Raw genomic sequence first — 57671 nt, 5'->3', positions numbered from 1 at the left:
ATTAAATTACAACCAAGATGAACTGAAATTAATTGCCGAAACAATTTATGAATACGATTTTGGTTCGGCCCCAAAAATGAAAATGGCCATGATGGACGACCTACAGCTAAACGATGGAAACCCATGGACACTAAAACCAGAAACCATTGAAAAAGCAGACAGCATTTTAAATTCATTGTACGGTTTTAAATCGGACAACATCAAGGATTACAACCAATTGGGAAAGGATTTATTTGAACAAGCCAAATTTATCATGCTCGACAAATCCTATACGGGAGCAAAATTTGATCAAATTCACAATTTTTTCAGTGGTGTTGAAGGCGACATGCATGCATTGATTGAAGAAAAATCGATTGAAAATGCTAAAAACACTGTTGATGATTTAAAACTAAAATTCAATAACTTTTATAATTTCTTTACTGCGGAATAAGCTATTTGAAATCCGTTTCCAGTCGCCGTTTTCAATTAAAACAAAAGCACCAACTCAATTGAGAGCTGCTATAAATTGCTTTTCTGTTAAAGGGATCAACTTCCCTTGTTCGTTAATGGCGGCAAAGGTAAATACGGCATCAACAGCCATCAGTCTATCGTAACCATGCATGCTTTCAACCCAAATCTCTACTTGAATATCCAGTTTAAAATTGCCAATGTTTACCACTTTACCAATAATTTCGGCAATGGTTCCGGGTTTTATGGCATGTTTAAACTTTATTTTGTCGGTCGATATCGTTACCATTTTCAACCTTGCAAAACGCGTGGCGGTTATGTAGGCTACTTCGTCCATCCATTTCATGGCAGTTCCACCAAACAAGGTTTCGTGGTCGTTTAATGTATTGGGAAACACCATTTTAAACTGTCTTGTTTCCGATTTTTCGATTCGTGCTGCTAATTCCATCCGAGGCTACTTTTATTGTTTTTATTGAAATACTTGACTTTTATAATGAACTTGTGTTCATAAATAGTTTTACAAATATATAGTAAATGATGTTATTTATGAACCTACGTTCATTATATTTGTAAAAAGAATTAATTGTTTCCTTATAAATATTACCCATGCCGCGTCCGCAAAAATTCCGAAACGTTTGTATCCCTCCCAAAATGAAAGGTTTTAAGCCTTTTGGAATGGCCCGATGCGCCACCCAACCTATTGTGCTTCAATATGATGAATACGAATCCATTAAATTGGTGAATTACGAAAGCCTTTCGCAAGATGAGGCCGCAGAACGCATGCATGTATCACGACCCACCCTTACACGCATCTACAACAGTGCGCTATTTAAAATTTCAAAAGCATTTGTTGAAGGGAAATCGATTGTCATCGATGGAGGCACCATAAAATTTGATGCGGATTGGTACAAATGCAAAAAATGCTTCAAAGTGGTAAAAGATAGCGATAAAACCATTCAATGTACGGGCTGCCACCATTTCGACACCGTTGAACCCTTGGAAATTTTGAAATAACCATCAATAAAATGAAAGTGACCACGCTTTTAGAAAATTCCAGCCTTAACGAACACTTCGTTTCGGAACACGGTTTGTCGCTTTACATTAAAACCGAAGCCAATACCATTCTTTTCGATACGGGAAAAACCGATGCTTTCCTTAAAAATGCCGAAAAATTAAACCTCAATTTAAAGGAAGTTGATACCGTTATAATTTCGCATGGGCATTACGACCATATTGGTGGTTTAATCCATTTTTTGAACATGAACCAAAAAGCGACCGTCTATTTAAAACGAGCTGTTTTCGATTTTCAATACGTTTCCATACGCACTAACGAAAAAAAGAACATTGGCTATCCCACTGAGTTGCTGAAATACAAAAACAGATGCATCTTACTTGAAAACACCACAATTAGTTTTGATAATTTGCACATCATCCCAACAATCCATAAAATTTATACGCTTCCTAAAGGCAATAATTTGCTTTATAAACAAAACGGCAAAACCTTAATTAAGGACGATTTTGAACACGAATTGGTTTTCGCCATCAATACCACCAAAGGCATCCATCTGTTTAGTGGCTGTGCGCACAACGGCATTTTAAATATGGTTTCGGCAGTAAAATCCGCTTTACCAAACAGTACCATTAAAACGATTATGGGCGGTTTTCATCTCGTTGATACCACGCCTTCTATGGAAACCGAAACAGACCTAGAACTAACAGCCATTGCTCGTGAACTAAAACGATTGGCAAACGGGGCAACCTATTATACAGGGCATTGCACAGGACATAACGCTTCAAAAAAACTAGCAGCTATTTTTAAAAACCACTTGCAAAAACTTGCAACAGGCAAAGAAATTATAATATGAGCCATTACAAATTCCACATCGAAACTTAAAAAACAAAACCTCAAAATAATATTCAGGTACGATAATAACTTAAAAAAAACAACATGATGAAAATTGCAGTTCCAGTTACAGAAAACAACGAAATAGACGACCATTTTGGACATTGTGCCTTTTACGCTATTTACAGCATTACAGAAACCAACACCATTTTAAACATTGAAACCTTGGAAGCCGAACAAGGTTGCGGATGTAAATCAAATATTGCCAATACTTTAGCTGAACATGGCGTTAAAACAATGCTCGCCGGTGGTATTGGAAATGGCGCCATAAACGTGCTTAACAACGCGGGGATTGATGTGGTTCGGGGTTGCTCGGGAAACCCAACGGACATTGTAGCATTATTTCTTCAAGGTTTACTGGTTGATAGCGGTTTAAGTTGCGCCGAACACGACCATCACCACGAGCATGGGCACCAATGCAACCATTAAACAAAGCAGCCATTAAATAGGATTGCCTATTTTTAGTTTTAATTGGCAGTTGGTTTTTAAATTGAACTACAAACCTAAAAAAATTACGACATGATACTATTTGAATTCAACAAGAACAGCGACATGAGCCATTGGAACAGCGTTGACGATGTGGTAATGGGTGGAAAATCTAACGGTACCATTAGTTTAAATGAAGCTGGTTTAGGGGTTTTTAGCGGAAAGGTATCCTTGGAAAATAACGGTGGGTTTTCGATGGTGAAATACCATTTTGATACCAAACAGGTTTCAGGCTTTACAGCAATTTGTTTAAAATTAAAGGGCGATGGCAAAACCTACCAATTTAGGGTAAAAACAAGTGTTTGCGACATCCATTCGTATGTTGCTGCCTTTAAAACCACAACAAACTGGAATACTATTGAAATCCCTTTCAACTCCATGTATCCCAGTTTTAGGGGCAAACCCTTAAAGATGCCTAATTACCCGGGCGAAAAGATGGCGCAAATTGCCTTTTTAATAGGTAATAACACAGAGGAAACTTTTAAGCTGGTAATTGATAGTATTTACTTAAAATAATAATGATAAACGTTCATTGCGTGAGGGATAGCAGTGAAAAGCCCACAGCTGCCCCGTTTTTTCGGGGCAGCGAGGACTTGTAACGGATAGCCCGACCCGGTTCCTGAACTTGTTTCAGGATAGGGGCACGCCCAAAAAAAATTATTCAAACCGAATGGCTTTTACAGGCGATATTTTGGTAATGATGTACGACGGCACCAAAAGCATGAGCAAACACAATACCAGCGTGCCCACATTTAAAGCTAAAACATAACCAAAACTAATGTAAACGGGGGCTTCGGTAACGTAATAAACACTGGGGTCCAACGGGAATAACTTGAAATATTTCTGTGCCAACAGCAAGCCTAAACCTATAAGATTTCCCCAAAAAAGGCCCAGTACAATAAGGTAGCCAGCGTTATACAAAAATAATTTTCGGATGCTCCAATTATTGCTGCCCAGGGCTTTTAAAATCCCAATCATTTGGGTGCGCTCCAATATTAACACCAACAGGGCGGTAATCATGTTTATGCCCGCTACCAATATCATAATGCCTATAATGCCGTAAATATTTTTGTCGAATATATGAATCCACTCAAACACCGAAGCATATTTTTCGGTAATGGTTTGGGTATTAAAGGTTGATGGGGTGTTTTGGTAAATTTCGATACCCTTTTGTGGCAGTTCATCATAATTGTCAATAAACACTTCAAAATTGCCAATTTGGTCGTCGTTCCATTTGTTGATACGCTGAATGTGACGTATATCGCCAATTACATATTGGGCATCCAAATCTTGAAAACCAGAATTATAGATACCAACAATATGATAAGTGATGATGTTTGGTAATTTTTCGGTATCGTCTTTTGGAAATACCATTTGAAAGGTTTTACCTATCTTAAACCCTAGCCTATTGGCCAGATATTGAGATATTAAAACGTCCTCGCTCCTGGTTTTTGTATAATCGGGAAGCTTACCTGCAACCAAAAACTCTTTAAAGTACGTCCAATCGTAATCGGCCCCAACGCCTTTAAGGTATGCGCCTTCAAAATCGGTTTCCGTTCGGATAACCCCAAATTTAGCGGCAACTGCCTGTACGTGCTTTACACCATTTACGGCCTTAAACTCAGGATAAAATGCTTGTTTTTTTGAAATGGGCGCCACACTTTCCTGCGATGCATTGCTATCAAAATTTGAAATGGTTACATGGCCGTTAAACGCCACTACCTTATCGCGTATTTTTTGTTGTAGGCCAATGCCCGTTGCTATGGCAACCATCATCACCACAATACCAATGGCAATGGCTGCGATGCCAATTTTTATTATTGGTGCCGATACACTACTTTTATACGCTTTGCTACCAATAATGCGTTTAGCTAAAAAAAACTCGTAATTCAAAATACACTATGCAGTTTAAGGTTTTCAAAAATACAGTTTTATTATTTGTTTTGGTATTAATTTCTTGTGGAAACTTTTCAGGGAAACAGCAACCTGAAAACGGCGGACAGAGGCAGGAAGGCAAAATACCAAACACAGGTGGCGGAAAACTGGACATAGAAAAAACACAACCACCAACAATTATGGTGGGCGCCAACCAAACAGAGGCATATTTACCCCTACTAAAAGGAAAACGCGTGGGGGTTGTGGCGAACCAAACTTCGGTGATTTTTAAGAATACCCAAAACCAATCACCCAAAACCCAAAACCCAAATTACACCCATCTCGTAGATTCGTTATTAGCGTTGAAAATTGCCATAAAAACCGTATTTGCTCCCGAGCATGGTTTTAGAGGAACTGCCGATGCAGGCGAACACATCAAGGATGGTATCGACACCAAAACGGGCATACCCATTATATCGCTTTACGGCGACAACAAAAAACCCAAACCCGAACAACTTAAAAATTTAGAGCTGGTTATTTTTGATATTCAAGATGTTGGCGCACGTTTTTACACCTACATTTCCTCGTTGCACTATGTTATGGAAGCCTGTGCCGAGGCCCACATTCCGGTATTGATTTTGGATAGGCCCAACCCCAACGGACACTATATAGATGGCCCCCTGCTGGAAAAAGAACACCGCAGTTTTGTGGGCATGCACCCCATACCGGTAGTTCATGGCATGACCATTGCCGAATATGCCCGTATGATTAACGGGGAAAAATGGTTAAAAAATAACGTTCAATGCGATTTGAAAGTGATTCCCGTTAAAAACTACACGCACCAAATGGCGTATAGCTTGCCCATAAAACCGAGTCCGAATTTACCAAATGATAAAGCCATCAATTTATACCCAAGCCTGTGTTTTTTTGAAGGCACCAACGTAAGCGTAGGTCGTGGCACCCATACCCAATTTCAGGTTTTTGGCAGCCCCTATTTAAACAAAAACAGCTTTACATACAGCTTTACACCAAAACCTAATGAAGGCGCCAAACAACCGCCCTATCAAGACACCATGTGTTTTGGCATGAACCTAACCAATGAAAATACCTTAAATCGCTTACGGTTGGATTGGCTAATTTCGGCTTATAAAAACACTAAAAATAAATCCGATTTCTTTACGGCCTTTTTTACTAAATTAGCGGGCACAAAAAAACTGCAACAACAAATTGAAGCTGGTTTATCTGAAGAAACCATATGGGCATCATGGCAACAAGGTTTAGATACCTTCAAAAAAACCAGAAACAACTATGTGATTTATAATTAAGATATTGTAATGAAAAGAATTATTGCCGCAATCATGCTTTTATTAAGCGCCATAGGATTTACCCAAACCGTTGAAAACCCCAGTCAAGTTAAAATTCGTGCAGCACAAAAATTGGCCAAAAAATTTTTAAGAAAACATGGCATTATGGGCATGTCCATTTCGGTAGCCCAACACGGCGAGCTTATTTGGTCCAAAGGCTTTGGTTTTTCCAATAAAAAACCCAGTATTCGTGTAAAACCAGACAGTACCATTTTTAGAATTGCCAGTATCTCAAAATCCATAACGGCGGTTGCTTTGGCCAAATTGATAGACGACAAAAAAATAAATTTAGATGCGAGCATCTACGATTACATACCCGAATACCCAAAACAAACCTACGATATTACCATAAGGCAATTGGGGGCAAATTTATCTGGAATTAGGCATTACAAAGACAATAACGAATATGCCCTGAACAAAAAAATGAGCATCACAGAAGGTTTGGACCTGTTTAAAAACGACCCGCTATTATTCGAACCGGGCACCCAATTTAATTACAGCTCATTTGGGTACGTTCTTTTAAGCGAAGTCATACAAAAAGCCACCAAAATGCCTTTTGATGTTTTTATAAACGATTCCATTTTCAAACCCTTGCAGATGACACATTCCATGATGGATGTATCGGATATGATTGTGCCCAACCGTACCCAATTTTACAAAAAATCGGCTGTTTTAAAGAAACCGGTCGTGGCATCTCCGGTGTGCAACGAATTTAAGGTTGCTGGCGGCGGATTTTTATCAACCTCTGAAGATATCGTTAAATTTGGCAACGAAATCATCTTTCCAAAAACCGTTTCAAAAGAAGCCCTTACAGAAATCGTTACTTCACAACATTTAAAAAATGGAGAAAAAACAGGCTACGGACTTGGTTTTTCAGTTGAAACCTCAAAAAAGGGCACCCCAAAATACTACCATACAGGTGGCGGTGTAGGCGCTTCAACCATATTGGTAGTTTATCCAAAGGAAGAACTGGTAATGACCGTTTTAACCAATTTAACGGGCGTTTCCATGCAAGAGTTTGGCAACGAACTGGAACAGGTTTTTATTAACTAACCAACAGATTAAAACACCTGTACAACCTGTTTTGCACCCAAAAAACTTTCGTTATAAAATTGTGAATAAAAATACACCACAAACCCGCCCAAAACAACAAACTTTATTAACTTGTACGGTTAAACAAAAGAAATGATTAAGGAAAGAATTGACATATAAACCGCAGCGAAATGGCAAAGAATAATTGGACAAGAGAAGAAACCATCGTTGCATTTAACGTTTATTGCAAAATTCCTTTTAAAAATAGTAGCAAAACAAACGCAACAGTCATAAAATATGCCCGTATAATTGGCAGGTCTCCTTCTGCCCTAAACATGAAAATTGGAAACTTTGGCAGACTTGACCCTGAATTAAAAAAACAAGGCATTACAGGTTTAGTGAATGGAAGCAAACTTGAAGAAGCTATTTGGGATGAATTTAATGGAAATTGGGAAAAACTAGCTTTTGAAAGTGAAGAATTAATTGCAAAATTTCAAAATAAAAAAATTGAAGAAATTGACGATTTTAATATTTATGATTTTCCACATGGAAAAGATAGAGAAACTACTGTAAAAGCCCGTGTTAATCAAAATTTCTTCAGAAGCACGATTTTATCTTCTTATAATTTAAAATGCTGTATCACTGGACTTTCAATACCTGATTTTTTAGTTGCAAGCCATATAAAACCTTGGTCGAAAGATGTAGAAAACAGAACGAATCCTCATAATGGTTTGTGCCTAAATTCAATTCATGATAAGGCTTTTGATGGAGGTTTCATTACGGTAACACCAGACTTTAAAGTTAAAGTTTCAAATTTTTTTAATGATTTCTCAAAAGACAAATCGGTTAATGATTTCTTTATTAAATTTAATAATCAAAATATTATAAAGCCAGAAAGGTTCTTACCAAAAAAAGAATTTTTAGATTATCACTTTCAAAATATTTTCATCAAATGACACCAAGTGTTTATTCATATAAAACATTGGGAAAACAATAATTTCAAATTGGAATAAACAAATTCATATTTCCAACGATATTTTTTTTAAGAACACAACAAATTTAGGCTTCAGCATCAAATCACAACTTGGAAGCCCTTCTACGCTATTAAACGCAGGGAAAACAACTAATTTTATTTACAAAATAAATGGCTCCCTACTTCCGCAGGAAATTAGCAGAATAAATTCCTTAATGGTAAAGAGAGGCAAAAAAGAATCGGCCGATTTAAAAGGACGTATAAAAGCCATTTTGCAGAACAATTGCACTTTAAATTTTCACAAGGCCCAAAAGTCAATATTCTCAAACAACCTGGTTTTAATTGACAGTTTGCTGCCCGAAATTCTTTCGCAAATTGTTCTCGATTTTTATTCAACCGATTGTTCGCACCTAACCGATTTGGTAACCAAAACGGCCATAAAAAACCCATTGAACTTTAACATTGAAAATGGGCATACCTTTTACGAATACAAGATAAAACGCTTTTTAACAGACGTAGCCCTAGGAATGATGCCATCGCAAGTTTGGACAGGTAAATACGATGCTACTGGCGGCTATTTAATTGTAAAAGAAAATGGAGACGTTTTGTGCTACCATATTTACAACAAAAACGAATTTGAAGATTATTTACTGAATAATACAAAGCTTGATACCGCAAGTTCTTCGCGGCACCAATTTGGTGAAATATATGAGGAACATGGAGCTCTCTATGTAAATCTGAATTTGCAGATTAGGTTTATAAAATAGTCTACGCCAAGGTACTTGAAAACAAAAAAAGCGTGCCTACAAAAAAATAAAAGCCATTTAAACAGTAGGTTTTTTATACTTTTGAAACGGTTGCTTCAACAAACTCTTAATCTGGCCGTTTTCTTTTTCATCTGGAAATACATCCACGCCATACATTAGGTGTTCCCTATCCAGTTCCATATACGTTCCCAAAAGGCGGTCCCACACCGAAAAAATGTTTCCGTAATTGGAATCGGTATAAGGCAGTTTGTAGTGATGGTGCACTTTATGCATATCGGGCGACACCAGAACATAACTTAAAAAAGCATCAACCTTTTTGGGCAGTTTAATATTGGCATGCGTAAATTGTGTGGCCACCACCGAAAGCGATTGGTACAACAGCACTATACCCATGGGCGCACCAATAACAACAACGCCCAAAAGCGTAAACACAAAACGGATAACGCTTTCAAGCGGATGGTGTCGGTTTGCCGTAGTGGTATCCACATGGTGGTCGGAATGGTGTACCAAATGCACCATCCAAAGCGGCTTTACCTTATGCTCGACAAAATGGGGCAAATAGGCCCCAAAAAAGTCCATTAAAAAAATACCAAAAAGTACATACAACCAAAGTGGCAGTTGGGGCAACCAGTTTAAGATACCAAATTGGGTTGCCATAACCCAATCGGCCGATTGTAGCAACAAAAAAGCCAATGCAAAGTTGATGATAATGGTGGTTATGGTAAAAAAAATATTGGGAATGGCATGTTGCCATTTTTTATAATTGAATTTAAACAAGGGCACAGCGCCCTCTAAAACCCAAAAAAAGGTTAAGCCACCCACCAAAATCAAGCTTCGATGGGATGATGGGATGGTTTCAAAGTAATTGAGGAAAGTTTCCAAGTTTCAACTTTTTGTATAAATATAGTGAAAATATTGTTCGCTGAGATACGCGGAAGTTTAGGAGGATTTTTATTTTATTGAAAACTGCGAATGTGATTGAAAACTAAACCTTAATCCGCTTCTTCATCGCTTCAACAATATGAAACGCAGCAGGACAGATAGCCACATTTTTCAAGGTTAAATTTGAAATTTGCTGAAACTTTTTTCTATCGGTATGTGGAAATTCGCGACAGGCTTTTGGGCGTACCTCGTAAATGGCGCAATAATTATCGGCACCCAAAAACGCGCATGGTACGCTTTGTAGCACGTAATCATTATCTTCATCAATCTGCAAATACTGGTTTATAAATTGCTGCGTTTTCATTTTAAAATGCTTCGAAATACGCTCAATATCCTTATCTGTAAACAGTGGCCCCGTGGTTTTACAGCAATTGGCACATTGCAAACAATCGGTTTTTTCAAACTCGGCATCATGTAAATCCTGCATCACATAATCTAAATTTTTTGGTGGTTTACTTTTTAGCTTCGCGAAGAATTTTTTGTTCTCGTTATGCTTATCTTTGGCGAGCTTTGGAAGGTTTTTAATCAGGTCATGCATGGTGTAAAAATAATACTTTTCGTTATTTCTAATGAAAAATGACCGAAGTAATCTTTAAAAAAAAATTGAAACTAAAATTAATAAATTGCACGACTTTTAAAGTCTCTCTAAGACGGAACATATTATGAAGGACCTTTTCGGAAAAGCATTATTAGATTACCAAAACGGAAATTATACTGAAGATATTATTACTTCAACCAGTATTTCAGATGAAGACGATTTACCGCTCCCTTACCTGTTCCGCAGTTTTAAAGAAATGCCCAAATTGGAACAAAAGGCATTAAAATTGGCAAAAGGCCGTGTTTTGGATGTGGGCTGTGGCGCTGGAAGCCATTCACTTTATTTACAAGAAAAAGGGTTTCGAGTGAAAGCGATTGATATTTCAAAAAAGGCAATTGAAGTCGCTAAATTACGCGGTGTTTTACATGCTGAAGTAAAACCCATTTTAGATGAAACGGAAACTTTTGACACCATTTTACTATTAATGAACGGCACCGGCATTTTTCAGGAATTAGCACAGGTTTCAAGGTATTTATCGCATTTAAAAAGTTTATTGATTGGTAACGGGCAAATCCTGATTGACTCGTCGGATATTAAATATATGTATGAAGATGATGATGGTGGTTTTTGGATGGATGCCCATTCTAACTATTACGGCGAACTCGATTATTTTTTAAGCTATAAAGGCGAAGAAGAAGACGCTATGAAATGGTTGTATCTGGATTTTGAAAAACTACAAATGGCCTGTGAAAGTGTTGGACTGAAATGCGAACTGGTTTTAAACGGGACACATTTTGATTATTTGGCACGCTTAATTCCAGCATAGGCAGCAATCTCATTTATTAAGTTATTCCATTTTATAAACCCAGAAACCTTGCAGGATGGTTAACTACCAATTGCGCGACTGGAAACGAAACCTTGTTAACCACACCATGGAGTTCCTTCCCGTTGCTATCGGGATTCACAGAAATTAAAAATCAAATTTATAGGTGGCCCCCGCTAAAAACTGCGCACTTTGCACCGGAAAATCTTGCCATTTTTGGTAGGCTTTATTACCAACATTATTCGCTTTGGCAAATATGGAAAGCTGGTCGGTAACATGATAGCCCACATGGGCATTGGCATCAAAATAGCTATCTAAAGTTACTGTAAACGGGGTGGTTGCGGTTATGCCATCATTGAGATAAAATTGGTCTTTACGCTCACCTACATAAAATAAATTGGCCCCAGTAAACCACTTGTCGCTTATCTGGTAATCTAAAAACAGTGAGCCTTTTAAGGTTGGCAAGTTCCATGGTTCTGCTTCATCATCGGTGCTATAACTAAATGTTTCCGCTTTTATGGCCAAGGTAAAATTTCTGTTCACATCTACATTTAATTCACCTGAAAGCCCCAAGGTTTTTACATTATCGTAAACCATTCCAAATGAATTTCCATAAGTATAATCTTGTGCGGTTAAGGTAATTTCATTGTTCCTAAACAAGGCTTTGCTTATGTCGGCTATATAACGGCCGCTAATATTATAGCTTACGTTGCTTGTTACTTTTCCTTTTAAACCCACGTAGGCATTATACAGTTGGTCGGTAGGCATGATATTCAAAGTAGGCGATACAAACGGGTTTTCGGAAGCAAAACCGTAATACGAATTTTGCTGTAAATCGCCTTGAATACCGCCATAGGCAATCAGCACATCATCAACCAATCGGTAGGTTGCCGTAACATTTGGGTAAATGTACAATTTACTTTTACTGGCTTCGTTATCGTGCAAATAGAAGAGGGAAACCCCTAAATCTATGGTTAAATCGTCTTGTTTCATTTGGTAGGTTGGCGAAATTCCAAGTTGAAAATTGCCGTAATTCAATGCATTCATGCTTGTATAGCCTCTTTTAAAACTGCCTCCCAAATAATCAATAACCAGATGGGTAGCAATTTCATAATCATTTATGGGAACATCCACTTTTCCTTTAAATGTAAATCTGTTTTCACCCGAACCTTGGTTGTCGCCAAAACGCCTAAAAAGTAGGCTTGCCGAATTGATGTAAGTATCTTCAAAAGACACATCGCCACCCAGATGCGCATCAAAAAAAGTATGATCAACTTCAATGCCATTTGTTTGGGCTGCAGTTAGTTGCGTTTGTGGAACACCATACCAATTATAGCCCTGAAACTGGAAACCGCCTTCTACTTTCCATGATAAGTCGCGCAGGCGCGAGGTGTAATTGATATTTAATTTTGAATCGGAAAAATTATCGTTAAACGACAAGCCTTCAATACCGCCTTCAGAAGAATGATGGCTCACATAACCGCCCACACTTTCGGTTCGGCTAATGGCGTGGTTCAAATAAACTTCACCCAAAATGGTGGTATAGGTACCCACGCCCAAAGTGGCATAATTATCGTACAACTTTATAGGTTTAGCTTTATCAACCGAGGCTGCTTTTCCTTTTGCAGGTGTAAACGTTGAAGCCACCGGAAAAGAAAAAATGTTGTATTTAATATCCTTTTTAGCTTGGGTCGTTTCATCGTTTAACGATGGGGTTTCCTTCACTTTAAAGGCATCGGAAATGGTGGGAGTATAGGGTTTCACCACGTCGATAACGCCCGTGTTAATGGTGTCGGTGGATTTCTTTTGGGCAACCACAACGGTTACGCTTAACGAACAAATAGCTAATATAATGGTTTTTATGTGCTTGCGCATGCTTTGGAATTTTTTAATTTACGATTTTTTAATTCTGAATATTTAACTTCTAACTTTAATTCCCCTCTGGTTGAATGGACGAATTTGTTTTGGCCTCCAAGGCCTTAATCTTGCTAAGCTCTGTTTTGGCCTCGGCAACAACATCATTAAAGTCGGTGAAATTTTGAATCACACTTTCTAAGATGTAAGTGGCTTGAAAGGCATCGTTTAAAGCATAAAAATTCTTAGCCATAAGTACCAAGCCTTTGGCACTGTAATATTTATAGCCTGAAAAATCTTTGGCCAATTTTTGAACCGTTGTATTGGATGCCTCGTACTTAGCCTCCTTATGTTTAAAATAGGCGTTATAGTATAAGGCTTCGGCCGCCGTTTCGCCCGTTGCCACTGTTTCAACCTTAGCATAGGCGTCTTTTGCCTTGGTTTCATCGCCGGTTTTTATTGCCGAACGTGCAATGATGATATGCGCATCGGCTTTGATTTTGTTATCTATTTTTGAATTGGCCAACACCTTTTCTGCGTAGGCAACGGCTTTGTTGTAACTTTCTAGTTGGTAATTTGCCTTCATTAGGTTGGATTGTGCAAACACGATATTTTGCGGGAAGTTGGCTTCTTCTTCCAAACGTTCCAGTAGCGGAATGGCCTTGTTCCAACTTTTGCTTTCCAAATAAAATTGCGATAAGCGCGATAAGGCTTCTTCGGTAAATTCATTTCGGGAAGCTGCAACCACATATTGGTAATGCGATGCGGCATTGTCCATCAACCCTTTTTTGTAATACAGTTGGGCCACATAAAAATGGGCCTGTAAAGCGTGCAACCCGTTTGCAAATTGACTTAAATAGCCATTAAATTGTGTGATGGCTTTATCGGTATTGTTATCCAGATATTGTTTTTCGGCGGCTTCGTAGGTAGCGTTATCCAAATCGGCATCGGTAACCTCCACATATTTTAAGGTTTTCACCCACGTTGCGTATTCATTTACGCGCCCTAAATCGATGTAAATAAGTCGTGCCGTGGCCACTGCTTGTGCAGCTTCGGGGGTTTCGGGGTACTCGCTAGCCACTTGCTTAAACTTGGTTAAGGCCAGTTCGTTTTTACTGCCATTATAATACACCAAGCCTTGTCGCAATAGCGATTTTGAAACAAACGAACTCATTTTGTATTCCGAATTTAAGCGATTATAGGTTTGTATCGCTTTGTCGGTTTGTCCCATTTTCACATAAGAATTCCCGAGTTCGTAAAGGGCATCATCACGTAATTTTGATTTTTGGTAATCTGAAATAAACTGCTCCAGTTCCTTTACTTTTTTGGAATCCTGACCAATATATCCGGCACTAAGGGCTTTTTGGAAAAATGCATAATCGGCATCCTGGGTATTTAATTTAATAGCATTTTCATAGGCAGTAATGGCATTTTTATAGTCGCTGGATACAAAATTAGCATCGCCCAAACGCAGGTAGGCATCATGCAGGCGCTGGTCGTCCTTATTTTTGTTGGATGTAATAAATTGGTTGAAAAACTGCGCAGATTGGTTGTAGTTTTTCAATTTAAAATAGGTGTATGCGATGTTATAATCGGTATTTTTATTTTCGGGTGTTGAGGCAGATGCCGGCAATTGCTGAAATTGCTTAAAACCAATCAACGCATCGTTGTAATTGCTTAAATTATAGTCGGTTTCCGCTTTCCAGAACGTTGCCCGGGCTGTAAATGTGGCATCGCGTGGTTCTTTTAAAGAACCTTCAAACAGTGTTTTGGCTTCCGTGAAATTGTTTTCATTAAACAACTCCAGCCCTCTATAAAAAGCTACTTTTTGGTAAGCCGATTTGTTTTCAAAACTCTTTTTGCCTTCTAATAGCTTTAGGGCTTCTTTATAGTTTTTTGAGGTAATGTACGAATCAATAAGCAGGCTTTCAACGTCCTCTTTTTGTGCTGTTTTGGGGTATTTTTCTAAATAAGCCGCCAAAATTTGGGGCGCCGATTGGTACGAATTTCCAATATCGTAACTCAGTTTTGCGTAATTTAGATAAGCATCTTCCTGAATTTTTAAATCGAAATCCATTTCCGAAGCATTTTTAAACGCATTTAAAGCTTCCTGTTTTTTGTTGAGCTTTATATAGCTTTCGCCCAAATGATAATAGGCATTTTGGGCAATGGCATTGGTGCCGCCAATAATTTTATTGAATTCTGAAACCGCTTTTTCAAAATTTCCCTGCTTATAGTAGGCATAGCCCAATTGGTAAAAATCGGTATTGCTCCATTTTCTGTCTTTACCTTTATAGGCCTGTAAATACGGAACGGCCTCGGCATAATTTCCTAAATTAAAATAGCTTTCACCTATAATTTTAGAGAGTTCCGAAACTTCGTTAGCATCACTGGTTTTCAACTTTGCCTTAGCCAACTGAATGGCTTTTTCAAAATTCCCTAGTTTAAAATTCAGGTCGGCTTGATAGTACGATAGCTTTTCTTTGTACTGTTCTTGGTTGCTTACTTGGTCAAAATATTTATTGGCATTTTCATAATCGTTGCCTTCATAGGCCATAAACCCAATATAGTATTTAGCTTGCGAACCATATTCTTTTGAGTTTTCAACACGTTTTAAATACTCGTTGGCTTCCTTAAATTGCTTGCTTGAAAAGGCCGAATAGCCATTGTTGAAATAAAACTTTTCCTTTTCGCTGCGTGCCAATCCGCTTTCATCTACCTTATCGTACCATTTTCTGGCGTAAGCATATTTTCCATTGGCGAAGTAAAAATCGGCCACATCAATAAAAGCGGTATTGCGCTTGGTGCTTGTTGGGTATTCCTTTACAAAATTTTCTATCAATTGATCGGCGCTTTGCTGATTCAATCGTACGGCGCAATTGGCTATATAATATGCACAATCGGATGATAAAACCTCTTCTTTGGTTTCCTTTTGAACGGTTCCAAACAACGATTGTGCCGCTGAATATTGCTGGTTGTTGTAAAGCGTGAGCGCTTTTTGATAGGTTGCCAAATCGCTGGTATAGGTGGCAGACTGTTGTGCCTGCATGTAAACATTAAAACTGATGGCAACCAATAAGGAAATACGGCTATTTATAGTCATTAACACTGCTTTTTAATTTAATTTCAAAGATAATTTAATATAAACCCTATAACGCAAGAATTGTGCGATAATTATAAACGAAGTTATTAAAAATGACAGCAGGCGGGTGATTTGGTTTTAAGTCGCGGTTTTTTGTCGCCGTTGCAGTTCCTAATTTATATTTTCTGCCAAATGGTCTTGCATCCGCTATAAACTAACTTAGCGCCATTGCGGGGTAAACATGTAACAAATGATAATTTTTGATTATTTCAACTTCAAACCTGATTCTTTAAAACTTTTAACGCATAACTTTTAACTTTCAACTTTTATATAATACTTTTACAACACAAAAAAAATCCATTGTATTTATGTCAACTCCCATTCTGCAATTAAAAGACGTTTCCATATACCAAGGCGATAGTTTGGTGCTTTCCAAAGTAAATGTTGAAATCAACAAAGGCGATTTTGTGTATTTAATTGGAAAAACGGGCACCGGAAAAAGTAGTTTTATGAAAACACTTTACGGCGATTTACCCTTAACCGAAGGCGAAGGGCACATTGTAGATTTTAATTTAAAAACCCTAAAAGAAAGTGACATTCCGTATTTACGACGCAAATTGGGCGTGGTTTTTCAGGATTTTAAACTACTGTCGGACAGCACGGTAAACGACAATTTATTGTTTGTTTTAAGAGCCACCGGGTGGAAGGACAAAGCCGAAATGAACGCCCGTGTGGAACAGGTTTTAAGTAAGGTAGGCATGAAAACCCAGGGTTTTAAATACCCGCACGAGCTTTCGGGTGGCGAGCAACAACGCGTTGCCATTGCCAGGGCCTTGTTAAACAACCCCGAACTGATCCTTGCGGATGAGCCTACGGGCAATTTAGACCCACAAACCAGCATTGAGGTGATGGAAGTTTTACAGGAAATAAACAAAAATGGCAATACCATTTTAATGGCCACCCACGATTACGCTCTGCTTTTAAAATACCCCAGTAAAACCTTAAAATGCGACGAGAACCAAGTTTTTGAAGTGGTACAACGGAAAGGATAAGGATGCTTTCTATACTAATTCCAACATTTAATTTTGATAGTGTTCCTTTAGTTAAAGAACTGCACAGGCAATGTATTGGATGCGGTATTGAATTTGAAATATTGGTTTATGATGATGGCTCTAAATCGGCCTTCAGCAAAACGAATAGCACCATAAACACCCTTCAAAATTGCACCTTTAAAGAGCTACCAAACAATATTGGAAGAAGCGCCATAAGAAACTTACTGGCTAAGAACGCAAAATATGATTTGCTGTTATTTGTAGATTCGGGAACGTTTCCTAAAACACCCGATTTTATCGAAAAATATCTGTCGATAGATAACAAAAACGTAAAATCGGGCGGCATGACGCATCTTGAACATCCGCCCAAAAAACCATATAAACTAAGATGGTTATACACCAAGAAAAGGGAATTCAGAACGTTATGCTCATCAAATTTTATGATTAGAAAAGAAATTTTTATTTCAAATCAATTTGATGAATCCCTAAAAAAATACGGCTTTGAAGATGTGCTTTTTTTTGACACTTTATTAGAAAAAAAAATACCGATATTTTTTTTCAACAACCCCGTAGAACATAATGCTGATGACGATGCTACTACTTTTTTAAAGAAAACGGAGTATGCAATGGAAAATCTGTACCATTTAATTAAAGACAATAAGGCAAAAAAAGAAGGTTTCAACATAACAAAAGCCTATCAAATCTTAAAAAAAATTAGACTCCATAAAATTATAGCCTTTAATTTTAAGCTCATTAAACCATTGTTAATAATGAATTTAAAATCGAACTACCCTTCCCTTCTATTATTTGATTTCTATAAATTGGGCTATCTTTGCTCTTTAAAAAAATAAAAAAAACCATGCCTTTTTTTTCTGTAATCATACCACTTTATAATAAAGAAAAATACATTGAAAACACGATAAAAAGTGTTCTAAATCAGTCTTTTGACGATTTTGAAATTATTATTGTTGATGATGGCAGCACAGATAAAAGTTACCAAATTGCATCTTCTTTTAAAAACGAAAAAATAAAGATGTTAAAACAAAAAAACCAAGGCGTTTCGGTAGCTAGAAATTTTGGTGTTGCGCATGCCGCTTCTAAATACATTGCGCTGTTGGATGCGGATGACATATGGTACGAAAACCATTTGTTGGAATTGAAAAAACAAATAGCAATGTTCCCAAATGCTGGATTGTATTGTAATAACTATGAAGTTTTTTATAGAGAAGGCATGAGCCGAAAAGCTACTTTTAATTTTGAATATGGCACAGTACCTTTACTTGTTCCTGATTATTTTAAAGCCAGCATTATAAATCCTGTGGCTTGGACTTCGGCCGTTGGGTTTTCAAAAACCTTATTTGAAAGTTTAGGAGGCTTTAACCCTTATTATAAAACCACCCAGGATTTAGATTTATGGATTCGGTTTGCTTTAAAATACCCAGTAAGTTTTAATCCCACTATAACCATGAAGTATAAATTGTATGTGGGTGACAGCCTTTCAAAAAATGAATATAATGATATACGCTATCATTTTTCAAATAGTTTTTTAGAGGAAGAAAAACGCAATCCGTCATTAAAATTGTATTTGGATGTAAACCGATACGCTCTAGCACTGCGCAGCAAATTAAATGGGGAGAATCTACTTTATAAAAAGGTTAAAAAAGAGATTGATTTAGAAAATTTGAATTACAAACAAGTTATCCTTTTAAATACCCCAAAAGGCATCTTAATATTTTTAAAACGCTTCCATCGCTACTTAAGCCGTAAAAATTTATATTTTACTGCGTTTGATTAGTTAACAACTTAAATGCCTAATAATAAATATACCGATAATTTTTTAGATTAATTTTTTATTATTTTTTTACTAATGACTTCACCTGATTGCATTTTAATTTTAATAAAATACATACCTGAATTGAAAATTGATGTATTTAATTGTAATTCTTTTGAATTTATGTTTTTTATAAAATAAATTATTTTACCTGTAACATCTAAAATTGAAACTGTACTTAAATATTCTTTATTTTTTATATTTAAAACATCATTAGTAGGATTGGGAAATAATAAAAAATTCGTGTCTACAAAATCACTAACTTTGGTTTTTTCTATTTTAAATGAATTTTGAGAATTAGCTACTTGCAAACAATTTGAAGACAAAGCACCATCAATGCTCAAATCTATAAATCCATAAGTATTAGGTTCAAATAAAGCACCATCTAGTAAAACTATACTGTTTTTAGCTTTAAAAGTTACTGTTGCTGAATCAATAAAACTCACATTTTCGATAACCAAATTATTCATAAAGTTAATTAGATTAAAATCAAAACGATAAAAAACATGATCTTTAATAACAGCAATCCCGTCAGCTTTCATCATCTCATTTACAAATTGCACAGAATTACCTGTTTCCAATTTACCTGAACCGACCATACCAAAAAATGAGGCATTTATAGGCATATGTTCAATATCCTTTGATACTAATTGAAGTACATCCTCAACTTCAGGACCCGTTAAACAAGGATTGACACTTAGCATTAAACCGATTGTACCAGTAACCAAAGGAGCGGCATATGACGTAGATGTGCCATTATATATGAATTCTTGATTATTACTATAATCCCAATACTCAAACTGATTATAACCTGGAGCAAGGATATCTACTTTAGGATTCAAAGTAGCCATATAAATCAATCCATAACCGTTACTTCCCGATATTCCTAATGGATTATTAATATCTGTACCATCAATTTGTGGTGAAACAGAGTCTTCAATACGATCATATAATGCACCAATAAGTGGAGTTGTACAACAAAATGAATCAGAATTTAATTCTGTATTCAAATCATTAACTAAACTGACTGATATCACATTGTTATATGATGCGGGGTAAACATACAAGGTTCCAAATGGTCCTCCGCTAAGATTTGGATGATGCAAAGTTGGAGTTGAAAATGAACTTATGTTACCAGCCGCAGCCACAAATATTGTTCCAAAATTATTAACACAATAGTCAATTACATCTTGTTCTTCTTGTAAAAACCCATGGCCATCTGGACCATAACCCAATGAATTAAGCCAACTCATATTAATTACTTTGGCACCCTGGCTTGCAAGTTTATAAATCTGTGAATAAACCACATCTGATGTGTATCCGAAATTAGAGGGAGCAGCAAGTATACCACAATCATAGCAGACTCCAACAGTACCTACGCCATTATCTCCTTGAGCTGCTGCTAATGCAGCGACATTTGAACCATGAGCGGCATTCGTAGAGCCATATCCAGATATATAATTTGTTTTTTCCAAATCAGCTAAAGCATTATTAACACCCGTATCTGATATCCCAACTTTAATATTACTAGAACCTGTAGTTATATTCCATGCATTTGGTGCTCCAATATAATCAAGATCTTTCCTAGCCACATTAATACCTAAATTAGCTACAGGACTTGTTTTACCATAATCATTTGGATAACTAAGCATAGTTATACCTCCAGTAATATCATTTGCTTTAACATAATAAGTTGGAAACTTCTTTAGTAAATCTTTGCACAGTTGCTTATAAGAGGTCTTAATAACATAAATATTTTCCAATTTAGGATCTGGAATATCGGGAAAAGCTTGATAAAAACTTTTTATGTCAGAGTTATTAAAAAAACTCTTTAATGAAGAATTTTTTCCATTATAAAATGCCTTATTATTTTTTAAGATGAATTCTTTCCCTTTTTCGGCGCCATTCATATGAATATAATAAGTAAAAATTTCTTCTTTTTGTGCAAACAAAAATAAAGAAACAATAAAAAAATGTATAAACAATAAACGTTTAATAAGAATATGATTATCCATTTCTATGCTTTTTTAAATTAGACAATTCGGTTTCCATTACTTTTATTTGTGCGTCTTGTTTCAGTAAATATAAAGTTAGCTCTTCAATTTTTTCTAATAATTTCGCACTCATGCTTCCTAATTCAACGCCCTCTTCATTAACATCTTTTGCACTTGGAATATTTGGTAAATGTCCATTTATATCTATATACTTTCTAACATCATCTAAAGGTAAAAGTTTATAATCTTTATTAAAAACAAAATCTGCCCAAGCAGTGTAAACTTTAACACCATGAGCCCTTATTTTGCCTTCTACTGATAATCTATAATTATCTACTCCATCAACAAAAGAATTAGTACCAATACCAATATTATTATTAGTAAGAATATTGCCTTCAATCATAGCACTACCATCTTTGACCACAAATTTGTGCTCTGGCAAGTAATTCCCAAATGCACCGATTCTAAGCCTTGAATTTGTGTTACTCATTTGAACCACTTTTGACCCATCGCTCATTTCTAAAGCTTTAAAATATTCAATCTGATTTTTATCATTCAATGATAAATCAGATGCTCCATTCGCTTCTGCAGTAAATACAAATCTCTGTTTTAAATTTCTATCATCTATACCAAAATACATCAAAGACTTTGTTGTTAAATTTGAAATTGGAATATCTAAAAAATACATACCCCTAGTACCATTTGATAAATCAATCAATGTACCAACATTCAGTACCGTCGATTTTTTTGCTAAATCATTCCAATTAATGAAAGTTGAGCCTTCGGGCAAAGAATTAGTAAGTTCAAGATTCACTGTTTTAAGCGCTCCATTTATTTCAAGCTTATAATTAGAACTAGAAGATGGTGTTAAACCTATTCCTATATTTCCGGTTAAACTACTGCCACCAGAACCGACAGCAAAAATTCCATTTTGATCTGTAACTTGAGAATAAGAAAATGTTACAGCTAAACCAATCAATAAAGATATTTTTTTCATACAAATCTATAATTAAGAATTATTTAAATAAATTTAATTAATTAAAAATAATTGTATGAAAAAAAAATGTGGAGTTATTAACAAATCTTTTTTTTTAATCAAAACCATCTGTGGAAAAACCGTAACCTTAGGATATTTGCATTAGAAAACACTATCTTCCTGTTAAAATATTCGTTTTCTCGTTAATGTCTATTAAAAAAAAAATCAAAATCAATAGTATCCTTTATAATTCGTTTTCGTTCTTTAAATTTTTCATTAAATATGCTACGGGTAGAATCAATTTGATCAGAAGTTACATTACTTATATCTGCAATTGAATGAAACATATCATCTGTCATATATTTGTTATCAATATTAATTTTTAAATTGTTTTTAGATTTATATTTATCTGAAACCCATAAAAACATTGGTATTTCGTACATACTTTTTGTAATTTTCTCATCTATTGTATGTCCAGAAAAATCAATATCGTCAAAAACTTCTTGACCATGGTCTGAAAAATAGAGAACATAACTCGTCTTGTTTTCAGCTTTAATAATATCAATAATTTGTTTTAACAACTTGTCGTTGTACCTTATGGCGTTGTCGTAGTCATTAATTATTTTATAGGCTTTTTCAGTATTAAACTTTGTTTTTGGCATATCTTTAAAATAGTTTTGATTGGCAGGGAACCTATTTTTATAACTCAAATGAGTCCCTAACATATGCAAGAAGATTATTTTTTTATCTTCTTTAATTAACAAAATTTCGCGCATTTTTTTAATTAATTCATCGTCTAGATTTGTGTTCTCACTGGTATGTTTAGTATTTAAAAAAAATGATTTGCCAGCTCCTAAACCAATCTTTGTAATATGGGTGTCCATCATACCAACTGGTCTTTGATTTGAAATCCAATAAGTTTGAAAATTAGCTTGGTTGAATAATTGAATTATTGTTCCATTGTATTTTGCTTCAGGGTTTTCATAATTACCCAAAGTTAATGCCTTCGACAAAGCCCCAATAGTGTATGTATGCGCACTTATAACATTATTGAAAACAAACAAATCATCCTTTATGCTATTTAACAACGGGGTAGTTTCTCTGTAATAATTATTATACAAATTAAAATGCCTCTTACTTGTAGATTCACCTAGAACAATTACATACAATTCTTTTCCTTTTGTATTATGCTTAACGTTTGTAAAATTTCCAATTTTATTTTCTTTTCCATAATTCTTAAATTTCTTCATTTCTTGATAATATGAAACTGGTGCTTTTATCAAAATATAAGGAACATTATACACTATTAATGTTGTTAGTTTCAATACAAAGTACAACATCAACAATAATTCAAATATTAAAAATCTATTAACAGAAAATTCAAAAAATGCATTAAAATATTTTCTCTTTTTAAATGAAATATAGATAATATTCAGAAAAAAAACCGTTACTAAAATTAATGCATATCTATCGAAATGTACAGACAAAAACTCTTTTATTTCGTTAGAATTTGATTCTAAAACAACAAATATTGCTGAGGCAGATAAAAAGTTATCAAATAAATAATAATACAGCGTTTCAAACAACAAGCACAGGTTAAACACAATAACACTGGCAGTAAGGAATAGTTTCTTGTATTTTATGCCTGTGATTAAAAAACTAAATAATACAATTAAGATTGCAAATAATAGATTTTCTGTTAAGTTGAAAAACCTAGGAAGTGTTATGCTTTTAAAAACACTTTCAAAAGAGAATGCTAAAATTATTGGAAACAAAAAGAGATAAAATAGGGGACGTTTATATTTAATGATTTTCATTTTATTTTTTTATAAGTCTTGATAGCCAAAACACCTATCTTATATTTATTTATCATTTGTTTTTTGTTTATGAGTCCTTTTCTAAATAGAAAAAAAAGGAGTTTCACTAAATACAAATAGCTCAATTCTTTATAATCATGATAATAAAGTGCTGCTTGGGCTTTTACAAATTGGTCATCAGCCATGTTACTGGTTGATCTTTTGACTGAATGTTTTACAATAGCTTCACTTACAAAATAAACTTGTTTATTTTTCTTTAAGGCTTCTTTTAAAAATAGATATTCCTCTCCACATGTAAAGTAACTTCCTAAGCCAAAATTAGCATTGAAATAAATTTCGTTACTAATTTTCTGCCGCATAAAAGCTATTTCTATTGAAGAGGTGTTTTCAATTTCCCTTTTTTTAAACAATCTTTTAGAAACCAAAGAATACAACTTATATTGCTCACCAGAAAATGTATTAATTTTAAATCGGATAATGGATGCTTCAGGAAAACTAATAAATGCCTTTTTTACTGTATATTCAAAATTTGGAAAATATTCTACATCATCATCTGCTATCAAACAAATATCGCCTTTTGCATTTTGTAAAGCTAAATTTCTACTTTTTGAGAGTCCTTTATCATAAGAATTAATGACTCTAATATTTGGAATTATTGATTGTAACTCTTTCCCTCTTTCGGTTTGATTAATTATAAGAATATTCATGTTTTTTGTTTCTTGGAAAGGAAACATTTTATCTACAAAATGTAATGATACCCTATGCATTGTTGAAATTAAGACTTCAAGTTTCAGACTATTATTTTGTAATTTATGTTCCATTATAAACTTCTATCTTTCCCAATAAAATTAAATCTTAAAATATAAAGTACTACCAGCAAATAAACAATATATCTAAAAAAATGCGCCATAACAACACCCTCGGTTCCATATAGCTTTATAAAATAGACCGAAAAAATATAGAATAATATTACCGAAAGCAATTCGGTAAAAACAAAATACCAAATTTGACGTTTCGCTAAAAACTGGTAAGCCATAACTAAGGCTATAAACTTTAAAAAATCTCCCATTAGTTGCCATTTAAACAAATTGGCCATTTCTAAAAACTCATTAGTGTAAAGTAGATGTATTACCAAATTTCTAAATAAATAGATAAAAACCAAACCAGTAACGACAAATGGTAATAACAATTTGTAAATAGTTAAAACTTCCTTTCTAAAGTGATGAGTTGATGTTATAGTCGAATATTTTGGCAAGATATAAAGCGGAAAAATAGCAGCAGTAAACTGCATATATGTTTTAGAAATAGAAGTTAATGCAGTCCAATATCCAGCATCTTGGACACTAGTTTTTTTTTCAATTAGATCACGTACTGCTACATCGGTTGCATTTATAGACAAGATAACCACAATACTCATGATGCTATATGAAAGTAAACCATTTTTAAAACTCAAATTAAAAGAAAACTTATTGACATCTATTAATTGAGCATAGAACTTAGAAAAAAATAAAATGACCATTATAAGTTGAATAACTGGAGTTAAAACAATAGCAAGTAAAGTGCCTTCAACATTACTTTTCATCGTTAAAAAAACAATTAATATAAAACTTATAATGATGGTTGCCAATGTAACTTTTGAATAAATTTTATATGCTGAAACACCATTTAATAACGCATTCAAAATAGAATTAACCCCCATGAATGGCACAACAAATGCCAATATTTTAAAGATGTAACCGAACTGATTATTTTCTCCAAAAATAATATTACTAACCGATGTTGACCAAAAAAATAAGATTAAAAATGAAAAAAGCGATGCAATGCTTGCAAAAACCATACCGGTTGAAAACAAATCGTTCAACTTGTCTCTATTGTCTTTAAACTCTGAAATATACTTAACCAAACCATTGGATGTACCCAAGATTGAAAATTGCTCAAAAAAACTATAGACGTTTTTCAAGTTACCAACTTGTGCAATTCCCTCCGCACCAATTAAAATAGCTAGAATTTTCTGAGTAACAATAGAAAAAACCATTCTAACTACTACCAACAAGGTATTTACCGAAGTTACTTTAAACAAAAAATTATTTCTTATGAAGTTTAATGTTTTCAACAATTACTTTAATTAAATATTAAATGTAAAAATTATACTAAGCCTTTTCCGCATCCACCCCAAAAAGCGAACTTCCAAAAATGAGCAGAATGATGCAATAATACATAACATAGCTTACAAAATGTGCAATAACGGCCCCTTTTACATGATCGTACAAATCAATAAAATAAACGCTTGTGGTGTACAATATGACAACCAAAAAAGCCTCGGTTAACATGTAGTGCCAAAACATTTTCTTTGCCAAAAACTGGTAAGCAATAACGGTTGAAAGTACCTTTACGAAATCGCCCAATAATTGCCATAAAAACAGTTCCTCGACCGGTTTGAACTCGCTGCTAAATATAAAACTCACAATAACCGAGCGTAAAAAATACATCAACACCAAACCCACAACCATAAAAGGGACTACGGTTTTATAAAAGCTAAATACTTCCTTTCTAAACTCCTTAACATCGTCAATCTCTGAAAATCGGGGCAATATGTACAGTGCCATTAAAGATGTGGCAGACATTAAATAATAATGGGATATGCGGGTCATGGCTTCCCAAAAACCAGCATCTTTATAACCCACATTTTCAATAATGTACGATCTTATGGCTATGGCAACAAGAGGCATAATAATGGCAGCAAAAATGGCCATGGCCGAATAGGAGCTTATCTTCTTGAAAAAACCAAAGCTTATATGCCCTACTTTAATTAATGGCACCAGCGTTCGCCTATTAATTATACCTACTAGGGTAATAAGAAATATTAAGGATTCTGCAATGACTACCGATATTAACGCACCATCGATTTTATTTTGGTAGATAAGCAACAAAGCAACCGAAACACTTAAAATTTGCCCAATTATATTGATAATGATGAGAATTTTATACTTTGAAAATCCATTCATTATTGAAAATGAAAACATATTCAAGGCATAAAAAGGAAGCACGATGGCAAAAATCTTGATCACATACGCATAGTTGTTATACACCGGAAATATGATATTGTTAATGGCATGTGCATTAAAATAGCAAATAAAAGACACTAAAATAGTTGCGATAAAGCCCGTATAGAAAATGGTTGAAATGGTTTTACCAAGCGCAACAACATCATCCTTTACATCCGAAATATACTTTACGGCACCGTTATAAAACCCCAGTGTTGCAATACTTTGAAATGAACTTACAAAATTGCGCAAATTACCAATTAAGGCCAACCCCGTTGGGCCAATAAAAATAGCTATGGCTTTGGATGTTAATATACCCGCAATTATTTTGATAAGCACAGAGGTTGCTTGCAACGACGTAACTTTTACTAAAACGTTTTTATTGATATAATCGAGAAGTTTTTTCAATTACTGTACGTTTACTTGTTGGTTATATAGCTTTGGTTGAATAGTTTAACAACTAGCATTGAAGGCACATGAAACCATAGGCCTTTATAAGAAACCAAATATACAAAATCATTTTACGCTACCATACGATTGCGCCATTAAAACGTAAGAAATTATATATCTAAAAAATGTGTGCTTTATTTTTTTAGCAAGTAATACAAATTTATGCAGAAAATAGCTGTGTTTGTTACAATAATGGGCTTGGAAAGTGGTTCAAGCATAACACCATAAACTACAAATAGTAAACACCCCAGGGAGTTTACTATTCGTAGCTTGGTAACAGATTTCATTAAAAAAGAGGTTAAAACGGTTGCCATAGCTGCATAACCAACCCATTCTACCAACGAAATGCCTAAAAAAACCATGTTATACGGATTTATTTCGTTTGCGATCTACTTCCGATAAATAAATTTTGCGCAAGCGTAAATGGTTGGGCGTTACCTCAACATATTCGTCCTTTTGAATGTATTCCAAGGCTTCTTCCAACGAAAATTTTATGGCAGGAATGATTCTGGCTTTATCATCGGCACCCGACGAACGTACGTTGCTCAGTTTTTTGGTCTTGGTTACGTTCACCGTCATATCATCGCCACGTGAGTTTTCGCCAATAACCTGGCCTTCGTAAATATCTTCGCCCGGATCTACAAAAAACTTGCCCCTATCCTGCAGTTTATCAATGGAATATGGTATCGCCTGCCCTTTTTCCATAGATACCAACGAACCGTTTTGACGCTCAGGAATACCGCCTTTTAAAGGTTGGTACTCTTTAAAACGATGTGCCATAATGGCTTCACCTGCGGTGGCCGTTAGCAATTGGTTCCTTAGGCCTATAATACCGCGTGATGGAATAAGAAATTGGCAAACCATACGCTCGCCCTTGGCTTCCATACTTAACATTTCGCCTTTACGAAGGGTAACCATCTCGATGGCCTTGCCCGATACGTTTTCTGGCAAATCGATGGTCATTTCTTCAACGGGCTCACATTTTACGCCGTCAATTTCTTTTATAATTACTTGTGGCTGACCAATTTGCAACTCATAACCTTCACGACGCATGGTTTCTATCAATACCGATAAATGCAACACACCACGGCCAAAAACCATAAATTTATCGGCACTGTCGGTTTCGTTCACACGAAGGGCCAGGTTTTTTTCAAGCTCCTTGGTCAATCGATCCTTGATATGGCGCGATGTTACAAACTTGCCATCTTTTCCAAAAAAAGGCGAATCGTTAATGGTGAACAACATGCTCATGGTAGGTTCATCAATGGCAATGGTTTTAAGGCCTTGTGGGTTTTCAAAATCGGCCACGGTATCGCCAATTTCAAAACCTTCCAAACCTACCAATGCACAAATATCGCCCGTTTGCACTTCATCTACTTTCTTGCGGCCTAAACCTTCAAATATGTGTACTTCCTTTATTTTAGATTTTTGGATGCTCCCGTTGCGCTTTACCAACGAAATATTTTGTCCCGTTTTCAAATTGCCACGTGTTAAACGCCCAATAGCGATACGGCCTGTAAACGACGAGAAATCCAACGAGGTAATCAACATTTGGGTAGAGCCTTCTTCAATTTTTGGTGCCGGAATGTGTTCAATCACCATATCCAGTAAGGGCTCAATACTTTCTGTTTTGTTTTTCCAGTCGTCGCTCATCCAGTTTTGTTTCGCCGACCCATAAACCGTAGGGAAATCCAACTGCCATTCCTCGGCGCCCAGTTCAAACATTAAATCGAATACTTTTTCGTGCACTTCCTCGGGGGTACAATTTTCCTTATCCACCTTGTTGATTACCACACAAGGTTTTAAGCCCAAATCAATCGCTTTTTGCAGCACAAAACGGGTTTGTGGCATGGGGCCCTCAAAAGCGTCCACCAATAGCAGCACCCCATCGGCCATATTCAATACGCGTTCCACTTCACCGCCAAAATCGGCGTGACCCGGTGTATCTATAATATTTATTTTGGTATCCTTATATATAACCGAAACGTTTTTCGAGGTAATGGTAATACCCCGCTCGCGCTCCAAATCGTTGTTGTCAAGAATTAAATCGCCCGTATTTTCATTATCACGAAACAAATGACAGTGGTACATAATTTTATCAACCAAGGTGGTCTTACCGTGGTCAACGTGTGCAATAATTGCAATATTTTTAATATTCGCCATATAAGGTCTCTTATTTTTGAGGGTGCAAAGGTAAATATAAATAATGGATAATTTATGGAATAGTTTATTTTTGGCAATCCCCCTTGTGGCCATAAAGTTTTTGCACACAAAACAATCTAAGCGCCTAGGCTACAAGGGGTCGCGCTATCCGTTCTAGCTTTTTTGCGCATAAGGGCGCGCAAAAAAGGCTGCCACTGCTATCGCTATTGCACCCATCAGCTAAACTCGTGGCTTACCATTTAAAAAAGTGCTTCTTTAGGAAAATCCAAATCCCCCCCGCTACCGCATGAATCCTTTCCACCAAGTAACAGCTTCAAATTTGCTATGAAGACAAATACATTTCAATCTATATTGGTATATTTACAAACTTTAAATTTAAAATCATGAAGCTTCAAGACATCCCAAAAATAAAACATACCAACGCCAACAATTTTTTCCTGCTTTGCGGCCCCTGTGCCATTGAGGGCGAGGACATGGCATTGCGCATTGCCGAAAAAGTGGTAAACATTACCAACAAACTGGAAATACCTTACATATTTAAAGGAAGCTTTAAAAAAGCAAACCGTAGCCGTGTGGATAGTTTTACCGGCATTGGCGATGAAAAGGCCCTAAACATCCTAAAAAAGGTTTCTGAAACTTTTGATGTGCCCACCGTTACCGATATCCATGAAATTAGCGATGCACACCTCGCCGCCCAGTATGTTGATGTGCTGCAAATACCCGCTTTTTTGGTGCGCCAAACCGATTTGGTGGTGGCCGCCGCAAAAACCGGCAAAGTAATCAACTTAAAAAAAGGCCAGTTTATGAGTCCGGAATCCATGAAGCACGCCGTACAAAAAGTATATGATTCTGGAAACGACAAAGCATGGATAACCGACCGCGGCACCATGTTTGGCTACCAAGACATGATTGTCGATTTCCGTGGCATTCCCACCATGCGCCAATACGCACCAACGGTTTTGGACGTTACCCACTCCCTACAACAACCCAACCAAGAAGCCGGCGTTACCGGCGGACGCCCCGATATGATTGAAACCATTGCCCGCGCCGGCATTGTTAACCATGTGGACGGGCTATTTATAGAGACCCATTTCGACCCCGCCAACGCCAAAAGCGACGGTGCCAACATGCTGCATTTGGATAATCTGGAAAAATTATTGACCAATTTGGTAGCCATTAGGAAAACGGTCAATGCGCTTTAAAGGCTATAAAACTGGCCTTGTTGTTCCGCAAAACATCCTATAAATCTTTTAAAGGTCCCTCTTGGGCTTACTTTTCATTTATTACCTATTCGTCTATAAACATGTTATCCTTGCTGGGTTTTTTGGGACCCCCCAAAGGAGCTGCATCATTGCAAAAGGAATTCAAGTACTAGAAAAAATCAATTTAGAACCATTCAACACTGAAATAGAACCTGCTAGGTTTTTAAAACCTAATAGGTCTGAAAACACTACCATCAAATTGTTTCTTAAAAATTCTCTTCCATTTCCCCAAACTTAACAAAAAATTATGATGCTACTTTCAAAATTATTTATTTACTTTGTATTTCAAAGTACTTTTATATGAAATCAAAAGATTATCTAAAGGATATTACCGAAATCAAAACCCTAATGAACAAATCATCGCGGTTTATTTCTCTTAGTGGCCTATCGGGCATCATGGCAGGTGTGTATGCGATTATTGGAGCCGCCATTGCCTATTATCTGGTAACAAATTACAGCTACGGTACGTTAATTCTCGATGGTAAAATTTTCAGGTTAGTGCTGTTGGATTTAATTTTAGTAGCGTTTTTCAGTATTGTTACCGCCATTGTGTTAACCACAAAAAAAGCCAATAAAAACGGTGCTAAAATTTGGGATACCACCTCGCAACGCTTGGTGGTTAATTTTTTAATTCCGTTGGTGGTGGGCGGTTTGTACATTTTAATCATTTTAAATCAGCAAAAATACGGACAAGCAGGTGCCCTAATGCTTATTTTTTACGGACTGGCCTTGGTAAATGCCTCAAAATACAGCATAGGCGATATTCGGTATTTGGGCTATATTCAATTGGTTTTGGGCCTTATTGGTGCTGCATTTCCGGGCTATGGCTTTTGGCTTTGGGTTTTGGGTTTCGGCGTGATGCATATTGTATATGGAACTTGGATGTACTTTAAGTATGATTTGGAGTAGTTTTCAGTTGCATCAGCAATTAAACAAAACAAAAAAAATATTGTTACAACAACTCAATAACTTAACCCCAATAACTTTATAACCAAATAACTTAACAACTTAATAACCCAAAAACTTAATAACCCAATAACTTAATAACCCAATAACTTAATAACCCAATACCTTAACAACCCATAACCCCGCAAAGTGAGCCTCATCAACAACATAAACAAAGTTTTCGATCACCGCATTAGGTTGGGCATCATGTCTGTTCTAATGGTGAACGAGTATGCCGATTTTAATATGCTAAAAGAACTTTTGGATGTTACCGACGGCAATTTGGCTAGCCACACCAAAGCATTGGAAGCCGCTAAGTACATTCATGTTGAAAAACAATTTATTGGCAGAAAACCAAACACCCGCTACACCACTTCCAAATTGGGCGAACTGGAATTTAAAAAACATATTGACGCACTCGAAAAATTAATCAATAAACACTAACAAATAGAATTTTTTTTAACCTTTCACTTTGAAAAACAAAGTACTTTAAATTAATAAATCATGGAAAACACAAACGTACAACCGCAAAACAAATTTGGAAATTGGCTAAAAACATCCATTACGGCACGCATGCTCATGGTAGGGTTTTTAATTATCATTTTATTGATTCCCTTAAGCTACATCAATACCTTGATCAATGAACGTGCGCTACGCCAAAACGAAGTAGTAACCGAAATCAACGAAAAATGGGGCAACAACGTCTTGGTATATGGCCCTATGCTAAAACTGCCCTATAAAACGTATTCTGAAACCACCACGTTTAACGAAAAAACAAAAACCTATTTAAAGGAAACCCAAACCGTCATAAATTATGCCTATATTTTTCCGGAATCATTAAACTCGGATGTTAAAGTGAACTCAAAAAAGTTGAAACGGGGCAATTTTGAATCGGCCGTATTTTCAACAACCATGAACTTCTCAGGATTTTTCATACCTACCGATTTAACAGCCAAGGACATAAAAAACGACGATATTATCTGGGACAAGGCAACCGTTATCATTAAAACCTCTAACCTAAAGGGCATTAAAAGTGAGATGCAGTTGAAATTTGATAACGGCACCTATGCGTTCCAAACCAATTTTAACGATGCATCGCAAAATGGCGACCGGTATTTAGACGAACTGGAGTCGGATTTTATCAACACAAAAACCACTACAAGCACACAAAATACCAAGTTCAGCATTACCACGGTATTTAATGGTAGCGAGCAAATAGAGATAATCCCCATTGGAAAAACAACCAGCATGCAAATGACCTCCAATTGGGCCGACCCCAGCTTTATGGGCAACTACTTACCCAACGACGAAACCAAAAAAATAACAAAAAACGGGTTTAGCGCCCATTGGAACGTGCTGCACATCAACCGTGCCTTTTCGCAACAGCACCTAAACCATATACCAAACCTAAGCCAATTCGCATTTGGCACAAAATTCATGGTGATGGTGGATGAATACCAGAAAAGCGAACGCTCTGCGAAGTACGGTTTTTTGGTGATTGCGCTCACCTTTTTACTGTTTTTTTTAATTCAAACCCTTAGTAAAATAAACATTCACCCCTTTCAGTACTTAATGGTTGGGTTGGCACTTACCATGTTTTATACGCTTTTGGTTTCCATTTCCGAGCACAGTAATTTCCTAAAGGCCTATGTAATAGCGGGTATATCGGTGATCGCGCTCATCACGTTATACTCAAAATCCATCTTAAAATCCATAAAGTTCCCTGTATTTATCGGGTTGTCGCTATCGGCACTCTACACGTTCATATACGTTATCATCCAATTGGAAAACTATGCGCTTTTGGTTGGTAGCATCGGGTTGTTCCTCATATTGGGAATCGTTATGTTTGTATCCAGAAAAATAGATTGGAACAACGGCTAATTTTACAGGTTTTTTAGCGTTACCCCTGAATAAAAAATCGGGGGTTGCGTTTTGCATTACAATCCTTTTACCGAAAAGGGAAATAATATGTACTGCCCAGTTACAGTATTCAAGATTTCAATGATTTAAAAATTTATGAGTAACCGCTTATGCAACAACCATTAAAATGAAGCTCAACCAAACCTACCTTGCAATCACTTCCCTACTCTTTCTTATCGAAGTCGCGATAGCACTTTATTTAAAAACGGGATTTATTCGTCATACGTTTGGCGATTTTCTGGTGGTTATCCTTATATACTGTTTTATTAAAAGCTTTATGGAAATCCATTTCTTAAAACTTGCCTTAGCGGTGTGGCTGTTTTCCTTTTTAATAGAATTTTTGCAACTCACCAATATTTTAAACGCATTTCATTTACAGAACAACCTACTGGCAAAAACCATTTTGGGCAGTACCTTTAATGTGTTTGATTTAGTAGCCTATACTTTAGGGATTGGCGCGGTTTTGGTTGTTGAATACAAAAGAAATTTTACAGCAAATTAAAATTGACGTTTAAACAAGCCTTATCAATCCCTATTTTTTTCCTGAATGTGCCTAACAACGGCGGCGGCCGCATTTCTGGAAAGTAACCGTGGCAAAACGGCCAAAAATTTATTGAACCTACCGGGTATGGCATAGGTTTTCCCTTTTTGCATAGCATTATACCCATAGGCAGCCACAGCCTTTGCCGATGCCATATTGAAAGTGATTTTATTTTCGCACGAATGGGACGAAACCGTTTCTTGAAATGCAGTTTTTGTAGGCCCAGGACATAAGGCAGTAACGGTAACGCCCGTGCCTTTCAACTCGTTTGCAATCGCTTCAGAAAATGAAAGCATATAGCCCTTTGACGCGTAATAAATGGCCATTAAAGGCCCCGGTTGAAAAGCTGCCAACGACGACATATTCAAAATTTTCCCAGAACCGCGCCTTACCATACCCTCCAATACCAATTTGGTTAAATGGGTGGTGGTAACAATGTGTAGGTGCAGCATGTCGCACTCGCGCTCCCAATCGGTTTCCACAAACGAGCCATACAGGCCAAAACCTGCATTATTGATTAAAACATCGATAGGTTGATTGTTTATACTTTTAAGAATGGCCTCGGCGGCATTTTTTTCGCTTAAATCCTTTACAACGGTAACAACTTCCAGCAAAGTAGTTTTTTCAAGGGCTGATTTTGTCTTTTTTAAACATACGGCATCAATATCAACCAAAATCAATTTGTAGTCATCTTTTGCCAATAAAAGGGCCAATTCGTAACCCAAACCCGATGCTGCTCCTGTAACTAAAGCTGTTTTAGACATTAAAATTTTATGGTTTGTAGATTGTAAATCTATTGTTTTTCAATTAAAAAACCTTTTATTTTTAAAATCGTTTACAAGGTTTCTTAATTCGAGTGATTATTTAAGAAGGAATGTTTGCCATTTTTAAAAATTGGAATGGTTTTTGAAATATCTTATTAGAATTTGCTAAGGATTTGAAACGTTTTTTTGATACCTTTGCAGCCCGCGTTAAGGGTTGAAGCGGCATCCTTTTTAAAAATAAGAGTACCGTTAACATTGTACAAGATTGAATTTGTAGAATTGCCACGTGCTTTGTACGGGCAATGACGTTTTTAAAAAGATATAGCGGAAAACCTGACGCATCCCGAAAGCTATCGGGATGGGTAACGCCCAAATTACTAATTTATTGATAACGGGGTCGACTGGTTTTGACAGCGAGATTAATTGAACGGTAAGCACGTCGTGTAATGATTTTGAGACACGTAAAAGGCTAAATCGAACTTTAAACGGCGAGAATAACTACGCTTTAGCTGCTTAATCTGAATAAAGTAAGATAGGCCTAGTCCCGCAAGGCGGGAAAGCTAAATGTCTCCGGAAAGCCTTGGTTAACGGCGTTCTTTTTTGAGGCATCGTAAAAGTTAACATAGATTGGGTAGTGCTTTGATGCCCTTTCGAAATTTAAAAAGCTAAGTGGTAACTAGGTTGTCTTTAACCAGGTTGCCATCGAAAACCCAAGAAAAGAATACACGTGTAGAAAGCCCTTTGGTTACTTGTTTGGACCCGAGTTCGAATCTCGGCGACTCCACAGAAAAAAGCTTAATAATCGACTGATTATTGGGCTTTTTTGTTTTTTAAATCCACCATTAAACACTTATAGGTTTTTGGTTATCAGGCGAAACGAAACATTTCCATAAATACATTCGGCTTAAGTGTGCATTAATTGATGGGTATTCCATTTTTCTATTTTAAGCTTCCTTGATTCATTTAGTAACCCGCTTTTGTTGGGATTCTATAAGTAATTTAAAAAATCATGTAAATCTAAACCTGTCCCAAGTGTGTAATTTTAGCCCAAAATATGCGAGTGAAACTATGCCTAAAAATACATCACATTCAGCCAAATCTATGTTAAACCTTTCCGCTTTAACAACATGGGTAATAGATAAAAGCAGTAGGTTTTTTATAGACATTGCCCATGCTATGGCGTATTTAAAAACCGTTTTGAAGAATGTGATAACGAAGCCATTTGAGTTTCAGGAATTTTTAAAGCAATGCTATCAAATAGGCAATAAATCTATTGGGTTGGTTTCCATTACAGGCTTAATTGTGGGCTTGGTCTTAACCATACAGTCGCGCCCCCCTCTGGTTGATTTTGGTGCTGTGGCCATGTTACCGGGCATGGTTGCCATTTCCATCATCAGGGAAATGGGCCCCGTTATTACAGCATTAATCTGTGCCGGCAAAATAGGCTCGAGTATGGGTGCCGAACTAGGCTCCATGCGTGTAAGCAAACAAATTGATGCCATGGAAGTATCGAACACAAACCCTATAAATTTTCTGGTTGTACCCCGGGTTCTTGCAGCTACCACCATGATTCCGTTACTAACACTTTATGCCGATGCCATTGGTATTTTTGGGAGTTGGTTGGGCATAAATATTAAAGACAATATTACCATAGCACTGTTTTTAAATCAAGCCTTTACACAGGTAGATTTTATGGATATTTTTCCAGCTGTAATCAAATCGTTTTTCTTTGGGGCCGTTATTGGCTTAGTGGGCTGTTATAAAGGTTACCATGCAGGGAGAGGCACCGAAAGTGTTGGTGTTGCAGCAAATTCGGCGGTTGTAACCTCTTCTTTATTGTTAATAATTGTCGATTTAATTGCCGTACAAATAACCGATTTGCTATAATGGAAAAACAAGCACATACCATTATTGATATTAAGAACCTTAAAAAAAGTTTTGGAAACCAAAAAGTTCTTGATGGTGTTACATTGCAATTATTTGAAAAGGAGAATTTGGTGGTGCTCGGTAAATCCGGCTCGGGAAAATCGGTATTGATTAAATGTATCGTGAAACTTTTAAGGCATGACGAAGGGAGCATTACGGTGGGCAACTATGAGTTAACCAATATTAGTGAAGACGATTTAATGCAAGTTAGAAAAAAAATAGGCTTTTTGTTTCAAGGGGCTGCACTTTACGATTCTATGACCGTACGCGAAAACCTAACTTTCGCACTTTCACGATTGAACAAGGAATTTTCGAAAAACGACATACAAAACAAAATTGTGGAAGCCTTGGAAAATGTTGGCTTGCCCGATTCCATCGATAAAATGCCCTCAGAATTATCGGGTGGCATGAAAAAAAGGATTGGTTTAGCAAGAACATTGGTGGTAAACCCAAAAATTATTTTGTACGATGAGCCCACAACGGGGCTAGACCCCATAACTTCCAACGAAATAAGCCATTTAATAAACGACACGAAAACAAAATTCAACAATGCATCCATTATTATAACCCACGACATCAATTGTGCAAAAACCGTAGCCGATAGAATAGCCATGATCAAGGACGGAAAAATATACAAGGAAGGCAGCTTGCAGGATTTTTTAAACGACACAGACCCTTACATCCAATCATTTTTTAAATAAAAATTTATGAAAACAAACGCATATAAAATAAAATTAGGGATTTTTGTCACCTTCGGGCTTTTGATTCTATTTGTAATCATCTTCTTCATTGGAAGCAACCAAAATTTATTCCGTTCCAAATTTGAAATCAATACCCATTTCCGTAATGTAAGCGGACTACAAATTGGTGGTGAGGTGCGTTTTTCGGGTATATCAGTAGGAACAATTGAAAACATTGAAATTATTAATGATTCTACTGTAAATGTAACGGCACTGTTGGACCAGCATGTAAAAAAATTCATAAAACAAGATAGCAAAGCATCCATTACAGCATCGGGGGTTATTGGCGATAAAATTTTAATGATCTCACAAGGAAGCCCAAATTCATCGGAAATTAAGGCCGGTGCTTCCATTAAATCCATAGAACCTGTTGAGTTTGACGACATCCTTTCGTCTATTAAAATTTCAGCAGAAAATGCCGAGGTAATCACCGACGAACTGGCCACCATGCTTATTGACATCAATGAAGGCGAAGGCACTTTGGGCAAGTTATTAAATGATGAAGATGTTGCCAAGGATATGGAACAGACCATGGAAAATTTAAGACAAGGCTCTAAAGGCTTACAACAAAATATGGAAGCCGCCAAACATAATTTCTTGTTAAGGGGCTATTTTAAAAAGAAAGAAAGAGAAAAGGAAAAAGCTAGAAAAGAAGCAGAAGAAGCCGCAAAAAAGCAAGCGGATAAAAAATAGTTTTAAACATTTAAACCCAAAATAAACATATTCAAAAAGCCAACAATAAGTATTTAACCATTTTATTTACCAACTATTTTAAGTCGGTTTTAATATTCTGGCAACCAAAAAAATTAAAACCGGACTTAACCATACAGATCCATGCCTCTTAAAACGCAAAAAACTACCATTTAATTTTTGTGAGTTAAAAATGGAATGAATTGAGGTATTCTTTAAAACAACGGCACTATATCTTTGATGAATAAAAAATAAAAAATAAAAAATATGAAAACTTTAAAACACATATAGGCACTTTGTATCCTTATAGCGACCCTTGGTGCCACTGCACAAAACGACAAAGAAAAAAAAATAATGGCAGATGCCGAATATGCAAAAAAAACCTTATTGGCTAAAGACGCTGGACTGGATAAATTTTTTAAAAACGCCTCTGGTTATGCCATTTTTCCTAACGTTGGAAAAGGCGGATTAATTATTGGCGGTGCCAGTGGCAATGGCGTTTTATACGAAAATGGCGTTGCTGTGGGCATGACCAGTTTGAAAAAAGTGAACATTGGCCTTCAAGCAGGTGGGCAAGCCGTGATAGAGGTTATCTTTTTTGAAACCGATGCCGCTCTGGAAAAGTTTAAAAATGCCAACTATGAATTTTCTGCTGAAGCTTCCGCAGTGATAGCCGAAGAGGGAAAATCTGAAAATGCCAGTTATTCCGATGGGGTTATGGTTATTGCTTTACCCAAAGCCGGTTTAATGGCCGATGCCTCGGTTGGAGGTCAAAAATTTGAATATCACCCGTTTGTTAAATAGTTTTTTTTTTGAAAAGGGAAGCCAGCGTTTGTCGGCTTTTTTTCTTAATATCCATCCACAAAAAAACCCTTAAAGCCTTTTTGCGTTAAACGTATGCCCACAAAAAAATTCAGCATTAAACACTTACCATCGCTCCTTAAAGAAACCTTTAAAGCGTGGAATACCGACCAACCTTTTCGGTTAAGTGCCGTTATAGCCTATTATGCCGTACTATCGCTTCCGGGACTTTTGGTGATCATCATCAATTTTGTGGGTTCGGTTTGGGGCGTTGATATTGTTCAGGGCCAGTTAACCCAAGAAATATCAAAGGCTTTAGGAAGTGATGCCGCAGAATCCATTAAAACCATGATGATGGAAACACAAACAGACGGCAAAAGTACCATAGCAACCCTTTTGGGCATTGCCACCCTTATTTTTGGTGCCACTGGGGTTTTTTATCATTTACAACTTTCATTGAACGAAATTTGGCAAATAAAACCCAATGAAAACACGGGCTTTTTAAAAATGCTTTTAGATCGGGCTCGAAGTTTTGCCTTCATACTTGCCATTGGGTTTTTATTGCTAATTAGTTTTATAGTAACCACGGCCATATCAGCATTAAACAATTATATAAAAAGTATATTGCCCGATATTATTGTTTACATCGCTTTTATTTTTGATATTGTAGTGTCTATAAGCATTATAACCGTGCTATTTGCGTTGTTGTTCAAATACCTGCCCGATGCCCGGATAAAATGGAAAACCGTTTGGGTAGGTGCGCTTATAACTTCAATTTTGTTTGTGTTTGGAAAATTTTTAATGGGTCTGTATTTTGGTGAAGCGAACCCAGGCTCCACTTATGGCGCTGCGGGCACCATTGTATTAATACTGCTTTGGGTATCCTATTCGTGCTTAATTTTATTTTTTGGTGCAGAATTTACATGGGTTTACGCCAAACGCTATGGGTTGGGCATTCAGGCCAGTTTTAAATCACACCTTCAAGAATCGAAAAGAGAAGTTGATAAAGCATAAAAAAACCTCCATTTTTCAAAATAGAGGTATTTCTAATATCCGATTTTAAAATCAATACTACCACGATTCAATTTCCTTTTTCAAATCTTCTTTTTTCTTTCCTGTTTTTTCTTGCAGTTTTCCTAACATTTCATCAAATTTCCCTTCAGAATAGGTCATATCGTCATCGGTTAAGTCGCCATATTTTTGTTTGAACTTTCCTTTTATTTGTTTCCATTTTCCTTCTAATTGATCCTTGTTCATAATTTCAAATTTTAAATTAATTATTATTTTTCCGTATAGTAAAATTAAAGGTTTCTGCTGTGCATTATTAACCCAAAAAAATCATTTATTAACCCTATGCTATTGCATTTAATGTTTTTAGGTCAATATTTTATGTTTTCAGGCTAATAGCTTTGTATCTTTATTTTAAAATTTGTATGTTGAATTTCAACACATTAAGTATCATTTTAAAATACAAAAACCATGGCAAAACCACGTATAAAAAATGAAGAGCAGTATGAAGCACTTCTTGAAAAAGGGTATAGTAAGGAAAAATCGGCACGCATTGCCAATACGCCCAATGCCGGCAAAAAAGGCGGCAAAGCAAAACCCTACGAGCAATGGACCAAAAGCGCGCTTTATGAACAGGCAAAAAAAGTGGGCATTACGGGGCGCTCCAAAATGGACAAAGCAGAACTCATCCATGCCCTTAGAAACAATTAGCTTCAACTTCAATGCCAATCGTTCGTATAAATGAAACCTTGCACACAATGATAAATCCAAAAATAATACGCCAAATCTTCACCTTATTATTGATTTTTATTTTGGGTGGTTTAATCTTCTGGGAAATTATCCCCTACTTTTCAGGTGTTTTGGGAGCCATCACTCTGTATGTTTTGCTTAAAGGTTTCATGGCCAAACTGCTAAAAAAGGGATGGAACAAAAATGTTGCGGCAGCCTTACTTATGTTCCTGTCTTTCATCTGTATTTTAATCCCTATTTCTGGGGCAGTTCTGTTATTGGGCAACAAGATAGGCAAAGCGGCGCAAAACTCTGAAAGAGTGATTACTGCGCTTAAAGCACAATTAAAAAACTGGGAGCATTATTTAAACTTTAACTTAACCGACCAATTGGATGCCACTTCCATTTCCAATACGCTCACAAAAAGCATCAGTGGCATTTTAGGGGGCACTTTCAATACATTTATTGCTGTTTCTATTATGTATTTCTTATTATTTTACATGCTTACAAATAAAAAGAAGCTCCGCGAAATTTTAATTGATTACATCCCCATTGGCAACGATAACCTTCAGGCCTTGGGTACAGAAATAAACCAAATGGTTCGCGCCAATTCCTTGGGCATCCCACTAGTTGCCATTGCACAAGGTGTTGTGGCCCTTATTGGGTTTTTAATTTTTGGCGTTGATAATCCATTTTTTTGGGCAGTAGTAGTAACCATTGGCTCCATGATCCCGTTTGTTGGCAACTTGTTAGGCACGATTCCTGTGTTTATATTGGCACTCTCCAATGGCAACACCTTTCAAGCGTGGGGCGTTTTAATATATGGTTTGGTGGTGGTTGGACTAACCGACAACCTCATACGCTTATATGTGCTTCGGAAATTGGATGATGTCCATCCACTCATCACCCTATTGGGAGTGATAGTAGGTATTCCGCTTTTTGGCTTTATCGGGTTGGTATTTGGCCCTTTGCTCATCAGTTTATTTTTGTTAATCGTACGCATTTACAAGAAAGAATATGCACTAGAACACAAGGATAGGCTATAATAACGCTTGTTATTTGAGTTAAGAATGGTTGTATTTCAGTTAATGAAAAATGGCTAAAAACCTTAAATTTCAACTTACAATTTTAGGTTAAATCCATTTTAAAAAAACTATATGGCACGAGCACAACATGAAAAAATCGCTGATACCGAATACAATATATTTACGCTTATAGAGCAAAGGTACAGTCCGCGCACATTTAAAAACGAACCCATAAAAGAAGAACATTTAGACAAGTTGTTTGAAGCAGCACGCTGGTCGGCAAGTTCCAACAACATACAACCATGGCGTTTTATTTATGCCGAAAAAGGGTCGGAAGCTTACCAAACCATTTTTGATTGTTTAAGCGATTTCAATAAAAAATGGGCAAATAACGCACCGCTTTTAATGCTTTCGGCCTATAAGGAAAAAACCGAAGATGGTACGGAAAATTTCCACGCGCTTCACGATTTGGGCTTAAGTCTGGGCACCATGACCATGCAAGCACAATATTTAGGTATTGCGCTGCACCACATGGCTGGGGTGGATTGGCAACAGGCGCAGCGTGCATTTCAAGTGCCCGAAGGCTACCATATTACCACGGCCATAGCCATTGGATATTATGGAGGCGATTTAAGCATTTTGCCCAATGATTTGCAACACCAAGAAACAAAACCCCGCAGCAGAATGCCCTACAAACAATTTGCTTATAAAAATACCTGGGGCTGAACAGAGAAAAGAATACTAATTTTTAAAAAAAATGTTATGAAAATAGGAATTATTGGCAGTGGAAACATTGGAGGAAACTTAGGAAAACATTGGGCAAAAGCTGGTCATCAAGTGCTTTTTAGCTCTAGGCATCCCGAAAAATTAAATAATTTGGTGATGGAAGCCGGTGAAAATGCCAAGGCGGTAAGTGTTACCGAGGCTTTTGAAGCAAATGCCGATGTGTATGTACTGGCAATGCCCTTTAAGGCCATTGGTAAAATAGCCGAAATGTATGCCGGGGAATATGGCAACAAAATTATTATTGATGCCACAAACCCTTATCCGGAACGGGATGGTGAAGTGGCGCAAAAAGTTAGGGATGCCAATTACAACGCTTCCGAATATACGGCCATGAAATTTGCTACGGCCAAAACAGCGAAAGCATTCAATACTATTTATGCGGCACATTTACGCGACCGTGCTTTTCAAAACACCAACAAATTAACCGTTCCTTTTGCCGCACAAGATACTGATAGCAAAAACGTTACACAGAAATTAATAGAAGATATTGGTTTTGATGCGCTGTATGTGGGCCATTTAACCGATAGTGGCATTATGGACCCCGATAGGGAAATTTATGGCAAATCCTTAACCAAAAGCGAACTACAATCGTTGGTCGATGCTTTTAGAAAGCTATAAGGTGACACCATTACAATTGCAAAGCGCATAGTAACTTCATCGAGTTCTAAAGCTCATCATAATGTTTAAAAATTAGGGCGTTCAACAAAATATTAAACCGTAAATAACCTTTTAATTAAAATATCTGGTATGGAGTTAGAAATTATTTTAATGTTCGTTGTGCTGTTGGTTACCATACTATTTTTTGTTTTTGAAGTTTTTCCGGTTGATAAGATTGCCTTTTTCATTATCATATCGCTTATTTTATTGGGCTTGGTGTCGCCAGAAGAAGGCATTAGTGGCTTTTCAAACGGTGCGACCATTGCGGTTTTGGCCCTTATGATTTTAGCGATTGCGATGGAAGAAAATGGCGTTATCCATTGGCTTACCTCTGGTATGGGAAAAATAAAGGCGTTGCCGCTTCTTATCATGGCGCCCATTTTCATGTTTGTTACCGCCAGTATTTCAGCATTTATAAGCACAACGGCCGTAGTGATTGTTTTTATTAAAATGATTCATCAGCTTTCAGAAAAGTACAACATTCCGCAATCAAAACTACTTTTGCCCATTTCGTTTGCAGGTATTTTAGGTGGTTCGTGTACTTTAATGGGCACCTCAACAAACCTGATCGTGAATTCGGTTTCAACAAATTTGGGTGCCGAAAAATTAGGGTTTTTCGAGTTTTCATTCTTAGGCATCATTTTTCTGGTTATTGCCGTTGTCTATTTAACCGTTACCTTACGGTGGTTGCCCTGGAGCACCAATACCAACCTAAACCAAGATTATAAAATTGATAGCTATATTACCAAGGTGCGCATTAACCCCGATTCTGAACTTGTTGGGAAAAAAATAATCGATAGTTTTCTATACAACAATCCGGAGGTGTCGCTGTTAAAACTTACGCGCAATTACCAGGTTCACAGTTCGCCTGGAAAATACATTACCTTAAAAGCGGATGACGAGCTTCTTTTAATGTGCAATTTGGAAAATTTAGCGCGCATCAATACCTCAGAAAATTTGAGTATTGTAGAAGAACCCTCAACAGAAAAAGACGATACGGTTGCTGGTGAAAATGAAAAGCCACAAGACATGGAACAGCGCGTTTTTGTAGAGCTTTTAATGCTTCCGGGGGCTTCCCTACTTGGTAAAACCTTGGGGAGTTTGCGAAGTTTTATGATGCAAGATGCCATCCCAATTGCCATTAAAAAAAGGAAAACGCTGGTTAACAGTGAAGAACGCATGGTACGAAGTAATAAAAACAGGTTGAAATTAAAAACCGGCGACCGTTTGTTGATAGAAATTTCAAAAGAAAAATTATACACATTGGAAGACATGGAAAACGTTGTTATCCTTCAGGAATTTGATGGCGTACAAGGTGTTTCAAAATTTAAAACCTACTTTTCGTTAGGCGTTTTAATAGTGGTTATTGGTTTGGCGGCAACGGGCCTATTATCTATTTTGGTAAGTGCCCTAGCGGGTGTTTCGTTATTGCTTCTCACCAAAAACCTAGATTTGAACACCGTGTATAAAAAAGTAAATTGGCAAATTTTTTTCTTATTGGCGGGCATGATTCCTTTAGGGGTTGCCATGCACAATACAGGGGCCGATATGTGGATTTCGGAAAAATTATTGTATCTTCTTAGCGGCCTGCCACATTATGCGATTATTGGCACGTTGTTTTTGGTTACCATGTTAATTAGCGGGGTTGTTAGCAATAATGCCACGGCCGTAATTATGACGCCCATAGCCATTTCGGTGGCCCAGGGCATGAACCTGGAATTTAAGCCTTTTATCCTTGCCATTATGTTTGCGGCCAATTTTAGCTTTTTCACACCCGTTGGCTACCAAACAAACACATTGGTATATGCTATTGGTAATTATAGGTTTAAGCACTTTTTAGTGATTGGCGGGTTTTTAAGTTTGATATTATGGCTTACGGCCACCTTTTTATTAACCAAAATGTTATGATTATTATGATGGATAAATTTTCAATTGAAGATGCCTTAAGCAAATTATGGGACAAATTAGATGGTTGGTTGGAAGCCATTATTTTAAGGTTGCCAAATATTTTATTGGCTATCCTCATCATGGTAGCAACCTATTTCATTGCACGTGGCGTAAAAAAACTGATGCTTAAATTTTTATTGGGGCGCATTGGCCAAAAATCCATTCAGGATATCATGGCTAAAATTGTTTTTATAAGCATCCTCATTGTTGGCTTTTTTATGGCACTTGGGGTTTTAGAGCTCAATAAAGTGTTAACAAGCATTCTTGCCGGTGCCGGTGTTTTGGGGTTGGCAATAGGGTTGGCCCTTCAAGGTACCTTAAGCAACACGGTGGGCGGTTTGGTGCTGTCCTTCATGCCTAAAATACGCATCAACGATTATATTGAAACCAATGAAGTTAAGGGTTTTGTATCTGAAATTAGCCTGCGCAACATTACCCTACGGCGAACCGACAACAACTACACCGTTGTGCCAAATTCAAAATTCGTAGAAAATGCGTTTACCAATTATTCCATAAGCAAACGAAGCAGGATTTCGGTAAGCTGTGGCGTTGGGTACGAAAGCAACCTGCAAGAAGTTGAGGACTTGGTAACCCAGATCCTAACCGAAAATTTTGAACAACAACACGGTGAGGCCGTTGAATTTTACTTTACCGAATTTGGCGATAGCGCCATCAATTTCATGGCCCGTTTTTGGATAGACATGGTAAAAAACAAAGAAGTTTATGCCGCCAAACATAAAGCCATAAAACTTATCAAAGCACAATTTGACGCTAAGGGTATCAATATCCCATTCCCCATTAGAACGTTGGATTTTGGAAAAAACAAACTACAATTTGAAACCAAGGACAAAATTGAATGACCCTTATCCACTAATAAGGTTACGCACGACCCCAGATGTTCCTGTTCCCAATTAAAAGCCGTAAACTGTTGACCAAACAATTTATAGCGTTAAATACAAATTTAATTGGGTCAAGCCTATTGGGTAATTTTATTCAACTTTGAAATATCATCTTGAAATTCTGTTGTTTGGGATATTTCAAGGAAAATTAAAAAATTCAAGTTATGGAAAGTGAATTTGCGAAAAACGAAAAGGATTACATAAAAATTTACCAGAAAAAAGGCTTCGAAGCTAACTTTTGTATGGAAAATGAGATGCTAATCAATTCGGCATCAAAAAAGGCCTACCGCCCTGAGGATGTTTACATTGTTGCAGAGCATCGGTACGAAGGTATGAGCGACCCATCCGATATGTCCATTTTATACGTTATTGAAACCAATGAAAACGAAAAAGGCACTTTTTTGGCCGCTTATGGGCCCACTGCCGATACCGAATCGGCGGAATTCTTCAACAACATACCCAAAACCAATGTATCCAACAGAGAGAACATCAATAAATAAAACGGTATCGAGTGCTTATCGTGCTTTCTATTCTTAAAAAACAAAGGTTCCCACTTTCTATTCAAAGTACCTTAGCAGGCTATAAAATCCTTCAGTTTTCTTGTCATTTTATTTTTTTCAAATTATTATTTTATCAAATTAATCGTATATCTTTAGTGTTTCATTATTTGTTTTTAACAAAACGTCTTGTAAAAAATAAAGAAAATGAGGTTTACCTGTACCCGTTCGCGGTGTAGGCGTTATTCTTTTAATTGCAAATAAAAAACACGAAAGTGCATGGAAAAATCTATATTTCATATATTCTTGACCGACGATGATGATGATGACCGCCTATTTTTCAGTGAAGTGATCGATGAAATTTGCACCGAAACATCATTAAAACTTTTTAACGACGGGCAAGAACTAATGGACTACCTCCTGCTTCCCGATAGTGTGCTTCCTAACCTGTTGTTGCTCGATTTGAATATGCCAAAAAAAAATGGCATGCAGTGTTTGTGCGAGATACGAAGCAATCCCAAACTAAAAGATTTGTTTATTGCCATCTATTCAACTTCCTCATCAGAAAAGGACATTGACGAAACTTATGCAAATGGAGCAAATATTTACCTGAATAAGCCCAATAGTTTTGGTAAATTACGCGAAATGGTCGAGAAAGTGCTGCAATTGGATTTCAAGTTTCACAACGCCAACCTTTGTAAAAAAACCTTTCTGTTCCGTAACTAATTTATTATGGATTTTAAACGTGTTTATACTTCCTCAAAAACGTATATCATTTTATTAACTGCTGCCTTGGCGCTTCTCTTATTTGTTTCTGGAGTGGCGTATAAGCAAATAATCCGCATGCAACAATCGGCCGACATGGTTACACATTCTTTTCAAATGTATAACGCCATAAGTCACCTATCGGCCCATTACACCCAGGCAGAATCGGAAGCATTTAGGAACCAACTCCTTAAAAACGATTCGCTTAACAGCGTTTTAAAAAATTACAGGCAAGAAGGTGCTTCCATAATCGACAGTTTGACTGTTTTAACAAGCAATGATGCCGCACAACGAAAACGCCTCAACAGGCTAGATTCCTTGCTTCACATTCTATACAGCCAACTTCACATATTAAGCATGGGTGCTACTGATGGACAAGAAAATACCCTTCAGGATATGCAAGCCCAAAAGGAAAAAATCAATGCAACCCTTCATCAAATTAAAAGCCTAAAAAGCACCATACAATCTGAAGAAGATTATTTGATGCTGCAACGCCATGCCAATTACAACTCCCATAAATATTTGGCACCCTTAACCTTGCTTTGTTTATCGTTTTTTGCGCTATTTATAACGTTTGCCTCGTTTTTGCGCATTTACAGCAATAAAATTAGAATTCGGAAGTCGGAAGCTTTTTTAAAGAGTGTACTGGCAACTACCGATAATATTGTAAATTATTACGAACCACAATTTGATGCGGAACGAAACATTGTTGACTTTAAAATCATTTTTGCCAATGCCTGCAATCGCGATTATTTAGGACTGGAACCCGATGCCATTATAGACAAACCCATTTCAGCAGTACCCGAGCTGCAAACTTTGAATGGCGAAAACAACAACCTAGCTATAAGTTACCTTAAACAAACCAAAGTAAATTTTACGCAGCAAGTAGTGGTAAATGGTGAGAATTTATACTTCCAAGTATTTGCGACCCCTTTAAACACCGGTATTTTACTAACCGCCAGAAATATTACCGCTGAAGAAAAAACAAAAAACGAACAGTTGGTTTTAAAAAACCGTTTGGAGGAACAAAATTTAATGCTGCTTGATAACCGCGCTTTTTTAGGAAATGTTTTTAGGAGCATTTCGCATGTGGTGATGCATTTTTCAAGCATAAGAAATGCCGAGGGCAGCATTGTAGATTTTGAAATATTGTTTGTTAATGATAGAATAAACCCCATTACGGGCGATTTGCCAGAGGTGATAAAAAACAAACGGATATCGCAAGTATTCCCAAGCGTTATGAAATCGGGGGTTTTTGAACATTTGGTTAAAGCCATTGAAACCAACAAACACCAAGAATACGAAACGCCCTATATTAAAAACGGCGTAACGCATTGGTTTGGCGCCAAAGCCATTAAACTAGGCGACGGCGTAACCATTACAACACATGAAATTACACAAGAAAAAATAAAGGAAAAGGAATTGTTGGACCTTAACGAACAACTGCTCGTTCAAAATTCTATATTAACAAATGCGGAACGTCTAGCCAAAATAGGCAGTTATTTATGGCATTTGGATACCGGACTTTCTGAAATTTCGACCAATTTTTATAACATTTTGGGGCTTGAAACCGATGCCTTTCAATTTAATTTGGAAAAATTCCGTGAATTTATCCATCCCGATGATCTTGAATTTTTTGATAATTTAACCGACGATTTAATAAAAACCCAAGTTGCCAAAGAACATATTTACCGCATAATTACCAAACAGGGCACCATAAAATACTTAAAAAGTAGCGGCCAATTTATAGACAAAAACGGCAAAAAAGTTATGGTAGGTGTTGCGCAGGATGTTACCGAAAATGTAAAAGCCGAAGAGGTACTGCGGCTTAAAAACAGGGAATTGATGCGTTCTAATACCGAACTGGAATCCTTCAACCGGGTTTCTAGCCACGATTTACAGGAACCTTTACGGAAAATACGCTTGTTCATTTCAAGGATTGAAGACAAAGAAAAAGACCATTTATCAGAAAGCAGTACCGAATATTTTAACAAAGTGAAGAAGTCGGTTGAACGCATGCAGGCCCTCATTCAAAATTTATTAACCTACTCGCGAATAGATAGCAGCCAAAAGGATTTTGAAACAATAAACCTAAACGAAACCCTTGAAAAAGTTATCGAAGATCTAAGTACCAGCATTAAAGATGCCAATGCAAAAATAACTCATGATAACCTTCCCGAAATTGAAGGGGTAACCTTTCAAATGGAACAATTGTTTACCAATTTAATTTCCAATGCCCTAAAATATAAAAAACCGACTAGTGCAACCAGCATAAAGATTGGTTATAAAAAAGTGGTAGCCTTAAACATTTCTGTACCTTTTATAAAAACCAGCAAACTTTACCATCAAATTTCCATAGTTGATAATGGCATTGGTTTTGAACCCGAGTATGCCGAAAAAATATTTGAAGTCTTCCAAAGGCTTCACCAAAAAAATGAATACTCTGGAACCGGTATTGGACTTGCCATTTGCAAAAAAATAATCGAGAACCACAGTGGCCATATTCACGCCATTGGAAAACCCAATGAAGGAGCATCCTTTATTATTTATTTACCGTTTTAAACGTTTTCTTAATAGGCACTATAAACAATGCCTCTTTTAATTGAATTTCCCCTAACAAAACATTTGCTTCAAGCAACTTGGTTTATTGAGCTTATTTCCACATACTTTATTCTTAAAATCTAATAGTTACATAACATAAATCAAAAATTGTGTAACATAAAGCAACGCATTGGTAGCGATATTTGTAATGCTAGCAAATCGTGCATTTGTCAAAAAAAAAACTAATAAGGAAAAGTAAAAATAAGCATCATGAGAACAGCATCCATTAAATCTACAACTATTGAAGCCATGTTTAGCCAGTTAAAACTAAACTTAGGGGGCTTTTTGGCAAACGATGCCAATGAACATGTTTTGGAAATTGAAAACGAAATAGGCAAAGGCAAAATACAGGGCGTTTCGTTTAAAGGAGGCATTTCGTATTTGGAATTCCACATGGTTTTCTTTGATGATTTGAGGTTATCCATTTACACGCCCGAAAGAAATCCTGTTTATTTTACCTATTGTTCTAAAGGAAGTTTAGAGCATAGTTTTGGTTTTGAAAGTGAAAAAAGAACATTGCAAAGTTTTCAAACCGGCATCATAGCAAGCCAACAAGAAACCGACCAAGTGCTCTATTTCAAAAAAAATGAACTTTTAAAAATTACCCTCATTACAGTTCAAACCGATTTTAAAACAACTACTTCTGCACATGGAGAACTCAAGGACAAACTGCGCAAAACATTTTTTAAGGAGAATTCCAGAGAAAATTTTGTGTATATAGGCTCGCACAATTTAAAAATTGCTGAAAAAATTCAACAGTTAAATGCTATTTCACAAGAAGACATTGTACGAAGTCTTTTAATTAAAGGTTTGGTACACATGATATTGGCCCTTGAAATTCAGCAACACAATGATGATATGAACAACCTGGAAAACGCCACAGGTTCCTTAAACATGAGAGAAATGGACACCATAAAAGAAGCTTCTACTTATGTAGAAAATAACTATGACGCACAACTGTCTATTACAGAGTTGTGCAGCCAATTTGGCATTTCGCCATCGAAACTTCAGGAAGGTTTTAAATTAATGCACGGACGAACCGTTACGGATTATATAAGGGATGTACGCGTTTGTAAAGCGGAAGAATTAATTAAAAACACCGATTTGAACATTTCGGAAGTGGTTTATAGTATTGGCATCACAAGTAGAAGCTATTTTTCCAAAATATTCAAGGCCAAATACAATTGCAGCCCCAAGGAATATAAAGACTCCCAAAAAATAATGGCTTTTTCAGCTTGAAATTTCCTAAAACCAAACCCTCACCTGCAACGTGAGGTTTTTTTTGTGAATTGGTGTTATTCAAAGTTTATATAAAATCTTCGCCTTCGGTGGTTTTGGTAATGTTTGGCGGCTCGCTTTGAAACCCTTTTTTTAAACCTGCAGAATCCACATCAAAAAATTTCAAAATAGCCGTTCGTTGGTTAACCTGCATCACACGGTGGCCGTTAACCGCAATGGGCCTTTGCAGCACCAAAGGGTTGTTGTTCACAATTTTAATCCAGTCATCAGCATCAAAATTATCGAAATTTTCAATCGTTTCGTTCTCAACAAACTCCAGATTAAATATTTCATTAAAAGGGAGTTCCAGTTGTTCGGCAATTTCTACCCAAATGGTATCACCCAGTTTTTCTTTGGCTATATCAATGGTCTCAATTTTTTTATCGGCGGCCTGTACATAGCCCAACACCTGCTTTCCTAATGGTGATAAAGAACTGTAAATAAGGGTTATTTGTTTTTTGTTACGCGCTAAAATGGACATAATTTCATGTTTTATATAGTGTACTACCTGTTTAATACATCCATTAAAGTTACATTTTTACCAACAACTTAGTAATGTAAACAAATAAATTATTGATGCAATTGATGGCCAGACCAGAAAATATTGATTCCGTTAAAAATCTTTGTTTTTGAGCAAAAACAACCCCATAACTTTTTGTAATTTCAAGATTATCAATACATTATTAATTAAAAAGCAGAAAAAAATGACGTTAGAGAATAAAAAAGCAGCCATTTTGGCAACCGATGGATTTGAGAAATCGGAATTATTTGAACCCTTAAAAGCACTTAAAAATGCGGGTGCTACGGTACATATCATTTCCAACAAACTGGGCGAGATTAAAAGTTGGGATAAAACCAATTGGGGAAAAGCTATAAACGTAGATAAAAAAATTAACGATGCCAATGAAAGTGATTATAATGCCCTGGTACTTCCCGGAGGTGTAATGAACCCAGATTTATTGCGCATTCAGCCTGAAGCATTACACTTTGTGAAGCGTTTTTTTGAAAGCGGCAAACCTGTTGCGGCCATTTGCCATGCGCCCTGGCTTTTAGTAAGTGCCGGCGTTATAAAAAACAGAAAAGTAACGTCGTACAAAAGTATTAAAGACAATGTTGTAAACGCTGGAGCCCACTGGGTTGATGAAGAAGTGGTGGTTGACAACGGTTTGGTAACCAGCAGAAACCCCGGTGATTTGCCCGCCTTTTGCAATAAAATTATTGAAGAGATTAAAGAAGGCAAACATGCGAAACAAACGGCTTAAATTTTAATTAAGTACTTGTACCTTAATGATAATAAACCCTAATTAATAGCAGCTAAGTTGAGCATAAAAAAATAGCGACAGCACTAAAATTTTATGCTCAACAAAGCTAAAACCATTTAAGAATTTAAAAAATATAAATTATGAGCTTAACACGCGATTACAGTAGTTGTATAGAAGCTTGCCAACAATGTTTTATTGATTGCCAAAACTGTTTGGTAGAAATGGCAGGCAAAAAAAGTATGAACAGTTGCCCTAAGTGTTGTTTGGAATGTGCCGAGGCCTGCTTAATATGCATAAGGTTTATGGTTGCAGATAGCGCATTTGTAAAAAAATATTGTGGCATTTGTGCAGAAATATGCGAATGGTGCGCCGAACAATGCCAACAACACGACCATGAGCACTGTAAAAAATGTGCCGAATCATGCATTAAATGCGCACAAGAATGTCGCAGACACGCCGCATAAATTCATGGAATTAAAACATAAATAAAATGAACGATAAAAATTTAACAAGAAACAGAGAAGGACTAAACAAAATAAGGCAACTTATTGATGTCCAAAAAATTGTAATGATGGCATCACGACTGGATAAAATACCTTTTTCGGTATGCCCAATGACCATTCTGGAAATGGACGACCAAGGAGATCTTTGGTTCTTTACCTCCAAAAAAAGTAGTGTTTTTCAAGACATTGAATATGACAATAGAGTTCAATTATTATATTCGGATGAAGACACACAAAAATACGTGTCAATTTTTGGCAACGCCTCCCATATAATTGACAATGAAAAGGTTGAAGCCTTATGGAACCCTATGATGAACCATTGGTTCGATGGTAAAGACGACCCCGATTTGGTGCTCTTAAATATTAATATGGAACACGCCTATTATTGGAATAACGATACCAACGCGTTGGTTTCCTTTTTTGAATTAATTGAAGGAGGTTTAACCAATAAAAAACCCGATTTAGGCAAACAAGGGCCTATTGATTTACAAACGTATTGACCATAAACCCAAAGCAAACATGCCATCGCCAAAAAATGACATACTTTTTTTTGATGATGGTGTGTTTTTTACTAAGAAACCGTAATGATAAACTCGTTTAAAGCTATTGGCTCTGTTGAAAAATGATGAATATTTTCCAAGCTTTTACGCAAAAGGTTTTTTAGTTCGCGGTAAGAATTAGGCTTTATTAAATACCAGTTGGCACCTTTTAGTTTAAACTTTGCGGCCATCACCTCATCAACATAAGTTGAATATATAATAATGGGAATATGTGCAAGATGCGGTTCATTTTTAATATCGTCCAAACATTCCTCGCCATTCATTAACGGCATGTTCAAATCTAAATAAATAGCATCAGGAAGTCTATGTTCGCTATGCAAAAGTGCATCCATTAAGGTAACGCCATTATCAAAATCTACAATGGTTACGCTTTTATCTATTTCGTCCAAAACTTCCATAAAAAGCTCCCGATCTTCTTTATCATCATCGGCTAAATAAATTAAAAGCTCTCTGTATGGCATCATTGGTTAAAAATGGGTTTAATTCGGTGTTAATCTGTGTCGTTTTTAAGTGCTGCTTCCATCGTTATTTCCAACGCAGCATAAGCCTTACTTACCGGACAATTTTGTTTGGCGTCTTGAGCAACCTCTTGAAATTTCTCGTTCTTTATGCCGGTTATGCGCGCTTTAACTTCAAGATGCGATGTGGTAATAACGCCCTCTTCCATGGCTATGGTACACGTTGTCTTTATGTTTTCGGGCTGGAATCCCGCCTTGGTTAAATTGGCACTCAATTGCATGGTAAAACAACCTGCATGTGCCGCAGCCATCAATTCTTCAGGATTGGTGCCCGTACCGTTTTCAAAGCGGCTGTGATACGAGTATGGCAACTTTTCCAGGGCTTTGCTTTCAGAGGCTACATAGCCCGATCCTTCCTTTACGGTGCCGTTCCATACGGCGCTTGCTTGTCGTTTCATATATTTTATTTAAAATTTTAAACGTAAATTAGTTCAATGGTTTTCTTCCAGACATTATGTTGTATATAATAACAATAATAGCTATCACCAACAAAACATGAATTAAACCGCCCGTTGCGAATCCGGCGGCAAACCCGAAAAAGCCCAAAACCCAAATAACGATAAAGATAAAGGCAATAAGCCAAAGCATACTTCTCATGGTGTGAAATTTAAAGATTTGTTACATCATTTTTCAATCTTCAACTAAGAAACGATGTTGCTTTTTGTAAAAATAAGTCCAAATAAAAGCAGGGGTTAACGCAATTGCGAACTATTTTAACCTAATCGCGTCACTAAATTTTATGTAGCGTTTTACTGCTTAATTAAAATACCGACCAAATAATGTTTATCAAAACGTATGAAGTTAATAAGATAATTGTTCAAGATGTGATGTGAAGATTTTGGCTACTTTGTATCCAGTTATATATTTATGGAAAAATGTGGAACTTTAATCTAAAAATTCAACGAAAAGCCTTATACATAAAAATCTTGACCCTTGATATGCTCATATTGAATATCCTTGAATAACGTTACCTCTCCAAATTACAGTTTTTATTGAAGCTATTTAACAATCTTGATGAAATAAGGCTTAGTTTTCAAGTCTTTTCATCAAAAACTGGAGGCAACCTTTTCAAGATTTTCAGTATTTAAACTTCCAAAGGTGATAAATATTTAGTAGGTTTTTTTTTATGTCGCGATAAGACTTGTATAATTATCTGGCTTTATACAATTTTAAAACGGTAGGATACACATAATATTTTCCATATACATTTCTGTACCAAAAAGTTCTGGACACGACCCGATATGGGTTAAGAATTTTATTTTTAAGATTAAGTTCCTGCCTATTTTCAGAATATATTTAAGCCGTTTAGTTACAAATTATCAAAGCTATTTCACTTGAATTGATTTAAAAGAACTTTCTAACAATCTACACCATAGGCAAAACCTATGTGAAACATAAAAAACACACTATATGCCAGTTCCAGTAACAAGAAAAAACCTCTACTTTAAACCAGATTCTAGCAGGGTTGTGGCCCGCTTCTTTAATAATGGAGACGTGCGCACCATTAATTTAGTAAAGCGCATTATGGAATTAAGTGAAGCGCAAGTTAAGCACGAGTTGGAATTTACATTTAAAGAATTCGCGAACAGGCATAGGAATATTTCCAGTATTTACATGAAGCACGCCAATAACTACAAGGCTCTTATTGAATCTATGGGAATTAATTATAATAAACTCTCCCCGGAACGACGCCTTTTAATCGGTTCATACAGCACCATGGAATATTCCATTGAATCGGCTGCACTTTTTAATCCATCCATGGTTGAAGATTTCGACCAAACGTTTTTAGCAGAAGGAGAAACCCGAGTTATCATCTCGTTTAGGGCTACTGGTGAAGGCCATTTATCGTCTATCGTTTTTAGAAAAGGCATTTTAGACGCTTCCAACAACTTGCGCATGATGGAAGCGAGCAAGCATATTGACCTTCCAATCATAAAAAAGAAAAAATCGTACGATAAAGCGCGGTTCATGCAGAAAATGCAAGAAATGCACATTCCAGAAAAATACTCATCGCCCTTTATGGATAGTTTACCCAATAAATTTGAATATTATGCATTAAAAGAAGCCGTTAGGAAGATGCTTAAACTGGATATTGGCGAACACAGAAAAAAAGCCCTAAACGAAATGACCTGGCTCATTGATTCCTATTATGACATAGAATTTAGTCCCGATTCAAAACTATCCGGACGTGCCATTTTGCCTATTTCCTCATCTGAAAGCCGGGGTATTGAAGATGCCAGATTCGTGCGGTTTAAAAATGATGATGGCTCTGAAAAAATTTACGCAACCTATACCGCTTATGATGGTTTCACCGTGCTGCCAAAATTACTTTCAACTTCCGATTTTCTGAATTTCAGGATCATGCCCATGCATGGCAACGGTGCACAAAATAAAAACTTTGCTTTATTTCCTCGAAAGATTAAAGGGAAATATGCGATGTTGGCGCGCATTGATGGTGTAAATAATTATCTGTTCTATTCAAATAGGATAACATTATGGAACGACCCCATAAAAATTCAAGAACCTAAATTTCCATGGGAACTCACACAAATTGGAAATTGTGGTTCACCCATTTATACCAAAGACGGGTGGTTGTTAATAACACATGGCGTGGGATCGATGCGGCGTTATTGTATTGGTGCCTCCTTACTGGACTTGGATGATCCTACTATAGAAATCGGTCGCTTAAAAGAACCTCTTTTGTCGCCTTTGGAAGAGGAGCGGGAAGGTTATGTTCCCAATGTTGTGTACTCCTGTGGAAGCATCGTCCATAACAACCATCTAATTTTACCATACGCCGTTTCCGACTATGCATCTTCATACGTTACCATTAATTTAAACGATTTGTTAACGGCACTTAAAACAACCTAAGTTGTGCTTTTAGGCACAATTCATTCAAATTTTATTTTTTGGCTTCATCAAAACTGTATTAGGCAATGTATTCAAATGCCAATCGTGCCAATAAATAACTTATAGTAGATTCCGCCCCTTGATTTAGGTTTACATTATGCTGTTCCAACCCATCATGGCAACCGCCGGTACAAGGGTTATATATTATTTGGTTCAAATGGTTGTTGCCCAAAAACCAACTAAAGGCCATATCCATTTTATGGTTGTAACCCTCAAAAGGAAAAGTAAGATTGAATTGTTTTAAGGCCAATATGGTGTATGCAACATCAATAGGTTGCTCGCCACCAAAATATCTTGTTTCTTCGTTGTTCCCTTTTAATAGCCAGTTTTGATTTGAAATAACATGAACGCTATCCTCTTTAAAAATTTTCGATATCAAGAAATCGAACGATTCTTTGGCTATATGTTTAAACCGCGCCTCATCCGTAGCTTTCCAAGCGTACAAAAGGGCCTCTGGCAAAACGCTATTTGCATAGGTTAGATAGGGCTCAAACCAATTCCATTCCTTTTCTGCATTGAAATCGTACATATCAGAAAGCTTATGAGCTTGATTGTGAACAATATCGTTTATACCTGTATCTTTTAATTTTAAATTGAAAAAATACAGACCTTTAATAATGAAGGCAAGGGCGCGAGGCGATTTAAAATGATGGATGTGCAGGTTGAATTGATGAATGGCGCATTTTATGTTTTGAAGCAGCGTAACGTTCAAGTCCTTCCCTTC

At 36.5% G+C, this 57671-nt stretch carries 57 protein-coding genes and 1 other RNA gene (2 of these 58 cut by a window edge); 38 read left to right on the top strand and 20 right to left on the bottom strand.

The window, feature by feature from the left end:
- A protein-coding gene (locus tag GQO80_RS11405) for a hypothetical protein (protein ID WP_157208489.1) crosses the window boundary here: on the top strand, positions 1-430 show its 3' portion. It extends 359 nt beyond the left edge of the window; 430 of the gene's 789 nt are visible here — the last part of the coding sequence; its start codon lies beyond the left edge, outside the window; it ends in the stop codon at positions 428-430.
- Positions 431-484: 54 nt separating this feature from the next.
- Here GQO80_RS11405 and GQO80_RS11400 read toward each other — a convergent pair whose 3' ends face one another.
- Entirely contained in the window at positions 485-895 is a 411-nt protein-coding gene (locus tag GQO80_RS11400; protein WP_157208488.1) for an acyl-CoA thioesterase, read from the bottom strand.
- Positions 896-1053: 158 nt separating this feature from the next.
- Between GQO80_RS11400 and GQO80_RS11395 the strand changes: the two genes are divergently transcribed.
- The 4 genes from GQO80_RS11395 to GQO80_RS11380 all read left to right on the top strand — a co-directional run bounded on the left by GQO80_RS11395 (position 1054) and on the right by GQO80_RS11380 (position 3352).
- Complete coding sequence (locus GQO80_RS11395; RefSeq protein WP_157208487.1) at positions 1054-1461, top strand: DUF134 domain-containing protein; 408 nt, start codon at positions 1054-1056, stop codon at positions 1459-1461.
- Positions 1462-1472: 11 nt separating this feature from the next.
- On the top strand, positions 1473-2312 hold the full coding sequence (locus GQO80_RS11390; RefSeq protein ID WP_157208486.1) for an MBL fold metallo-hydrolase: 840 nt from the start codon (positions 1473-1475) through the stop codon (positions 2310-2312).
- Positions 2313-2395: 83 nt separating this feature from the next.
- Positions 2396-2779, top strand: a complete 384-nt coding sequence (locus GQO80_RS11385; RefSeq protein WP_198037772.1) for a NifB/NifX family molybdenum-iron cluster-binding protein — start codon at positions 2396-2398, stop codon at positions 2777-2779.
- Between the two features lie 90 nt (positions 2780-2869).
- Positions 2870-3352 carry a CIA30 family protein gene (locus tag GQO80_RS11380; RefSeq protein WP_157208485.1) on the top strand — a complete coding sequence of 161 codons (483 nt, stop codon included), beginning with the start codon at positions 2870-2872 and terminating at the stop codon, positions 3350-3352.
- 141 nt (positions 3353-3493) lie between these two features.
- Here GQO80_RS11380 and GQO80_RS11375 read toward each other — a convergent pair whose 3' ends face one another.
- Positions 3494-4729, bottom strand: coding sequence for an ABC transporter permease (locus GQO80_RS11375; RefSeq protein WP_157208484.1), 1236 nt, complete (start codon positions 4727-4729; stop codon positions 3494-3496).
- 8 nt (positions 4730-4737) lie between these two features.
- On the opposite strand from GQO80_RS11375, the gene GQO80_RS11370 reads away from it, so the two are divergent.
- The 4 genes from GQO80_RS11370 to GQO80_RS11355 all read left to right on the top strand — a co-directional run bounded on the left by GQO80_RS11370 (position 4738) and on the right by GQO80_RS11355 (position 8847).
- Positions 4738-6036 (top strand): exo-beta-N-acetylmuramidase NamZ family protein, encoded by a 1299-nt coding sequence (locus tag GQO80_RS11370; RefSeq protein WP_157208483.1) that lies wholly within the window; start codon positions 4738-4740, stop codon positions 6034-6036.
- Between the two features lie 9 nt (positions 6037-6045).
- Complete coding sequence (locus GQO80_RS11365) at positions 6046-7128, top strand: serine hydrolase domain-containing protein (RefSeq protein ID WP_157208482.1); 1083 nt, start codon at positions 6046-6048, stop codon at positions 7126-7128.
- Between the two features lie 170 nt (positions 7129-7298).
- Positions 7299-8063, top strand: a complete 765-nt coding sequence (locus GQO80_RS11360) for an HNH endonuclease (protein WP_157208481.1) — start codon at positions 7299-7301, stop codon at positions 8061-8063.
- Positions 8064-8088: 25 nt separating this feature from the next.
- A complete protein-coding gene (locus GQO80_RS11355) occupies positions 8089-8847 on the top strand; it encodes an HpaII family restriction endonuclease (RefSeq protein WP_157208480.1) in 759 nt (252 codons plus the stop codon).
- A gap of 57 nt (positions 8848-8904) precedes the next feature.
- Here the strand turns inward: GQO80_RS11355 and GQO80_RS11350 are convergent, their stop codons facing one another.
- Both GQO80_RS11350 and GQO80_RS11345 read right to left on the bottom strand, forming a co-directional pair.
- Positions 8905-9729: a sterol desaturase family protein gene (locus GQO80_RS11350; RefSeq protein ID WP_157208479.1), complete on the bottom strand. Its 825-nt coding sequence runs from the start codon at positions 9727-9729 to the stop codon at positions 8905-8907.
- 103 nt (positions 9730-9832) lie between these two features.
- Positions 9833-10327, bottom strand: coding sequence for a YkgJ family cysteine cluster protein (locus tag GQO80_RS11345; protein WP_157208478.1), 495 nt, complete (start codon positions 10325-10327; stop codon positions 9833-9835).
- A 124-nt stretch (positions 10328-10451) separates the two neighbouring features.
- Between GQO80_RS11345 and GQO80_RS11340 the strand changes: the two genes are divergently transcribed.
- Positions 10452-11153 carry a class I SAM-dependent methyltransferase gene (locus GQO80_RS11340; protein ID WP_157208477.1) on the top strand — a complete coding sequence of 234 codons (702 nt, stop codon included), beginning with the start codon at positions 10452-10454 and terminating at the stop codon, positions 11151-11153.
- A gap of 144 nt (positions 11154-11297) precedes the next feature.
- Here GQO80_RS11340 and GQO80_RS11335 read toward each other — a convergent pair whose 3' ends face one another.
- Positions 11298-13025, bottom strand: coding sequence for a porin family protein (locus GQO80_RS11335; protein WP_157208476.1), 1728 nt, complete (start codon positions 13023-13025; stop codon positions 11298-11300).
- A 55-nt stretch (positions 13026-13080) separates the two neighbouring features.
- Positions 13081-16107 carry a tetratricopeptide repeat protein gene (locus tag GQO80_RS11330; RefSeq protein ID WP_157208475.1) on the bottom strand — a complete coding sequence of 1009 codons (3027 nt, stop codon included), beginning with the start codon at positions 16105-16107 and terminating at the stop codon, positions 13081-13083.
- A 347-nt stretch (positions 16108-16454) separates the two neighbouring features.
- On the opposite strand from GQO80_RS11330, the gene GQO80_RS11325 reads away from it, so the two are divergent.
- Genes GQO80_RS11325 through GQO80_RS11315 form a run of 3 tightly spaced genes read left to right on the top strand, consistent with a single transcriptional unit; the run spans position 16455 to position 18933 of the window.
- Positions 16455-17138: a cell division ATP-binding protein FtsE gene (locus tag GQO80_RS11325; protein ID WP_157208474.1), complete on the top strand. Its 684-nt coding sequence runs from the start codon at positions 16455-16457 to the stop codon at positions 17136-17138.
- 2 nt (positions 17139-17140) lie between these two features.
- Positions 17141-17989 carry a glycosyltransferase family 2 protein gene (locus GQO80_RS11320; RefSeq protein ID WP_157208473.1) on the top strand — a complete coding sequence of 283 codons (849 nt, stop codon included), beginning with the start codon at positions 17141-17143 and terminating at the stop codon, positions 17987-17989.
- Between the two features lie 8 nt (positions 17990-17997).
- Positions 17998-18933 carry a glycosyltransferase family 2 protein gene (locus tag GQO80_RS11315; protein WP_157208472.1) on the top strand — a complete coding sequence of 312 codons (936 nt, stop codon included), beginning with the start codon at positions 17998-18000 and terminating at the stop codon, positions 18931-18933.
- A gap of 47 nt (positions 18934-18980) precedes the next feature.
- On the opposite strand, the gene GQO80_RS11310 is transcribed toward GQO80_RS11315, so the two are convergent.
- From GQO80_RS11310 to typA, 7 genes are all read right to left on the bottom strand, one after another.
- Entirely contained in the window at positions 18981-20984 is a 2004-nt protein-coding gene (locus tag GQO80_RS11310; protein WP_157208471.1) for a S8 family serine peptidase, read from the bottom strand.
- On the bottom strand, positions 20977-21960 hold the full coding sequence (locus GQO80_RS11305; protein ID WP_157208470.1) for a hypothetical protein: 984 nt from the start codon (positions 21958-21960) through the stop codon (positions 20977-20979). Before GQO80_RS11305 ends, GQO80_RS11310 begins: the two co-directional genes overlap by 8 nt.
- A gap of 182 nt (positions 21961-22142) precedes the next feature.
- Positions 22143-23756 carry a phosphoethanolamine transferase gene (locus GQO80_RS11300; protein WP_157208469.1) on the bottom strand — a complete coding sequence of 538 codons (1614 nt, stop codon included), beginning with the start codon at positions 23754-23756 and terminating at the stop codon, positions 22143-22145.
- Entirely contained in the window at positions 23753-24577 is an 825-nt protein-coding gene (locus GQO80_RS11295; RefSeq protein WP_157208468.1) for a glycosyltransferase family 2 protein, read from the bottom strand. The genes GQO80_RS11300 and GQO80_RS11295 overlap by 4 nt, the downstream gene beginning before the upstream one ends.
- Positions 24577-25869: an O-antigen translocase gene (locus tag GQO80_RS11290; protein ID WP_157208467.1), complete on the bottom strand. Its 1293-nt coding sequence runs from the start codon at positions 25867-25869 to the stop codon at positions 24577-24579. Before GQO80_RS11290 ends, GQO80_RS11295 begins: the two co-directional genes overlap by 1 nt.
- A 37-nt stretch (positions 25870-25906) precedes the next feature.
- Positions 25907-27208, bottom strand: coding sequence for an O-antigen translocase (locus GQO80_RS11285; protein WP_157208466.1), 1302 nt, complete (start codon positions 27206-27208; stop codon positions 25907-25909).
- 405 nt (positions 27209-27613) lie between these two features.
- Positions 27614-29413, bottom strand: a complete 1800-nt coding sequence (gene typA / locus GQO80_RS11280) for a translational GTPase TypA (protein WP_157208465.1) — start codon at positions 29411-29413, stop codon at positions 27614-27616.
- A 383-nt stretch (positions 29414-29796) separates the two neighbouring features.
- On the opposite strand from typA, the gene kdsA reads away from it, so the two are divergent.
- From kdsA to GQO80_RS11255, 5 genes are all read left to right on the top strand, one after another.
- On the top strand, positions 29797-30615 hold the full coding sequence (gene kdsA, locus GQO80_RS11275; RefSeq protein WP_157208464.1) for a 3-deoxy-8-phosphooctulonate synthase: 819 nt from the start codon (positions 29797-29799) through the stop codon (positions 30613-30615).
- 360 nt (positions 30616-30975) lie between these two features.
- A complete protein-coding gene (locus GQO80_RS11270) occupies positions 30976-31584 on the top strand; it encodes a hypothetical protein (protein WP_157208463.1) in 609 nt (202 codons plus the stop codon).
- 186 nt (positions 31585-31770) lie between these two features.
- Positions 31771-32064 carry a winged helix-turn-helix domain-containing protein gene (locus tag GQO80_RS11265; RefSeq protein ID WP_157208462.1) on the top strand — a complete coding sequence of 98 codons (294 nt, stop codon included), beginning with the start codon at positions 31771-31773 and terminating at the stop codon, positions 32062-32064.
- A 60-nt stretch (positions 32065-32124) separates the two neighbouring features.
- Positions 32125-33501, top strand: a complete 1377-nt coding sequence (gene creD, locus GQO80_RS11260; protein ID WP_157208461.1) for a cell envelope integrity protein CreD — start codon at positions 32125-32127, stop codon at positions 33499-33501.
- Between the two features lie 166 nt (positions 33502-33667).
- Positions 33668-34042 (top strand): ribosomal maturation YjgA family protein, encoded by a 375-nt coding sequence (locus tag GQO80_RS11255; protein WP_157208460.1) that lies wholly within the window; start codon positions 33668-33670, stop codon positions 34040-34042.
- A 23-nt stretch (positions 34043-34065) separates the two neighbouring features.
- On the opposite strand, the gene GQO80_RS11250 is transcribed toward GQO80_RS11255, so the two are convergent.
- On the bottom strand, positions 34066-34845 hold the full coding sequence (locus GQO80_RS11250; RefSeq protein ID WP_157208459.1) for an SDR family NAD(P)-dependent oxidoreductase: 780 nt from the start codon (positions 34843-34845) through the stop codon (positions 34066-34068).
- 393 nt (positions 34846-35238) lie between these two features.
- Between GQO80_RS11250 and ssrA the strand changes: the two genes are divergently transcribed.
- From ssrA to GQO80_RS11220, 6 genes are all read left to right on the top strand, one after another.
- Positions 35239-35632: a transfer-messenger RNA gene (gene ssrA, locus GQO80_RS11245) on the top strand.
- Positions 35633-35946: 314 nt separating this feature from the next.
- On the top strand, positions 35947-36732 hold the full coding sequence (locus GQO80_RS11240; protein ID WP_157208549.1) for an MlaE family ABC transporter permease: 786 nt from the start codon (positions 35947-35949) through the stop codon (positions 36730-36732).
- Entirely contained in the window at positions 36732-37472 is a 741-nt protein-coding gene (locus GQO80_RS11235; protein WP_157208458.1) for an ABC transporter ATP-binding protein, read from the top strand. Before GQO80_RS11240 ends, GQO80_RS11235 begins: the two co-directional genes overlap by 1 nt.
- Positions 37473-37478: 6 nt before the next feature.
- On the top strand, positions 37479-38204 hold the full coding sequence (locus GQO80_RS11230; protein WP_157208457.1) for an MlaD family protein: 726 nt from the start codon (positions 37479-37481) through the stop codon (positions 38202-38204).
- A 351-nt stretch (positions 38205-38555) separates the two neighbouring features.
- The gene (locus GQO80_RS11225; protein ID WP_198037771.1) at positions 38556-39005 is read left to right on the top strand and encodes a lipid-binding SYLF domain-containing protein; all 450 of its coding nucleotides are present in this window, start codon (positions 38556-38558) and stop codon (positions 39003-39005) included.
- 93 nt (positions 39006-39098) lie between these two features.
- Positions 39099-40016 carry a YihY/virulence factor BrkB family protein gene (locus tag GQO80_RS11220; protein ID WP_157208456.1) on the top strand — a complete coding sequence of 306 codons (918 nt, stop codon included), beginning with the start codon at positions 39099-39101 and terminating at the stop codon, positions 40014-40016.
- Between the two features lie 57 nt (positions 40017-40073).
- Here the strand turns inward: GQO80_RS11220 and GQO80_RS11215 are convergent, their stop codons facing one another.
- The gene (locus tag GQO80_RS11215; RefSeq protein WP_157208455.1) at positions 40074-40259 is read right to left on the bottom strand and encodes a CsbD family protein; all 186 of its coding nucleotides are present in this window, start codon (positions 40257-40259) and stop codon (positions 40074-40076) included.
- Positions 40260-40481: 222 nt separating this feature from the next.
- Here GQO80_RS11215 and GQO80_RS11210 point away from each other — a divergent pair, with 222 nt between their 5' ends.
- The 10 genes from GQO80_RS11210 (at position 40482) to GQO80_RS11165 (ending at position 51155) form a co-directional block, all read left to right on the top strand.
- Positions 40482-40721: a DUF7218 family protein gene (locus tag GQO80_RS11210; protein WP_157208454.1), complete on the top strand. Its 240-nt coding sequence runs from the start codon at positions 40482-40484 to the stop codon at positions 40719-40721.
- 47 nt (positions 40722-40768) lie between these two features.
- A complete protein-coding gene (locus GQO80_RS11205; protein WP_157208453.1) occupies positions 40769-41785 on the top strand; it encodes an AI-2E family transporter in 1017 nt (338 codons plus the stop codon).
- Between the two features lie 111 nt (positions 41786-41896).
- On the top strand, positions 41897-42490 hold the full coding sequence (locus GQO80_RS11200) for a nitroreductase family protein (RefSeq protein ID WP_157208452.1): 594 nt from the start codon (positions 41897-41899) through the stop codon (positions 42488-42490).
- 36 nt (positions 42491-42526) lie between these two features.
- Entirely contained in the window at positions 42527-43168 is a 642-nt protein-coding gene (locus tag GQO80_RS11195) for an NADPH-dependent F420 reductase (protein WP_157208451.1), read from the top strand.
- A 129-nt stretch (positions 43169-43297) separates the two neighbouring features.
- Entirely contained in the window at positions 43298-45115 is a 1818-nt protein-coding gene (locus tag GQO80_RS11190) for an SLC13 family permease (protein ID WP_157208450.1), read from the top strand.
- 5 nt (positions 45116-45120) lie between these two features.
- A complete protein-coding gene (locus GQO80_RS11185) occupies positions 45121-46014 on the top strand; it encodes a mechanosensitive ion channel family protein (RefSeq protein WP_157208449.1) in 894 nt (297 codons plus the stop codon).
- Between the two features lie 203 nt (positions 46015-46217).
- Positions 46218-46553 (top strand): hypothetical protein, encoded by a 336-nt coding sequence (locus tag GQO80_RS11180; RefSeq protein WP_157208448.1) that lies wholly within the window; start codon positions 46218-46220, stop codon positions 46551-46553.
- A 276-nt stretch (positions 46554-46829) separates the two neighbouring features.
- Positions 46830-47276, top strand: coding sequence for a response regulator (locus tag GQO80_RS11175; protein WP_157208447.1), 447 nt, complete (start codon positions 46830-46832; stop codon positions 47274-47276).
- 6 nt (positions 47277-47282) lie between these two features.
- Positions 47283-49877 (top strand): ATP-binding protein, encoded by a 2595-nt coding sequence (locus GQO80_RS11170; RefSeq protein WP_157208446.1) that lies wholly within the window; start codon positions 47283-47285, stop codon positions 49875-49877.
- Positions 49878-50126: 249 nt separating this feature from the next.
- A complete protein-coding gene (locus GQO80_RS11165; protein WP_157208445.1) occupies positions 50127-51155 on the top strand; it encodes a helix-turn-helix domain-containing protein in 1029 nt (342 codons plus the stop codon).
- A gap of 67 nt (positions 51156-51222) precedes the next feature.
- Here GQO80_RS11165 and GQO80_RS11160 read toward each other — a convergent pair whose 3' ends face one another.
- Positions 51223-51675, bottom strand: coding sequence for an arsenate reductase family protein (locus GQO80_RS11160; RefSeq protein ID WP_157208444.1), 453 nt, complete (start codon positions 51673-51675; stop codon positions 51223-51225).
- Between the two features lie 223 nt (positions 51676-51898).
- Here GQO80_RS11160 and GQO80_RS11155 point away from each other — a divergent pair, with 223 nt between their 5' ends.
- The 3 genes from GQO80_RS11155 to GQO80_RS11145 all read left to right on the top strand — a co-directional run bounded on the left by GQO80_RS11155 (position 51899) and on the right by GQO80_RS11145 (position 53459).
- The gene (locus GQO80_RS11155) at positions 51899-52456 is read left to right on the top strand and encodes a type 1 glutamine amidotransferase domain-containing protein (RefSeq protein ID WP_157208443.1); all 558 of its coding nucleotides are present in this window, start codon (positions 51899-51901) and stop codon (positions 52454-52456) included.
- 140 nt (positions 52457-52596) lie between these two features.
- Positions 52597-52920, top strand: coding sequence for a four-helix bundle copper-binding protein (locus GQO80_RS16015; protein ID WP_157208442.1), 324 nt, complete (start codon positions 52597-52599; stop codon positions 52918-52920).
- A 26-nt stretch (positions 52921-52946) separates the two neighbouring features.
- Complete coding sequence (locus tag GQO80_RS11145; protein WP_157208441.1) at positions 52947-53459, top strand: pyridoxamine 5'-phosphate oxidase family protein; 513 nt, start codon at positions 52947-52949, stop codon at positions 53457-53459.
- A 71-nt stretch (positions 53460-53530) separates the two neighbouring features.
- Here GQO80_RS11145 and GQO80_RS11140 read toward each other — a convergent pair whose 3' ends face one another.
- The 3 genes from GQO80_RS11140 to GQO80_RS11130 are packed head-to-tail and all read right to left on the bottom strand — an operon-like array spanning position 53531 to position 54634.
- Positions 53531-53983 (bottom strand): response regulator, encoded by a 453-nt coding sequence (locus GQO80_RS11140; protein ID WP_157208440.1) that lies wholly within the window; start codon positions 53981-53983, stop codon positions 53531-53533.
- Positions 53984-54009: 26 nt separating this feature from the next.
- Entirely contained in the window at positions 54010-54435 is a 426-nt protein-coding gene (locus GQO80_RS11135; protein ID WP_157208439.1) for an OsmC family protein, read from the bottom strand.
- 28 nt (positions 54436-54463) lie between these two features.
- Positions 54464-54634 carry a lmo0937 family membrane protein gene (locus GQO80_RS11130; RefSeq protein WP_157208438.1) on the bottom strand — a complete coding sequence of 57 codons (171 nt, stop codon included), beginning with the start codon at positions 54632-54634 and terminating at the stop codon, positions 54464-54466.
- Between the two features lie 813 nt (positions 54635-55447).
- Here GQO80_RS11130 and GQO80_RS11125 point away from each other — a divergent pair.
- Positions 55448-56908, top strand: a complete 1461-nt coding sequence (locus GQO80_RS11125) for a glycoside hydrolase family 130 protein (RefSeq protein ID WP_157208437.1) — start codon at positions 55448-55450, stop codon at positions 56906-56908.
- Between the two features lie 58 nt (positions 56909-56966).
- Here the strand turns inward: GQO80_RS11125 and GQO80_RS11120 are convergent, their stop codons facing one another.
- Positions 56967-57671, bottom strand: the 3' end of a protein-coding gene (locus GQO80_RS11120) for a glycosyltransferase (RefSeq protein WP_157208436.1). 1614 nt of this gene lie beyond the right edge of the window; the window shows 705 of its 2319 coding nt (coding positions 1615-2319); its start codon lies off the right edge, out of view; its stop codon occupies positions 56967-56969.

Origin of the sequence: Mariniflexile maritimum (genome assembly GCF_009746565.1) — a bacterium.
In the GTDB taxonomy this organism is placed as follows: Bacteria; Bacteroidota; Bacteroidia; order Flavobacteriales; family Flavobacteriaceae; genus Mariniflexile; species Mariniflexile maritimum.
This window is presented reverse-complemented; position numbering and strand designations above follow the sequence as displayed.

What these genes read in the sequence shown, in the direction of transcription:
- GQO80_RS11215 (WP_157208455.1), bottom strand. Translation starts at nt 40,259, where the DNA reads ATGAACAAGGATCAATTAGAAGGAAAATGGAAACAAATAAAAGGAAAG.
- GQO80_RS11365 (WP_157208482.1), top strand. Translation starts at nt 6,046, where the DNA reads ATGAAAAGAATTATTGCCGCAATCATGCTTTTATTAAGCGCCATAGGA.
- GQO80_RS11185 (WP_157208449.1), top strand. Translation starts at nt 45,121, where the DNA reads ATGATGGATAAATTTTCAATTGAAGATGCCTTAAGCAAATTATGGGAC.
- GQO80_RS11160 (WP_157208444.1), bottom strand. Translation starts at nt 51,675, where the DNA reads ATGTCCATTTTAGCGCGTAACAAAAAACAAATAACCCTTATTTACAGT.
- GQO80_RS11205 (WP_157208453.1), top strand. Translation starts at nt 40,769, where the DNA reads ATGATAAATCCAAAAATAATACGCCAAATCTTCACCTTATTATTGATT.
- GQO80_RS11125 (WP_157208437.1), top strand. Translation starts at nt 55,448, where the DNA reads ATGCCAGTTCCAGTAACAAGAAAAAACCTCTACTTTAAACCAGATTCT.
- GQO80_RS11345 (WP_157208478.1), bottom strand. Translation starts at nt 10,327, where the DNA reads ATGCATGACCTGATTAAAAACCTTCCAAAGCTCGCCAAAGATAAGCAT.
- GQO80_RS11190 (WP_157208450.1), top strand. Translation starts at nt 43,298, where the DNA reads ATGGAGTTAGAAATTATTTTAATGTTCGTTGTGCTGTTGGTTACCATA.
- GQO80_RS11220 (WP_157208456.1), top strand. Translation starts at nt 39,099, where the DNA reads ATGCCCACAAAAAAATTCAGCATTAAACACTTACCATCGCTCCTTAAA.
- GQO80_RS11240 (WP_157208549.1), top strand. Translation starts at nt 35,947, where the DNA reads ATGTTAAACCTTTCCGCTTTAACAACATGGGTAATAGATAAAAGCAGT.
- GQO80_RS11395 (WP_157208487.1), top strand. Translation starts at nt 1,054, where the DNA reads ATGCCGCGTCCGCAAAAATTCCGAAACGTTTGTATCCCTCCCAAAATG.
- GQO80_RS11320 (WP_157208473.1), top strand. Translation starts at nt 17,141, where the DNA reads ATGCTTTCTATACTAATTCCAACATTTAATTTTGATAGTGTTCCTTTA.
- kdsA (WP_157208464.1), top strand. Translation starts at nt 29,797, where the DNA reads ATGAAGCTTCAAGACATCCCAAAAATAAAACATACCAACGCCAACAAT.
- GQO80_RS11230 (WP_157208457.1), top strand. Translation starts at nt 37,479, where the DNA reads ATGAAAACAAACGCATATAAAATAAAATTAGGGATTTTTGTCACCTTC.
- GQO80_RS11400 (WP_157208488.1), bottom strand. Translation starts at nt 895, where the DNA reads ATGGAATTAGCAGCACGAATCGAAAAATCGGAAACAAGACAGTTTAAA.
- GQO80_RS11145 (WP_157208441.1), top strand. Translation starts at nt 52,947, where the DNA reads ATGAACGATAAAAATTTAACAAGAAACAGAGAAGGACTAAACAAAATA.
- GQO80_RS11270 (WP_157208463.1), top strand. Translation starts at nt 30,976, where the DNA reads ATGAAATCAAAAGATTATCTAAAGGATATTACCGAAATCAAAACCCTA.
- GQO80_RS11210 (WP_157208454.1), top strand. Translation starts at nt 40,482, where the DNA reads ATGGCAAAACCACGTATAAAAAATGAAGAGCAGTATGAAGCACTTCTT.
- GQO80_RS11250 (WP_157208459.1), bottom strand. Translation starts at nt 34,845, where the DNA reads ATGTCTAAAACAGCTTTAGTTACAGGAGCAGCATCGGGTTTGGGTTAC.
- GQO80_RS11135 (WP_157208439.1), bottom strand. Translation starts at nt 54,435, where the DNA reads ATGAAACGACAAGCAAGCGCCGTATGGAACGGCACCGTAAAGGAAGGA.
- GQO80_RS11315 (WP_157208472.1), top strand. Translation starts at nt 17,998, where the DNA reads ATGCCTTTTTTTTCTGTAATCATACCACTTTATAATAAAGAAAAATAC.
- GQO80_RS11140 (WP_157208440.1), bottom strand. Translation starts at nt 53,983, where the DNA reads ATGATGCCATACAGAGAGCTTTTAATTTATTTAGCCGATGATGATAAA.
- GQO80_RS11330 (WP_157208475.1), bottom strand. Translation starts at nt 16,107, where the DNA reads ATGACTATAAATAGCCGTATTTCCTTATTGGTTGCCATCAGTTTTAAT.
- GQO80_RS11380 (WP_157208485.1), top strand. Translation starts at nt 2,870, where the DNA reads ATGATACTATTTGAATTCAACAAGAACAGCGACATGAGCCATTGGAAC.
- GQO80_RS11390 (WP_157208486.1), top strand. Translation starts at nt 1,473, where the DNA reads ATGAAAGTGACCACGCTTTTAGAAAATTCCAGCCTTAACGAACACTTC.
- GQO80_RS11300 (WP_157208469.1), bottom strand. Translation starts at nt 23,756, where the DNA reads ATGAAAATCATTAAATATAAACGTCCCCTATTTTATCTCTTTTTGTTT.
- GQO80_RS11180 (WP_157208448.1), top strand. Translation starts at nt 46,218, where the DNA reads ATGGAAAGTGAATTTGCGAAAAACGAAAAGGATTACATAAAAATTTAC.
- GQO80_RS11370 (WP_157208483.1), top strand. Translation starts at nt 4,738, where the DNA reads ATGCAGTTTAAGGTTTTCAAAAATACAGTTTTATTATTTGTTTTGGTA.
- GQO80_RS11170 (WP_157208446.1), top strand. Translation starts at nt 47,283, where the DNA reads ATGGATTTTAAACGTGTTTATACTTCCTCAAAAACGTATATCATTTTA.
- GQO80_RS11295 (WP_157208468.1), bottom strand. Translation starts at nt 24,577, where the DNA reads ATGGAACATAAATTACAAAATAATAGTCTGAAACTTGAAGTCTTAATT.
- GQO80_RS11385 (WP_198037772.1), top strand. Translation starts at nt 2,396, where the DNA reads ATGATGAAAATTGCAGTTCCAGTTACAGAAAACAACGAAATAGACGAC.
- GQO80_RS11200 (WP_157208452.1), top strand. Translation starts at nt 41,897, where the DNA reads ATGGCACGAGCACAACATGAAAAAATCGCTGATACCGAATACAATATA.
- GQO80_RS11195 (WP_157208451.1), top strand. Translation starts at nt 42,527, where the DNA reads ATGAAAATAGGAATTATTGGCAGTGGAAACATTGGAGGAAACTTAGGA.
- GQO80_RS11165 (WP_157208445.1), top strand. Translation starts at nt 50,127, where the DNA reads ATGAGAACAGCATCCATTAAATCTACAACTATTGAAGCCATGTTTAGC.
- typA (WP_157208465.1), bottom strand. Translation starts at nt 29,413, where the DNA reads ATGGCGAATATTAAAAATATTGCAATTATTGCACACGTTGACCACGGT.
- creD (WP_157208461.1), top strand. Translation starts at nt 32,125, where the DNA reads ATGGAAAACACAAACGTACAACCGCAAAACAAATTTGGAAATTGGCTA.
- GQO80_RS11305 (WP_157208470.1), bottom strand. Translation starts at nt 21,960, where the DNA reads ATGAAAAAAATATCTTTATTGATTGGTTTAGCTGTAACATTTTCTTAT.
- GQO80_RS11155 (WP_157208443.1), top strand. Translation starts at nt 51,899, where the DNA reads ATGACGTTAGAGAATAAAAAAGCAGCCATTTTGGCAACCGATGGATTT.
- GQO80_RS11130 (WP_157208438.1), bottom strand. Translation starts at nt 54,634, where the DNA reads ATGAGAAGTATGCTTTGGCTTATTGCCTTTATCTTTATCGTTATTTGG.
- GQO80_RS11225 (WP_198037771.1), top strand. Translation starts at nt 38,556, where the DNA reads ATGGCAGATGCCGAATATGCAAAAAAAACCTTATTGGCTAAAGACGCT.
- GQO80_RS11310 (WP_157208471.1), bottom strand. Translation starts at nt 20,984, where the DNA reads ATGGATAATCATATTCTTATTAAACGTTTATTGTTTATACATTTTTTT.
- GQO80_RS16015 (WP_157208442.1), top strand. Translation starts at nt 52,597, where the DNA reads ATGAGCTTAACACGCGATTACAGTAGTTGTATAGAAGCTTGCCAACAA.
- GQO80_RS11255 (WP_157208460.1), top strand. Translation starts at nt 33,668, where the DNA reads ATGAAGCTCAACCAAACCTACCTTGCAATCACTTCCCTACTCTTTCTT.
- GQO80_RS11340 (WP_157208477.1), top strand. Translation starts at nt 10,452, where the DNA reads ATGAAGGACCTTTTCGGAAAAGCATTATTAGATTACCAAAACGGAAAT.
- GQO80_RS11335 (WP_157208476.1), bottom strand. Translation starts at nt 13,025, where the DNA reads ATGCGCAAGCACATAAAAACCATTATATTAGCTATTTGTTCGTTAAGC.
- GQO80_RS11325 (WP_157208474.1), top strand. Translation starts at nt 16,455, where the DNA reads ATGTCAACTCCCATTCTGCAATTAAAAGACGTTTCCATATACCAAGGC.
- GQO80_RS11175 (WP_157208447.1), top strand. Translation starts at nt 46,830, where the DNA reads ATGGAAAAATCTATATTTCATATATTCTTGACCGACGATGATGATGAT.
- GQO80_RS11360 (WP_157208481.1), top strand. Translation starts at nt 7,299, where the DNA reads ATGGCAAAGAATAATTGGACAAGAGAAGAAACCATCGTTGCATTTAAC.
- GQO80_RS11235 (WP_157208458.1), top strand. Translation starts at nt 36,732, where the DNA reads ATGGAAAAACAAGCACATACCATTATTGATATTAAGAACCTTAAAAAA.